Annotated in this window: 40 protein-coding genes, 1 tRNA gene and 1 pseudogene; 23 read left to right on the forward strand and 19 right to left on the reverse strand. The window is 67.6% G+C overall.

Annotated elements, in window-relative coordinates:
* Positions 1 to 44 precede the first annotated feature (44 nt).
* Positions 45 to 4,334, forward strand: a complete 4,290-nt coding sequence (rpoC, locus tag ACP690_RS06185; RefSeq protein WP_043059954.1) for a DNA-directed RNA polymerase subunit beta' — start codon at positions 45 to 47, stop codon at positions 4,332 to 4,334.
* A gap of 124 nt (positions 4,335 to 4,458) precedes the next feature.
* On the opposite strand, the gene ACP690_RS06190 is transcribed toward rpoC, so the two are convergent.
* Positions 4,459 to 4,851: a winged helix-turn-helix transcriptional regulator gene (locus ACP690_RS06190; RefSeq protein WP_426260342.1), complete on the reverse strand. Its 393-nt coding sequence runs from the start codon at positions 4,849 to 4,851 to the stop codon at positions 4,459 to 4,461.
* A 73-nt stretch (positions 4,852 to 4,924) separates the two neighbouring features.
* Here ACP690_RS06190 and ACP690_RS06195 point away from each other — a divergent pair, with 73 nt between their 5' ends.
* The 4 genes from ACP690_RS06195 to ACP690_RS06210 all read left to right on the forward strand — a co-directional run bounded on the left by ACP690_RS06195 (position 4,925) and on the right by ACP690_RS06210 (position 7,202).
* Complete coding sequence (locus ACP690_RS06195; protein WP_426260341.1) at positions 4,925 to 5,533, forward strand: NAD(P)-dependent oxidoreductase; 609 nt, start codon at positions 4,925 to 4,927, stop codon at positions 5,531 to 5,533.
* Between the two features lie 147 nt (positions 5,534 to 5,680).
* Complete coding sequence (locus ACP690_RS06200; protein WP_426260340.1) at positions 5,681 to 6,217, forward strand: DUF2975 domain-containing protein; 537 nt, start codon at positions 5,681 to 5,683, stop codon at positions 6,215 to 6,217.
* The gene (locus tag ACP690_RS06205; RefSeq protein ID WP_017978131.1) at positions 6,217 to 6,435 is read left to right on the forward strand and encodes a helix-turn-helix domain-containing protein; all 219 of its coding nucleotides are present in this window, start codon (positions 6,217 to 6,219) and stop codon (positions 6,433 to 6,435) included. The genes ACP690_RS06200 and ACP690_RS06205 overlap by 1 nt, the downstream gene beginning before the upstream one ends.
* The gene (locus ACP690_RS06210) at positions 6,432 to 7,202 is read left to right on the forward strand and encodes a hypothetical protein (RefSeq protein ID WP_426260339.1); all 771 of its coding nucleotides are present in this window, start codon (positions 6,432 to 6,434) and stop codon (positions 7,200 to 7,202) included. Before ACP690_RS06205 ends, ACP690_RS06210 begins: the two co-directional genes overlap by 4 nt.
* Here the strand turns inward: ACP690_RS06210 and ACP690_RS06215 are convergent.
* Positions 7,199 to 7,951, reverse strand: a complete 753-nt coding sequence (locus ACP690_RS06215) for a metallophosphoesterase family protein (RefSeq protein WP_426260338.1) — start codon at positions 7,949 to 7,951, stop codon at positions 7,199 to 7,201. The two genes, ACP690_RS06210 and ACP690_RS06215, sit on opposite strands and share 4 nt — an antisense overlap.
* A 19-nt stretch (positions 7,952 to 7,970) precedes the next feature.
* Positions 7,971 to 9,071: a catalase family protein gene (locus ACP690_RS06220; protein WP_426260337.1), complete on the reverse strand. Its 1,101-nt coding sequence runs from the start codon at positions 9,069 to 9,071 to the stop codon at positions 7,971 to 7,973.
* 155 nt (positions 9,072 to 9,226) lie between these two features.
* Here ACP690_RS06220 and ACP690_RS06225 point away from each other — a divergent pair, with 155 nt between their 5' ends.
* Both ACP690_RS06225 and ACP690_RS06230 read left to right on the forward strand, forming a co-directional pair.
* Positions 9,227 to 11,407, forward strand: coding sequence for a histidine kinase dimerization/phosphoacceptor domain -containing protein (locus ACP690_RS06225; protein WP_426260336.1), 2,181 nt, complete (start codon positions 9,227 to 9,229; stop codon positions 11,405 to 11,407).
* Between the two features lie 213 nt (positions 11,408 to 11,620).
* The gene (locus ACP690_RS06230) at positions 11,621 to 12,796 is read left to right on the forward strand and encodes a diguanylate cyclase (protein WP_426260335.1); all 1,176 of its coding nucleotides are present in this window, start codon (positions 11,621 to 11,623) and stop codon (positions 12,794 to 12,796) included.
* Here the strand turns inward: ACP690_RS06230 and ACP690_RS06235 are convergent.
* Together ACP690_RS06235 and ACP690_RS06240 are read right to left on the reverse strand one after the other, a co-directional pair.
* The gene (locus tag ACP690_RS06235; protein WP_426260334.1) at positions 12,776 to 13,618 is read right to left on the reverse strand and encodes a hypothetical protein; all 843 of its coding nucleotides are present in this window, start codon (positions 13,616 to 13,618) and stop codon (positions 12,776 to 12,778) included. The two genes, ACP690_RS06230 and ACP690_RS06235, sit on opposite strands and share 21 nt — an antisense overlap.
* 143 nt (positions 13,619 to 13,761) lie before the next feature.
* Positions 13,762 to 14,289, reverse strand: coding sequence for a biliverdin-producing heme oxygenase (locus ACP690_RS06240; protein WP_426260333.1), 528 nt, complete (start codon positions 14,287 to 14,289; stop codon positions 13,762 to 13,764).
* Positions 14,290 to 14,576: 287 nt separating this feature from the next.
* Between ACP690_RS06240 and ACP690_RS06245 the strand changes: the two are divergent.
* Together ACP690_RS06245 and ACP690_RS06250 are read left to right on the forward strand one after the other, a co-directional pair.
* Positions 14,577 to 15,236, forward strand: a pseudogene (locus ACP690_RS06245) (DUF47 domain-containing protein); the annotation flags it as partial.
* A gap of 4 nt (positions 15,237 to 15,240) precedes the next feature.
* Entirely contained in the window at positions 15,241 to 16,242 is a 1,002-nt protein-coding gene (locus ACP690_RS06250; protein WP_043059964.1) for an inorganic phosphate transporter, read from the forward strand.
* A 61-nt stretch (positions 16,243 to 16,303) separates the two neighbouring features.
* On the opposite strand, the gene ACP690_RS06255 is transcribed toward ACP690_RS06250, so the two are convergent.
* The 9 genes from ACP690_RS06255 to ACP690_RS06295 all read right to left on the reverse strand — a co-directional run bounded on the left by ACP690_RS06255 (position 16,304) and on the right by ACP690_RS06295 (position 31,695).
* Positions 16,304 to 19,270, reverse strand: a complete 2,967-nt coding sequence (locus ACP690_RS06255) for a diguanylate cyclase (RefSeq protein WP_426260332.1) — start codon at positions 19,268 to 19,270, stop codon at positions 16,304 to 16,306.
* A gap of 1,269 nt (positions 19,271 to 20,539) precedes the next feature.
* Positions 20,540 to 20,613, reverse strand: a tRNA-Gly gene (locus ACP690_RS06260).
* 46 nt (positions 20,614 to 20,659) lie between these two features.
* Positions 20,660 to 22,339 (reverse strand): N-acetylglucosamine-specific PTS transporter subunit IIBC, encoded by a 1,680-nt coding sequence (gene nagE, locus ACP690_RS06265; protein WP_426260519.1) that lies wholly within the window; start codon positions 22,337 to 22,339, stop codon positions 20,660 to 20,662.
* A gap of 20 nt (positions 22,340 to 22,359) precedes the next feature.
* On the reverse strand, positions 22,360 to 24,858 hold the full coding sequence (gene ptsP, locus ACP690_RS06270; protein ID WP_426260331.1) for a phosphoenolpyruvate--protein phosphotransferase: 2,499 nt from the start codon (positions 24,856 to 24,858) through the stop codon (positions 22,360 to 22,362).
* Positions 24,859 to 24,954: 96 nt separating this feature from the next.
* Positions 24,955 to 27,867 (reverse strand): beta-galactosidase GalA, encoded by a 2,913-nt coding sequence (gene galA, locus ACP690_RS06275; protein ID WP_426260330.1) that lies wholly within the window; start codon positions 27,865 to 27,867, stop codon positions 24,955 to 24,957.
* Positions 27,864 to 29,039 carry an N-acetylglucosamine-6-phosphate deacetylase gene (nagA, locus tag ACP690_RS06280; protein ID WP_063688243.1) on the reverse strand — a complete coding sequence of 392 codons (1,176 nt, stop codon included), beginning with the start codon at positions 29,037 to 29,039 and terminating at the stop codon, positions 27,864 to 27,866. Before nagA ends, galA begins: the two co-directional genes overlap by 4 nt.
* A complete protein-coding gene (locus tag ACP690_RS06285; RefSeq protein ID WP_426260329.1) occupies positions 29,036 to 30,070 on the reverse strand; it encodes an SIS domain-containing protein in 1,035 nt (344 codons plus the stop codon). The genes nagA and ACP690_RS06285 overlap by 4 nt, the downstream gene beginning before the upstream one ends.
* Before the next feature lie 38 nt (positions 30,071 to 30,108).
* The gene (locus ACP690_RS06290) at positions 30,109 to 30,846 is read right to left on the reverse strand and encodes a GntR family transcriptional regulator (RefSeq protein WP_020486424.1); all 738 of its coding nucleotides are present in this window, start codon (positions 30,844 to 30,846) and stop codon (positions 30,109 to 30,111) included.
* Positions 30,847 to 30,924: 78 nt separating this feature from the next.
* Positions 30,925 to 31,695, reverse strand: a complete 771-nt coding sequence (locus tag ACP690_RS06295; RefSeq protein ID WP_426260518.1) for a copper homeostasis protein CutC — start codon at positions 31,693 to 31,695, stop codon at positions 30,925 to 30,927.
* Positions 31,696 to 31,965: 270 nt separating this feature from the next.
* Between ACP690_RS06295 and ACP690_RS06300 the strand changes: the two genes are divergently transcribed.
* The 7 genes from ACP690_RS06300 to ACP690_RS06330 all read left to right on the forward strand — a co-directional run bounded on the left by ACP690_RS06300 (position 31,966) and on the right by ACP690_RS06330 (position 48,660).
* On the forward strand, positions 31,966 to 34,743 hold the full coding sequence (locus tag ACP690_RS06300) for a TonB-dependent receptor (RefSeq protein ID WP_017978102.1): 2,778 nt from the start codon (positions 31,966 to 31,968) through the stop codon (positions 34,741 to 34,743).
* A gap of 206 nt (positions 34,744 to 34,949) precedes the next feature.
* Positions 34,950 to 37,319 carry a beta-N-acetylhexosaminidase gene (locus tag ACP690_RS06305; RefSeq protein ID WP_426260328.1) on the forward strand — a complete coding sequence of 790 codons (2,370 nt, stop codon included), beginning with the start codon at positions 34,950 to 34,952 and terminating at the stop codon, positions 37,317 to 37,319.
* Positions 37,316 to 39,853, forward strand: a complete 2,538-nt coding sequence (locus tag ACP690_RS06310) for a beta-mannosidase (RefSeq protein ID WP_426260327.1) — start codon at positions 37,316 to 37,318, stop codon at positions 39,851 to 39,853. The genes ACP690_RS06305 and ACP690_RS06310 overlap by 4 nt, the downstream gene beginning before the upstream one ends.
* 211 nt (positions 39,854 to 40,064) lie before the next feature.
* Complete coding sequence (locus ACP690_RS06315) at positions 40,065 to 42,608, forward strand: glycoside hydrolase family 3 C-terminal domain-containing protein (RefSeq protein ID WP_426260326.1); 2,544 nt, start codon at positions 40,065 to 40,067, stop codon at positions 42,606 to 42,608.
* Positions 42,609 to 42,748: 140 nt separating this feature from the next.
* Entirely contained in the window at positions 42,749 to 44,170 is a 1,422-nt protein-coding gene (locus ACP690_RS06320; protein WP_426260325.1) for a glycoside hydrolase family 125 protein, read from the forward strand.
* Positions 44,170 to 46,572, forward strand: coding sequence for a GH92 family glycosyl hydrolase (locus ACP690_RS06325; RefSeq protein ID WP_426260324.1), 2,403 nt, complete (start codon positions 44,170 to 44,172; stop codon positions 46,570 to 46,572). The genes ACP690_RS06320 and ACP690_RS06325 overlap by 1 nt, the downstream gene beginning before the upstream one ends.
* A 174-nt stretch (positions 46,573 to 46,746) precedes the next feature.
* A complete protein-coding gene (locus ACP690_RS06330; RefSeq protein WP_426260323.1) occupies positions 46,747 to 48,660 on the forward strand; it encodes an alpha-L-fucosidase in 1,914 nt (637 codons plus the stop codon).
* A gap of 130 nt (positions 48,661 to 48,790) precedes the next feature.
* Here ACP690_RS06330 and ACP690_RS06335 read toward each other — a convergent pair whose 3' ends face one another.
* Positions 48,791 to 49,549 carry a competence/damage-inducible protein A gene (locus ACP690_RS06335; RefSeq protein WP_426260322.1) on the reverse strand — a complete coding sequence of 253 codons (759 nt, stop codon included), beginning with the start codon at positions 49,547 to 49,549 and terminating at the stop codon, positions 48,791 to 48,793.
* 50 nt (positions 49,550 to 49,599) lie between these two features.
* Here ACP690_RS06335 and map point away from each other — a divergent pair, with 50 nt between their 5' ends.
* Positions 49,600 to 50,427 carry a type I methionyl aminopeptidase gene (gene map / locus ACP690_RS06340; protein WP_017978094.1) on the forward strand — a complete coding sequence of 276 codons (828 nt, stop codon included), beginning with the start codon at positions 49,600 to 49,602 and terminating at the stop codon, positions 50,425 to 50,427.
* Between the two features lie 164 nt (positions 50,428 to 50,591).
* On the opposite strand, the gene ACP690_RS06345 is transcribed toward map, so the two are convergent.
* Together ACP690_RS06345 and ACP690_RS06350 are read right to left on the reverse strand one after the other, a co-directional pair.
* Positions 50,592 to 52,169, reverse strand: coding sequence for an alpha-N-arabinofuranosidase (locus ACP690_RS06345; protein ID WP_426260321.1), 1,578 nt, complete (start codon positions 52,167 to 52,169; stop codon positions 50,592 to 50,594).
* Positions 52,170 to 52,255: 86 nt separating this feature from the next.
* The gene (locus ACP690_RS06350; protein ID WP_426260320.1) at positions 52,256 to 52,678 is read right to left on the reverse strand and encodes a hypothetical protein; all 423 of its coding nucleotides are present in this window, start codon (positions 52,676 to 52,678) and stop codon (positions 52,256 to 52,258) included.
* Between the two features lie 341 nt (positions 52,679 to 53,019).
* Between ACP690_RS06350 and ACP690_RS06355 the strand changes: the two genes are divergently transcribed.
* On the forward strand, positions 53,020 to 53,403 hold the full coding sequence (locus ACP690_RS06355; RefSeq protein WP_147036042.1) for a hypothetical protein: 384 nt from the start codon (positions 53,020 to 53,022) through the stop codon (positions 53,401 to 53,403).
* A gap of 282 nt (positions 53,404 to 53,685) precedes the next feature.
* Here ACP690_RS06355 and ACP690_RS06360 read toward each other — a convergent pair whose 3' ends face one another.
* Both ACP690_RS06360 and eno read right to left on the reverse strand, forming a co-directional pair.
* Positions 53,686 to 54,042, reverse strand: a complete 357-nt coding sequence (locus tag ACP690_RS06360) for an FtsB family cell division protein (protein WP_426260319.1) — start codon at positions 54,040 to 54,042, stop codon at positions 53,686 to 53,688.
* Positions 54,043 to 54,074: 32 nt separating this feature from the next.
* Positions 54,075 to 55,352, reverse strand: a complete 1,278-nt coding sequence (gene eno / locus ACP690_RS06365; protein WP_241892198.1) for a phosphopyruvate hydratase — start codon at positions 55,350 to 55,352, stop codon at positions 54,075 to 54,077.
* Positions 55,353 to 55,496: 144 nt separating this feature from the next.
* Here eno and ACP690_RS06370 point away from each other — a divergent pair, with 144 nt between their 5' ends.
* The 5 genes from ACP690_RS06370 to ACP690_RS06390 all read left to right on the forward strand — a co-directional run bounded on the left by ACP690_RS06370 (position 55,497) and on the right by ACP690_RS06390 (position 57,551).
* Positions 55,497 to 55,958: a hypothetical protein gene (locus tag ACP690_RS06370; protein ID WP_426260318.1), complete on the forward strand. Its 462-nt coding sequence runs from the start codon at positions 55,497 to 55,499 to the stop codon at positions 55,956 to 55,958.
* Positions 55,959 to 55,965: 7 nt separating this feature from the next.
* A complete protein-coding gene (locus ACP690_RS06375) occupies positions 55,966 to 56,337 on the forward strand; it encodes a phage holin family protein (RefSeq protein ID WP_426260317.1) in 372 nt (123 codons plus the stop codon).
* On the forward strand, positions 56,334 to 56,663 hold the full coding sequence (locus tag ACP690_RS06380; protein ID WP_017978086.1) for a DUF3618 domain-containing protein: 330 nt from the start codon (positions 56,334 to 56,336) through the stop codon (positions 56,661 to 56,663). The genes ACP690_RS06375 and ACP690_RS06380 overlap by 4 nt, the downstream gene beginning before the upstream one ends.
* Before the next feature lie 37 nt (positions 56,664 to 56,700).
* A complete protein-coding gene (locus tag ACP690_RS06385) occupies positions 56,701 to 57,126 on the forward strand; it encodes a hypothetical protein (protein ID WP_063688207.1) in 426 nt (141 codons plus the stop codon).
* 194 nt (positions 57,127 to 57,320) lie between these two features.
* Entirely contained in the window at positions 57,321 to 57,551 is a 231-nt protein-coding gene (locus ACP690_RS06390; protein WP_017978084.1) for a DUF4170 domain-containing protein, read from the forward strand.
* The last annotated feature ends 120 nt before the right edge of the window (positions 57,552 to 57,671 follow it).

Raw genomic sequence — 57,671 nt, forward strand, 5'->3', positions numbered from 1 at the left:
CTCCGGATGGGAGAGGAGTTGAGTTTCAAAAGAGGTTCATACCCATGAACGAACTGACCAATTTCGCCAATCCGATCGCGAAGCCGGAAACCTTCGACCAGATCCAGATCGGTATCGCCTCGCCCGACAAGATCCGTTCGTGGTCGTTCGGCGAGATCAAGAAGCCCGAGACGATCAACTATCGCACGTTCAAGCCCGAGCGTGACGGCCTGTTCTGCGCACGCATCTTCGGTCCGATCAAGGATTACGAATGCTTGTGCGGCAAGTACAAGCGCATGAAGTACAAGGGCATCGTCTGCGAAAAGTGCGGTGTCGAAGTCACGGTGTCGAAGGTGCGCCGCGAGCGCATGGGCCATATCGAACTGGCCGCCCCCGTCGCGCACATCTGGTTCCTGAAGTCGCTGCCGAGCCGCATCGGCCTGCTGCTCGACATGCAGCTGAAACAGCTCGAGCGCGTGCTGTACTTCGAGGCGTATATCGTGATCGAGCCGGGCCTCACCCCGCTCGAAAAGTATCAGCTGCTGACCGAAGACGAACTGCTCGAAGCGCAGGACGAGTACGGTGAAGACGCCTTCTCCGCCGGCATCGGCGCGGAAGCGGTGCGCATCATGCTCGAGAACCTCGACCTCGAGGGTGAGAAGGTGCAGCTTCTGGAAGAGCTGGCCACGACCAAGTCGGAGCTGAAGCCCAAGAAGATCATCAAGCGCCTGAAGGTCGTCGAGAGCTTCCTGGAATCGGGCAACCGTCCCGAATGGATGATCCTGGAAGTCGTGCCGGTCATCCCGCCCGAACTGCGCCCGCTGGTGCCGCTGGACGGCGGTCGTTTCGCGACGTCGGATCTCAACGACCTGTATCGCCGCGTCATCAACCGCAACAACCGCCTGAAGCGCCTGATGGAGCTGCGTGCGCCGGACATCATCGTCCGCAACGAAAAGCGCATGTTGCAGGAAGCGGTCGACGCGCTGTTCGACAACGGTCGCCGTGGTCGCACGATCACGGGCGCCAACAAGCGTCCGCTGAAGTCGCTGTCCGACATGCTGAAGGGCAAGCAGGGCCGCTTCCGTCAGAACCTTCTGGGTAAGCGCGTCGACTATTCGGGGCGTTCGGTCATCGTGACCGGCCCGGAGCTGAAGCTGCACCAGTGCGGCCTGCCGAAGAAGATGGCGCTCGAGCTGTTCAAGCCGTTCATCTACGCCCGTCTGGACGCCAAGGGTCTGTCGATGACCCTGAAGCAGGCCAAGAAGTGGGTCGAGAAGGAGCGCAAGGAAGTCTGGGACATCCTGGACGAGGTGATCCGCGAACACCCGGTCATGCTGAACCGTGCGCCGACGCTCCACCGTCTGGGCATCCAGGCGTTCGAGCCGGTGCTGATCGAGGGTAAGGCGATCCAGCTTCACCCGCTGGTCTGCTCGGCGTTCAACGCCGACTTCGACGGCGACCAGATGGCCGTGCACGTTCCGCTGTCGCTGGAAGCGCAGCTGGAAGCCCGCGTCCTGATGATGTCGACCAACAACATCCTGTCGCCCGCGAACGGCAAGCCGATCATCGTGCCGTCGCAGGACATGGTGCTGGGCCTCTATTACCTCTCGCTTCAGAAGGAGAAGGAGCCGGGTGAAGGCATGCTGCTCGCCGACATGGAGGAGGTGCATCAGGCGCTCTTCGCCGGCGCGGTGACGCTGCATACCAAGATCGTCAGCCGCGTTCCGCAGACCGACGAGCAGGGCAATCAGTACCTCAAGCGTTACGAGACGACCCCGGGCCGCATGCTGCTCGGTGAGTGCCTGCCGAAGAGCCACAAGGTGCCCTTCGACACCGTCAACCGCGTCCTGACCAAGAAGGACGTCGGCGAGGTGATCGACGAGGTCTATCGTCACACCGGCCAGAAGGAGACCGTGCTGTTCGCGGACGCGATCATGGCGCTGGGCTTCCGTCACGCGTTCCGCGCCGGCATTTCGTTCGGCAAGGACGACATGATCATCGCGCCGGACAAGGATCGTCTGGTCGACGAGACGCGCGAGCAGGTGAAGGACTTCGAGCAGCAGTATCAGGACGGCCTGATCACGCAGCAGGAGAAGTACAACAAGGTGATCGACGCCTGGAGCCGTTGCGGCGACCAGGTCGCGAACTCGATGATGAACGAGATCAAGGCGGTCCGTCACTATGAGGACGGCCCGATGGTCGGCCGCGAGAAGGACATCAACTCGATCTACATGATGGCCCACTCGGGTGCCCGTGGTAGCCCCGCGCAGATCAAGCAGCTCGCCGGCATGCGCGGCCTGATGGCCAAGCCGTCGGGCGAGATCATCGAAACGCCGATCATCTCGAACTTCAAGGAAGGTCTGACCGTTCTTGAATACTTCAACTCGACCCACGGCGCTCGTAAGGGCCTCGCGGACACCGCGTTGAAGACCGCCAACTCGGGTTACCTCACCCGCCGCCTCGTCGACGTGTCGCAGGATTGCGTCATCATCGAAGAGGATTGCGGCACCGAGCGCGCGCTGGAGATGAAGGCGATCGTGCAGGGCGGTTCGACCATCGCGTCGCTCGCCGAGCGCATCCTAGGCCGCACCACGGCCGAAGACGTCGTCGATCCGAAGACCAATGCGGTGGTGATCCCGATCGGCACGCTGCTGGACGAAGCCATGGTCGCGCAGATCGAAGCCATGGGCATCCAGGGCATGAAGATCCGCTCGCCGCTGGTCTGCGAATCGAAGATCGGCGTCTGCGGTAAGTGCTACGGCCGTGACCTCGCGCGCGGTACGCCCGTGAACATCGGCGAAGCGGTCGGCGTCATCGCGGCGCAGTCGATCGGTGAGCCGGGCACGCAGCTGACGATGCGTACCTTCCACATCGGCGGCGCGGCGCAGCTCAACGAGCAGTCGAATCTCGAGGCGCCGGTCGACGGCACTGCGGTGTTCAAGGACCTGCGCCTGATCGTCGACCAGCGCGGTCGTCGCGTGGTGCTGTCGCGTTCGGGCGAGATCATGATCGTCGATATGGACGGTCGCGAGCTTTCGACGCACCGCATCCCGTACGGCGCCTATGTGATGTTCGACGACGGCCACATGCTGTCGAAGGGCGATCGCATGGCGGAGTGGGATCCGTTCACCATGCCGGTGATCACGGAAAACTCCGGTATCGTGAAGTATCAGGATCTGACCGAGGGCAAGACGCTCACCGAGCAGACCGACGAAGCGACCGGCATCGCCCAGCGCGTCGTGATCGAATATCGCACCTCGTCCAAGTCGAAGGAGGATCTGCGTCCGCGCCTGACCCTCACGACCTCGGAAGATGGTGAGGCCGCCCGCTATATGCTGGCGCCGGGTGCGGTGCTGTCGGTCGACGACAATGCCGAGGTGCAGGCCGGTGACGTTCTGGCCCGTGTCAGCCGCGAGTCCGCCAAGACCCGCGACATCACCGGCGGTCTGCCGCGCGTCGCCGAGCTGTTCGAAGCGCGTATCCCGAAGGAAGCGGCGATCATCGCCAAGGTTTCGGGTCGCGTGGTGTTCGGCAAGGATTATAAGGCGAAGCGGAAGATCGGCATCCAGCCGGAGGACGGCGGCGATATCGTCGAATATCTGGTGCCGAAGTCGAAGGTGATCGACGTTCAGGAAGGCGACTACGTCAAGCGTGGCGACAACCTGATCGGCGGTTCGCCGAACCCGCATGACATCCTGGAAACGATGGGCATCGAGCCGCTGGCCGAATATCTCGTCAGCGAAATCCAGGAAGTCTATCGACTGCAGGGCGTGAAGATCAACGACAAGCACATCGAGACGATCGTTCGTCAGATGCTGCAGAAGGTCGAGATCACCGACGGCGGCGACACCACGCTGCTGAAGGGCGAGCAGGTCGATCGCGAGGAAATGGACGCGATCAACGACAAGCTCGACGCGAACCAGGTCCGTGCGCAGGGCAAGCCCGTCCTGCTCGGCATCACCAAGGCGTCGCTGCAGACCCGCAGCTTCATCTCGGCGGCGTCGTTCCAGGAAACCACCCGCGTCCTCACCGAGGCGGCGGTCCAGGGCAAGCAGGACACGCTGATGGGCCTGAAGGAGAATGTGATCGTCGGCCGTCTGATCCCGGCCGGCACCGGCGCGGGCATGAACCGCCTGCGCGTCGCGGCCTCCTCGCGCGATGCGGCGCTCCGCGTCCAACAGCGTGCGTTGCAGGCGGCGATCGTCGCCCCGGCTTCGGCCGCGGAACTGCGCGCTGCCGAACAGCAGCGTTCGGTGCGTGACGATGCCGGCACGGGTCCCGATCCGCTCGCCGAAGTCGTCCCCTCGGGCGACGGCAGCGACGAAGCCGCGGGCGAATATCTGAACCGGGAGTAATCCCGGCTCAGGCCCCGGCCTGACCTGACAGAAAAGCCGCCGTCCGGGATGCCGGGCGGCGGCTTTTTCGTGGCCTGCGAATGGAATGGATCGGACGATCGCCCACGAGGGACGTCCGGATTACTCAGATCCGCTGCGGGCGATCGTCGAACTGCCGCTGCGCCGCCTCGACCATCGGCATCGCCGTTTCGGCCCAGTCGATCATCCCCTGCATAGCCGTCAGCAATCCCCGCGCCAGTGGGGTTATGGCGTACGATACGGACACCGGAACGGTCTGTTCGACGCGGCGGGAAACGAGGCCATCGCGCTCCAGCGACCGCAGCGTCTGGCTGAGCATCTTTTGCGAGACGCCATCGATGCGCCGCTTCAAGACGCTGAAGCGCAGCTCGCCATCTCCTAGCAGCAGCAGGATGAGGACGCTCCATTTGTCGCCGATCCGATCGAGCAGCTTCCGCGCGGGACAGTCACGCGCATAGACATTGCCGCGGTCGATCACTTCCAGGTGACCGGGTAACATAAAGGTGCCGTCTTGCATGGCATCGGGTCGTAGCCGAGATGGTCACTATCGGAAACCATCGAGGACGATGATCATGAAGGTGGCGGTGTTGGGCGCGAGCGGGCGCGCGGGATCGGAGATCACGAAGGAACTGGCGGCGCGCGGCCATCGGGTCACGGCGATCGCCCGGCACCCCGATCGCATTCCCGTGGCGGACGGCATCACGCCGTTCGCTGGCGACGCACACGATAGCGCCGCCCTCGCCACGCTGCTGCACGGCCATGACGCGGTCGTCAGCGCGCTCCATTTCGACGTGACCGCGGACATGCTGCTGTCCGCCTTGCGCCAGGCCGGGGTACGGCGGCTGCTCGTCACCGGAGGCGCGGGCAGCCTTGAGGTGGCGCCGGGTGTCGCACTGATCGACACGCCGGAATTCCCACAGGAGTGGAAGGCCTTTGCCGAGGGCGGCGTGGCCTTCCTCGACGCCCTGCGCAGCGAACGCGACATCGACTGGACGTTCTTCTCGCCCGCGGCCGAGATTTTCGAAGGCCCCCGCACCGGGCACTTCCGACTGGGTGGCGACACGCTGGTGACCGACGAGGCCGGGAACAGCCGGATCAGCTTCGCCGATTACGCGATCGCGATGGCCGACGAGCTGGAATACCACCGCCATCCGCACGCCCGCTTCACCGCAGCCTATTGAGACGACGAAGCCGACGGGCGCTTCTGCACGTCGAAAAGGTCGGTAGCGGCTGGCGAGCCGCACCGACCCGACCCGACCACAGCGCGTTTCATATCGTTTTTCAACGAATCACTTGCCGTTTTTCGATATCATGCGCATCATCCGCTTATGGAAGATGCGAAGTCCAAGCCCCCTCGCCTGCTGGTCTGGTCGGTCCGCGTCGTGCAGGCGTTCCGGATCGCCAATGCCATAGCGATCGCCTTTTTCGTCGCGGTGCTGATCGCGACGCTGCCCGGCGCCGAGCTGATCGAGCGGCTGCTGATCCGCAAATATCATGGCCGTATCGACACCGCGGCGGTGATCGCGTTCATGCAATTGACGATGCTGGTCGGCATCCCCGTCGGCGTGGCGGTGGAGCGACTGCTCAAGGCGTTGCGGGCGATCCTCCGCACGGTCGAGCAGGACGATCCCTTCGCGCGCACCAATGCCGCGCGGGTGCGGACGATCGGGTGGATGCTGCTGGTGATCCAGCTCGCCGACCTTGGCTATGGCCTCGCGCGCGTGGCGGCCAATGTGCTGCACATCGACTATCCCGACTGGCAGCCGAGCTTCACCGGCTGGCTCGCGGTGCTGATCGCGTTCGTCCTGGCGCAGGTGTTCGAACGGGGCGCGGCGATGCGCGACGATCTGGACGGCACCGTCTGATGCCGGTGCGTGTCCACCTGGACGACATGCTGCACGCCCGGCGCATGACGCTGACCGAACTCAGCGAACGCGTCGACATCACCCTCGCCAACCTCTCCATCCTCAAGACGGGCAAGGCCAAGGCGATCCGCTTTTCGACGCTGGAGGCGATCTGCACCGTCCTCGATTGCCAGCCGGGCGACATCCTCACGTTCACGCACCAGGGAGATGAACCATGACCTTCTGGAAGGGCCTTCGGACGAGCTATGGCGGCAGCCTCGCCTTCCTCGCCGCCTGTCCGCTGCTCGCATTGGTGCCGGTCGTCTTCGAACTGCTTCAGCATGTCGCCGAGGTGCATATCGGGATGTACGACAGCATCGCCGCCGCCAAGGCGCTGGAGCATCATCCGCTGCGCATGGCGCTGGGGATGGTGAAGGTGCTGGCGCTGCTGGTCCCCACCTATTGGATCACGCGCTTCGTCCACACACGCGACCCCCGGTTCACGGCGCGGCGCGATCCGCTGGCGATGCGACTGTTCGCAGGCGTGGTGGCGATCCACATCGCACTGTCGGCGGCGCAGCTGTTCGGCCTGCCGCAGACGCCGGCGGCGCTGCTCGCCGGTCTGGCGGGTGGCCTGATCGTCCAGTGCCTGCTGGTCGCCTGGACGGTCGCGGCGACGCTGGGCGATGCGTCGATCGGACCCGTCGCCTCGGTTCGGATCATGGCGCGGCGGCTGCCGTGGACGATCGCCTTTACGGTCGTAGCGATGCTGCCACTGATGATCCCGCACTATCTGCTGGGCGCTGCGGCGATCATGGCGCCACGCGTATGGCTTTGGCCGATCCTCACCGTCGATGCGTTGCTGGTCGGCTGGCTGTGCGCGGTCATGGCGGCGAGCAACTATGTCGCCGCGATGCGTGCCATCGGCCTTGCCCGCGGTGCGCTGCGACCGTCGGGGGTGGCGGACGTCGCAGGGCCGACCGCCCTGTCGCCCTATCCCGGCTAAGCGGCCGCTACCGGCGCCTCGCCCATGCGCCGCACGATCGTTTTAAACGCCCCGTCGGCGACGCGGATTTCGTTGAACGCCGGCGGCGTATGGCGCGTCCGTTTCGACAGTGTGCCCGCACCGATCATCCGCACGATCCGGCCGTGGCGCTCGATCGGCAGGTCGAAGGGATCGTGGACGTGGCCCGACAGCACGGCGTGGGCGCCGGCCTCCGACAGTGCGCCGAGCGCCGCGTCACCGCCATGCGTCTTGGCGGTCCCCTTGGCGCCGCCGTCGATCAGTGGGTGATGCGCGGCGACCAGGATGACGTTGCCCTTGGGCGCCTCCGCCATCATCGCCAGCGCGCGCCGGAGCGATCCCGAACTCACCCGCCCCTTCGACCAGTTCCAGCGCCATTGCGCGCGCGCCGTCGTCTTCAGCGGGACGATCGTCACGCCCGGCAGGTCGAGTTCGCGCTCGATCATCCGCTCGACCGCGGCATAGCGCTGATACGGCGCGAATAACCGGCGGAACGGGTCCCAGTAATAAGGGATGTCGTGGTTGCCGACCTCCAGCGTGACGGGCACGCCCAGGCTCGCCAGCCATTCGCCGCCGCGCTGGAATTCGCGGCGGGTGGCGCGCATTGTCAGGTCGCCGGTCATCACGACGGCATCGGGCGCTTCGTCGGCGACACACCTGCCGAACCAGGCGATGGCGGCAGGATCCTCCGCGCCGAAATGGACGTCGCTGACGTGAAACAACCGTATCATGCTGCGCTGCTAGGCCGGATCACGCGAGGTCGGCAAGCCGCGCCGGCTCGTGCATCGGGCAGCCGTTGAAACTGCGGCGATACTCGGCGGAGAAACGATAGGTGTCCCGGCGTGCGCGGTTGATGTTGCCAAGGGGCTGGTGCGCGGCAATGCCATGCCAGATGCTGTAGGACAGCGCCTCGTCGGTGGCGCGCGTCTGCTCGTCGTCCCAGCCGATCTGCGGCGGCACGTCGAGCGTGGCGACGGTGACGAACGGGCTTTGCGCCTGGTCCCATTCGACCGTCGCATCCTCTACCGGCATCGCGTCGAGGTCGGTGTTGAGCTGGACGCGAAGCTCCCACTGACCGCCGTGCGCGATCAATGTCTCGCGCACCGCCGCCCGCAGCGCATCGCGATCATCCGAGGTATCGACGGCAACCCCCGTCAGCGCCACGAGTGCGGGCGACACCGGGAACAGTGCGAACTTGGCGACATGGTCGCCGTAGCGGAACGGCGTCTGGCTGTAGAATGTCTCACCCAGCGGATGGAGGTGCGGCGCGCCCCCCAACGTCTTCAACGTCGCCGACGGATGGCCAACCGCCTCCAGCCCCGCCTCGATCCCGCGCAATACCTTCGACAGGACGACCTTACCCGTCTCCATCTGATCGGTCGTCTTGGCGAGCAGCTTCAGATTCTTGAGAAACGCCTGCGCATCGGGCGCGGCGAACACGGGCCCGTCCGCCATGACGAAATCCTGCGTCCGGTCGTCCTCGGATCCCGGCAGACGCGCGCCGTCCACATCCAGCACCTTGAGCGCCAGCCCGCGCGGCAGCCCGATCGCGTCGGGCAACAGATCGCCCGCGTTGGTCGACAGCCGCAGCACCGCCTCATGCGTGCCGGCGCTCGCGAAGATGCCCTGGGCGAGTTCGGCTGGCAGCCCCTGATGGATCGTCAGCGTGCCCCGCGCGATGCCATGCGCCTTGGCATGCACCGACCGAACCGCCCGGCCATAGTCGCGCGACGTCGTATCGAGGATGTCGCGGAAGGCGTCGGTCAGCCCCGCGATCGTCTCTGCCTCATCTGGATCGATCCGCTCGACATCGGGGCTGTAGCGAATCGGGGTATGGGCGAGCATTGGCATGTCCTTGAAAGTCCGCACCGCCAACCCGCCATGGCAGCGGCGCGTTCCCCCAGATTCTGCGGCAGGCCCACAATATTGATGCAGATTAATACGGGGCGGATTGTAATGCCTTGTGAGCGGGACCATGCTGTCCCGCGGATACTATCAGAGTGATAATGGCGATTTCCCACCCGACCCGGGCCAGCGATGCGGCGGATTCGCCTCTCGACCTCACCATTTGCGATCGCGAGCCGATCCACATTCCGGGCGCGATCCAGCCGCACGGACTACTGCTCGTCGCGAGCATCGAGGGCGACCATGCGGTGGTCGCGGGCGCCGGCGATCTGGAAACGCGGCTGCGCAGCGACTGGCTGGGGCAACCGCTCGCCACGCTGATCGGGCAAGAGGTGGGGCCGCTCATCGAAGGCCTGTCGGGCGGGCTGAATGCGCGGATGCCGCAGCCGATCGACGGGCGCGATGAGCGCTTCACGGTGGCGCTGCATCGGTCGAGCACGCATCTGCTGGTCGAACTCGAGCCGATCGAGGCGGATGCGACCACCGCCGCCGCGACGCTGGCGTGGCTGGACGCCGTGGCGAGCAGCTTCGAGCGCGCGACGGACAAGACGACGCTGTGCGCGCGGGCCGCTGCTGCCTATCGCACGCTGACCGGCTTCGATCGGGTCATGATCTACCAGTTCCTCGACGATGGCGCCGGCGTCGTCGTTGCCGAGGATCGTGCGCCGCATCTGCCGACGTTCCTCAACCATCATTTCCCCGCGAGCGACATTCCGAAGCAGGCGCGCGCGCTCTACGTCCGCAACCGGACGCGCGCGATTCCGACGGTGGACTATACCCCCGCCCCGCTGCGGCCGGCGGGCTTCACCGGAGTCGATCTGTCCGACGTCGCGCTCCGCCACGTCTCGCCGATCCACCTCCAATATCTGCGCAACATGGGCGTGGGGGCGTCCGCGTCGATCTCGATCGTCAAGGACGGGCTGCTCTGGGGCCTGATCGCGTGTCACAATGACGGGCCGCGCCAGCTGCCCGCGCCGACCCGCAGCGCGGCCGCCACGCTGGCGAGCGCCCTCGCCCGCCAGATCCGCACGAAAGAAGAGGCGGCGGCCTATCGCGAGCGATTGCAGCTTCGCACCGTCGAGGACGGCCTCGCACCTCGGTTGGGCAACGAAGGCACGTTGCCGCAGATCATCCGCGCGACCCGCGACGAATTGCGCGAGATGCTGGATGCCGACGGCCTGGCGCTGGTGACGCGCGATCACGTCGAGGCCAGCGGGCGCTGCCCGCCCGATGCCGTGCTGCGCGCGATCGCCCGCTGGGTGCATGAGCGGGGCAACGAGCCGGTGGCGACGCACGAACTGCCCGCGCTGATGGGCGTGGAGGACGATGTGCTGACCTATGCCAGCGGCATGATCGCCATGCCGCTGCGCCAGGAGGATGCGACGCTGCTCTGGCTCCGCGCCGAGCGGGTCGAGACGATCGAGTGGGCGGGCAATCCACACAAGGCCCCCGGCCACAGCGCCGGCCCGCAGGCGAACGACGCCGCCGCCCTCACCCCCCGCGCCTCCTTCGCCAGCTATGTCGAGACGGTGCGCGGGCGCGCGCGCCGCTGGTCGCAGGAGCAGGTGGAGGCTGCGCACCGTATCCGTCGCCGCCTGTTCGAAGGGCGCCAGCAGGTCCGCTTGCGCAGCCTGAACCGGGAGCTGACGCGGACGCTGCGCGAAAAGGAAACGCTGCTCGCGCAGAAGGACGTCCTGATGAAGGAGGTCAACCACCGCGTGCAGAACAGCCTGCAGCTGGTCGCGTCCTTCCTGCGTTTGCAGGCGAAGACCGCCGGCCCCGGCGCCATCGCGGACCATCTGGCCGAGGCGCAGGCGCGACTCGCGGCGGTCGCCCTGGTCCATCGCCGCCTGTATCGCGACGATCAGGTCGAGAGTGTCGATCTGTCGCGCTATGTCGAGGAACTGGTCGGTGACATGCGCACCTCGCTGGGGGCCGACTGGGGACGCTACCTGACGCTGGATCTGGCGCCGGTGCTGGTGCCCACCGATCGTGCGGTGAACATCGGGCTGATCCTCACCGAACTGGTGATCAACGCCACCAAATATGCCTATGACGGCGCGGCCGGTCCGCTCGCGATCACGCTGGAGCAGCATGGCGGTCGGCTGCGGCTGATCGTCGCCGACGATGGGCGCGGTCGCGGCGAGGCGAGCGGCGACGGCCAGGGATTCGGCAGCCGGATGATGGTCGCGATGGTGCAGCGCCTGTCGGGTACGCTCGATTATCACGACAACATGCCTGGCCTACGCGCCATCATGACCGCCCCGATCGCGGAAGAGTGAGGCGCACACCCACAATTTTATACTATTGAGATACAACGATATCTCCGATCATCGCAGTCAACACACCGAATTTCTCGATCGTTTCCGCACCGAAATGAGGCGCGGCTAAGCTTTACTTCACCTGTGCTGGTCTAGGATTGGTTCTCGTAAAGGTAATCGGGAACGTGACGGATGACGGTGCCATTGAGCCATGGCGATGCGCGTGGGACGGCGATGTCCGGGCCACGCATCGCGGGAGCGCGCGGCATCGACGCCCTGCCGCCCGTCATGCCCCACGATACGGCGCCGTCGCGCATGGCCCGTCTGTCGTCCTGGCTGACCGGCGGCACGGCACGCATGGCCGGGTCGGGCGAAGACGCCCGTCGTGAGGCGGGGCGGCGGCTTTTCGCTCAGATCGGCGATTTCCTGTCGGCCCACGATCTGTCGCCGACCGAAGCGCACTTTCGGATCGCCCGCCGCTATGTGCTGGGCGAGGACAACCGGCTGACGCGCGCGATCGACGACGAGCTGGCACGGGCCGGGCGCCTGAATCCGGAGTTCGTCGATGGGCTGGCGGGGCAGGCCGAGGCGGAGACCCATCGTCAGGCCGAACGCATGGCGTCAATGGCCGACACGCTGTCGCGGCGCCTGCGCGATTCGGAGCGCGTGATCCGTCAGGGACAGGCCTCGACGCGCGACTATGAGACGGCGTTGAGCGCGGAGGCGGACGGTCTGGATCGTGATCCGCGCGGCACCGTGGCGCGACTGATCGACCTGACCGCCGCCGCCGTCGCCCGCACCCAGCAGCTCGCCGAGCGGCTCGACGAGACCCGCCGCGAAACCGAGACGCTGCGCACCACGTTGAAGGAGGCACAGCGGGCCGCGGACGAGGATCACCTGACCGGCCTACCCAATCGGCGCAGCTTCGACGCACGCCTGCGCGCGCTGAGCGGCGACACCGACATCGACTGGGCCGAATCCCGCCACAGCGTCGCCATCTGCGACATCGACAATTTCAAGAGCATCAACGATCGCCACGGCCATGATGCCGGCGACCGCGTGCTGAAGATGATCGGCAAGCATCTCTGCCGCGAACTGGGCGTCGCCGCCTTCGTCGCCCGCCACGGTGGCGAGGAATTCGCCTGTCTGTTTGAGGACATGGATCCGGCCGACGCGATCGACCGGCTCGACATCGCGCGCGAGGCGCTCGCCGCCCGCACGCTCGTCAACCAGACGACGGGCGAGGGCATCGGGCAATTGACCTTCTCGGCTGGCGTGGCGGCCTTTTACGGCAATCCGGCCAGCGCGATGCGCACCGCGGACGAAGCCCTCTACCTCGCCAAGCGGCGGGGCAAGAACCGCGTGCTCCAGTCGCAGCCGGGCAATCGCTCAGACGAACTGGACGGCTGACGGACGTCCGTCGATGTAGACGCTGGCCGGGCGGTCGATCGGAAAGCCGTTGGCCACGGCATGCGTCACGATCAGGCGGATGTTGCTGTAGGTGCGCGCGCTGGTCTCGGCGGCACCCGGCTGGGCCATCCACGCATCCGACACGATGTAGCCCTTGGCCACCCGCTCCAGCGATCCCGCCTCTTCGACCAGCAGCTTCAAGCGCCGGCGGACCGTGGTTTCCGGCAGGCTCATCGCCTCGGCAAGCGCGGCGGGCCGCACCGCATGGTCTGGGCCGAAACCGAATGGCTGTCCTGCGGCGCGGCTGCGCTGCAGGTTCGCGTAGAGGACGGTCGAAAACAGCATCAGATCCAGCCAATTGCGATGGATGGTCCGATTGCTGTCGACCGCCGCCAGCATCACGTCGACCGACGCCGCAATCCCGACCTGCGGATCATAGGGCTTGGCGGCGGGCCGGGCGCCGCTCCACTCGCCGAGCTGTTCCAGCCCCTCGACGAAACAGACGAAACTGTCGTGTGCCAGTTGCATCATCGCGGCGATGTCGGGCCGCTCCAGCACCTCGGCGCGCACCAGCACGCCATATTGCCCGCGCACGCACAGACCCGCCTCCGTCAGCGCGATGACGTGGCGGCGTACCGTTTCGAACGAGCGCGACAGCGAGATGGCAAGCGAATGCGTGGATATCGCCTTGCCGCGCGGATTGCGACGCAGACTTTCACGCACGATCAGCGAGAAGATGGCAAAGCGGTCGACGTCGCCTTCGAAGCTGCGCAGGCCGGCCGCGTTGATCCGCGTCTGCATCTCTGCCAGCAAGAATGTCACTTTGCCGACGTTCGGCGCCATTGGTCCACGACCCCCCTTTCACCCCGGCTCGCGAATGACAGGTACGCTGGCAAAAGCGTAGCATTTTGGACTTATCTTACGCCAAAATGAGTAATGACGGTTAAATCTACGTCAATCTGCCGCTACCTCTTGGCATGCGCAGCCATGAACAGCGCGAAGGTCGCCTTGGCGCCGTCCACCACACCCTCACGCCATGTTGGCGGCGCCGTCGCGGCGCGCGCGTCGAGGCTTGCCAGCAGCGCCCGCCAGGCACCCGGCGCGTGACGCGCCGACAGATAGGCATGCGGCAGGCCCGCGGCGATGCCGCGCGCCAGCACCTGCCCGCCCAGCCGCGATCCCTCCGCGACATAGAGCGCGCCCCAGGTCGCGGCCTCTTGGCTCGGCAGGTCGAAGGGCAATGGATCCGGCATGCCGACATCGAGCGCGGCCAGGTCCGATACCAGCAAGGGCGTGCGCGGCGTCCAGGCGGGCAAGCCCCAGGCGGGGTCGGCGCGGGCCAGCACCGCCTCCACCCCCGGCACGGCGCGGGCATGGGCGGTGAGCATGCGGCGATAATCGTCGCGCTCGTCGAGGCGCATTGCACCGAAGGCGGCGTCCACCCGCTCGTGATCGATGGCGGTGGCGGCGCGGAGCGTGGCGACGAAGGACATGCCACGGCCCTGCCCCGCGCGCTCGCCCTTGTCGAGCGCGCGTAACGGCCGGGGCCATCCCGCCCGGTTCTGCCGACCCGGATTTTTCAGGCCTTGCGCCACCCCTCACGCGGGCTGGCGCAATTCGCGATGAGTCATGCTATCGTCATGGAAACTCGGCATGGCCGATGTGTCTTCCGCCGGACAAGTGGCCGCTTCCCGCGCGTCACCCATCCGTCCCGGTCCGGCGCAACGGGCAGAAACGGCTTGCGTGCCGCCTCTCCCGGCTCCATGCGCGCCGCGCCATTACTGAAAGGTCTTTTATGGTTGCCTGGTTCCAGGCGCTGATGCCGAAGCAGGGTCGCTTCTTCGAACAGTTCGAGGCGCACGCCGCCACGCTGGTCGCCGGTGCCGACGCCCTGCAACAGCTATTCAGCGGCGATGGCGCGATCGCGCAGCACATCGCGGAGATCGAGCATCGCGAACATGAGGCCGACGACATCACCCGCGCGGTGCTGCAGGACGTGCGTCGCGTCTTCGTGACGCCGTTCGACCGCTCCGCGATCACCGACCTGATCGGCGTGATGGACGATTCGATCGACCAGATGCATCAGACGGCGATGACGATCGACCTGTACGGCGTCACAGCCTTCGCGCCCGACATGCGCGCCATGGCCGATCTGGCCGCCGAAGCCGCGCGCGTCACCGCCGAAGCGATCCCGCTGCTGCGCAAGCTCGACAGCAACGCCCCCCGCCTGCACCAGCTGACCGAACGGCTGGTCGCGCTGGAGGGCGAGGTGGACAAGCATCACGCCCAGGGCCTGCGCGCGCTGTTCAAGGAATGCGGCGACAACCAGACGATGCGCTTCATCGTCGATCGTGAAATCTACAGCCATCTGGAAAAGATCGCCGACCGGTTCGAGGATATCGCAAACGAGATCCAAGGTCTCGTGATCGATCACGCGTGATCCGATGACGATCTCCTTCACGCTGCTGGTCGCGCTGATCGGCGTCGCGCTGCTGTTCGACTTTCTGAACGGGCTGCACGACGCCGCCAATTCGATCGCGACGGTGGTTTCGACCCGCGTCCTTAAACCGCATCACGCGGTGTTGTGGGCCGCCTTCTTCAACTTCATCGCCTTCGCCGTGTTCGGCCTCCACGTCGCGCAGACGGTCGGCAAGGGCATCGTCGATGCGCAGATCATCGACCCGCAGGTGATCTTCGGCGCGTTGATGGGCGCGATCGCGTGGAATGTCATCACGTGGCGCTACGGCATCCCGTCGTCGTCCAGCCATGCGCTGATCGGCGGACTGCTCGGCGCCGGTATCTCGAAGGCGGGCTTTTCCAGCGTCGTCTGGGCCGGCGTCGGCAAGACGGTGGCCGCGATCTTCCTGTCGCCTGCGGTCGGCCTGATCCTCGCGCTCATGCTGGTGCTGGCGGTCGCATGGTCGTCGCTGAAGCTGACCCCCATGGGCGTCGACCGGCGCTTCCGCAAATTGCAGCTGGTGTCCGCCGCGCTCTACAGTCTCGGCCACGGCGGCAATGACGCGCAGAAGACGATGGGGATCATCGCCGTCCTGCTCTATTCGCAGGGCATGCTGGGCGGTGAATTTCACGTCCCCTTCTGGGTCGTCCTGTCCTGTCAGGCCGCGATGGCGCTCGGCACCATGTCGGGCGGGTGGAAGATCGTCCACACGATGGGGTCCAAGATCACGCGGCTGACGCCTGCGCAGGGCTTCTGTGCGGAAACCGGCGGCGCGATCACGCTGTTCATGGCGACGATGGGCGGCATCCCCGTCTCCTCGACGCATACGATCACCGGCGCGATCGTCGGTGTCGGATCGGCGCGGCGCCTGTCGGCGGTGCGCTGGAACGTCGCCAGCCGGATCGTCGTCGCCTGGGTTGTCACCCTCCCCGCCGCCGGCCTGATTGGCGCCGCCTTCTACGAAGCGGCCGCTCTGCTGAGCCGGTAAGGCGCCGTTCAACGCGGGCGAGCCGGTCTCGCCCGCCGCGTTATCGTGAGCAAGGGCGTCCTCAGTCCGCCACCACGCGGTTCCGACCCCATGCCTTGGCGCGATACAGCGCGGCATCCGCCGCCTGGAAGATGGTCGAAGCGTCCACGCCGCGCATCGCGCAGGTCGCCACGCCGATGCTGATCGTGATCGCAAGATCCGGTGCGATGCCCCGGTAATCGCGCTGCTGCACCGCCGTCCGAATGCGTTCCCCAATGCGCGCCGCCTGCACGGCATCGGTGTCGGGCATCAGCAGCGCGAATTCCTCGCCGCCCAGTCGCGCGACCAAATGATCCGCGGGCGCCGCATGGCGCAGCACCTCGGCCACCGCGCATAGCGCCAGGTCGCCGACGACATGCGAATGGCGATCGTTGACCTGCTTGAAATGGTCGATATCGACGATCGCCAGCGACCAATGACGCCCCTCCTGCGCGCTGATCGTCGCGACGTCCGACAGCATGTCGTTGAAGCGGCGGCGATTGGCGACGCCGGTCAGCGGGTCCTCGTTCGCCAATTGCTCCAGCGCATCGGCCTGCCCGCGCAGGCGGTCGAGCAATTGCTCGCGCTCCTGCGCCACCTCTTCCAGCACATGGCTCTGCTGTCGCAGTTCGGCGGTGCGTGCATCGACCAGCCTCGCGAGCTGCCGTTCGCGTCGCGCCATCGCCAGCGTCCGCCAGCGGTGCAGGCACCACAGCGCCAGGATGACCAGCGCGGCACAGGCCAACTGGAACCACGAGCGTTGCCAGAGGAACGGCTCCAGCCGCACCGTGATCGTCTTGTCCGGCCCCCAGGCGCCACGCGCCTGCGCCGCCTGGACGCGGAAGGTGTAGGTGCCGGGCGGCAGGGTGGTGAACTCCGCCGTCCGCTGCGACTCGCGATCCACCCAGCCGGTATCGAAGCCGTCCATCTGCGTGCGATAGCGAATGCCCTGCGGCAACAGGTAGCTAAGCCCCGCATAAGCGATCGTCAGGCGGTGCGTTCCGGCCGGCAGCACGTACGCCCCGTCCGGCCCCGCCGTCATCGGCTGGCCATCGGCCTCGACGCTTTCGATCGCGACCGCGGGCGGCGACATGAAGCGGAAGTGGGCCAGCCGGCGCGGGTCGACGAACGCCACCCCCTCCGCCGTCGCGATCCAGATCGTGCCGTCGCGCCGCTGCAGGGTCGTCGGCCCCGACGCACCGTTGCTCTGCGCGCTGGCGAGGCCGTCCAGCGCGGTGAACAGATCGGGCGCGATACGGGGCAGCCGGCCGTCCGCGGCCAGACGCAGCGCCTTGAAGCAGACGTGAACGATGCCCTTGTTGCTGCCGATCCACGCAGATCCGCCGCGCCCGACCGTCATCTGGAACAGCCCGTCGACGGGCATGCCGCGTTCGATGCCGATATGGTCCAGCTGGCCGTCGCGGCGATGCCGGAACAGGCCGCGATCAGTGCTGATCCAGGTGTCGCCCGTCTCCGGATCATGGAAGAAACCGAAGACGCTGTTCGCCTGGCCCGCGCCCATGATGTCGATCCGATGTACGCCGCTGTGGTTCCACAGCCACGCGCCGCTCACCGTGCCGACCCACAGTCCCTCGGGCGTCTCCGACAGCGCATAGACGATTTCGGCCGGCAGATCGTGCGTGCGCGGCAGGCGGACGTGGCCGGCAGGATCGATCAGTGCGACGCCGCGCTGCGTCCCTGCCCAGACGCCCCCACCCCGCGCCTGCGCGAAGGCGCGGACGTGATTGGCCGGCAGACCCTGCGCCTGGGTGATGCGGCGGACGACCCGCCCGCCGCGCGCCTGCAGCACACCATCGCCGAAGGTGCCGATCGTTAGCAGGTCGTCCGGCCCGGCGGACAGGCTCATGACCGATACGCGATTGGCGGCCGGGCCCAGCGGCACCGGTCGCGGCACGCCCGACGCGGGCACGACGTCCAGCCCCTTGCTCGATCCGACCCACAGGCTGCCGTCCCGCGTCTCGGCGAGCGCCCGCACGTAATTGCCCGACAGGCCATCTTCGGCGCGCAGATTGGCGAACAAAGCCTTGCGCAGCCGAAACAGCCCGCCATTGGCGCCCACCCAGATACTGTGTTCGCGATCCTCGAACAGCGCGGTGATCCGCCCCTCGGGCAGGCCGTTGCGCGTCGAAAAGTGATCGACGCGCGTGCCCTTCACCCGCAGCAGGCCATCATTCTCGGTGCCCAGCCACAGGTCGCCGTTCGTGGCGTGCAGAAAGTCGCTGAAGCGTTTGCCGTCGGGTTGGCGGAACACGACGACCGCACGCCCCCCCTCTACGCGATACAGCGACGATCCCGCCGTCAGCCAGATGCGTCCCGCCTTGTCGCGGAAGGGCATCGCCTGTCCCGGCGGCAGGCCCAGTTCGGCCGACATGGCACGCAGGCGACCGTCGCGATCAGCACGATAGGCGCCGTCCAGCGTGCCCAGCCACGGTCGTCCGTCGGCGTCGATGGCGATCCGCAAGACGGTGATCGGCTTCCCCGCCGGCCCGCGCAGCACCGTGAAGCGACCGTCGGGATCGAGTCGTCCGATCCCCAGCCGGTCGAAGCCCACCCAGACGCGCCCCTCCTGGTCGACCGCCATCCGGTTGATCGCGGCCCGCGGCATGCCCTGCGCCCGCCCCCAGAACCGCCAGCGCCCGGCAGGATCGCGCCGCCCCAGATTGCCGCGCGTATCGCCCGTCCACAGGTTGCCGAACCGGTCGGCGGCGATCGTCGCGATGGCGCTGTCGGGTAAGGCGGGCGTCGACATGCGCGAAAAGGTCGTGAAGCCGACGCCATTGTACCGCGCCACGCCTTCCCACGTCGCGAACCACAGATATCCGTCCCCGGTCTGCGTGATCGCATGGACGGCGTTGTGCGGCAGGCCCGCGGACGTCGACCACGCATCCTTGGCGAAACCTTCGATCGATTCGCGATGCACAGCGGGCGGAGCAGCCGGCACGGCTGCCGACGCCACCGCCAGCATGCCGATCAGCGCGAGCGCCAACACCCGTCCAAACCTCACTCCGCGCCGCACTACCCACTCCGGTCGATGACGAACGCGATGTAACGCAAGGATATTAACAGGCTCGAACCGGACGCTTCATGCATGTGCCCATTTTGGCGGATTATCGCGACGCCGAAGCTGTCGGCGGGCAGTGCTTCGGGCTGGATGTTCGTAACCCGCTCATCCATGCATCAGTCGAAGGCGGCGAACGTCCACTCGCGGTCGTTACGCCTCTACGGGTAAGATATTGCGGCCCGACTGGTCAGTGATAACCTCGTGTCATGCTCGCGCTTGTCCTCGCCGCTATGATAGCGTCCCACGCCGATGCGCCTCCGCAGTTTCGTGACCCGCGTGTTGGTATGGCTGGCCGCCCTGAAACAGTGGCGGAGTACGCGCGCGATGCTCGTGCGTGCGGTTTTAAAGTCGTCGTACGCCGCTTACGGGATGCGGACTTGCTCACAAAACAAAACACCTTCCTGCCGAACACACAGATCGTACTGTTCGAAGAGCCATACGACCGCGCCGATCAGCGAGCGCTTTGCTTTTTGAAGGCCCGGAAGCGGTCATTCATCAGGTCCAATTTCCTTGGCCAGCCCCTACCGACGGAATTCAGGAGTCTGCCCTAACCACCGTCGAGTTGAAGATTTAGCGTAGGCTATTCGTTTTTTTTCGAAAGTGGATGTTCCGCTTTCGCCGCAATAGCGGACATTGGACCAGCGCCGCGAATTGACGCCGTTCGATTGCGAAGCTTTCCGCGTGTGCTATCTGGAAGCGATCATCAGGTGGCCCTACAGCGACTTCTGCATAAATATGTACCGTGGAGAAGATTTATGGCACCGCTAATTCAAGCAATGCAAGCGCCTCCAAAGGTCCAAATTGTCGATCCAGCAAGGAAGGCGAAGGCGACAGCGGCGAGCACCCGATACCGCGAATGCTTAGAGCGTAACGCAGAGAAAATAGATGACCATGTTTCCCCGCCGGACCAGATTGGCGCTTTAGTTGCACCTCACTGCTTTCAAGAAGCAACTTCCGCGGAGGAGGCGATATTGGATGTCGACCCAACCCCACCTACGATGCGCGAGCGCGTACGCTCCATTTTCAAGGGGCAACGGTTATGGAACGCCACTCGAACTGTCGTCAGGCTACGCGGTCAATCAAAGTAAGAGGCACCGGCGCTGCGCTGTGGTGCTCAATCTCTACGTCCGCTTTCCTCCCAAAAGGCGACATCCCCCGTTCCCCACTAGGGTTCGAGCCGGTTCACAGGAGGGAGATTGGAGCGGGTGAAGGGAATCGAACCCTCGTATTCAGCTTGGGAAGCTGCTGCTCTACCATTGAGCTACACCCGCGCAGGCGCCCGGTTAGCCGGGCCGCCGCGGGGATGCAAGCGGTGTGTCAGGTCAGCAGGTGCAACGTGTCGGGTGCGGCCCAGGTCAGCGCGCGGCCTTGGGCGGCCAGCGCCGCGGCGTCGACGCGGTTCCGATCGGTAACGACGATGCGCAGACGCGTGCCGTGGCGGCTGGCCGAGGCGACATTGCCGCTGCCGCCGAGCGCCGCTTGCAGCGTCGGCGGCAGGTCCACCGGCGCCGCGGCCGGGGTCGGCGCGGCAGCGGCAGGCGCGGCGCCCTCACCCGCGTCCCCCGCATCCAGCGCCGCGCGCATGTCCATCGCGAGCGCATCGGCGATACCGCCGACGATCACCTGTACCGACGTCCCGGACGGACGCAGCACGCCGCGCGCGCCGAGGCTGCGCAGGCGCGCTTCGTCGATCGCGGTGGCGTCCGCCACGCCCAGGCGCAGGCGGGTGGCGCAGGCGTCGATGCTGCGCAGATTGGCGCGCCCGCCCAGCGCCGCGACGAACGCCGCGGCCTTGGCATCCGCGGGGACGGCGGCGGCGGGTGCGACCCCCGCCTCCACCGGCTCGCGGCCTGGCGTCTTGAGGTCGAACCGCACGATCGCCCAGCGGAACAGCGTGTAATAGACCAGCGCATAGACCGCGCCGACGGGCAGCAGCATCAGCGGCTTGGTCGCCTTGCCGTAGTTCAGCACGTAATCGAACAGGCCCGCCGAAAAGCCATAGCCCATGCGCACGCCGAGCGCGTTCATGATCGCTTCCGACAGGCCGGTCAGCACCGCGTGGATCGCGTAGAGCACGGGCGCGAGGAACATGAAGCTGAACTCGATCGGCTCGGTCACGCCGGTCAGGAACGAGGTGAGCGCGAGGCTGAACAGCATGCCACCCACCGCCTTGCGCCGATCGGGCGCGGCGGCGTGGTACATGGCCAGGCAGGCGGCGGGCAGGCCGAACATCATGACCGGGAAGAACCCGCTCATGAAACCGCCCGCGGTCGGATCGCCGGCGAAGAAGCGCGTCAGGTCGCCGGTCTTGCCGTGATAATCGCCGACGACGAAATAGGCGACATTGTTGAGGATGTGATGCAGCCCCGTCACCAGCAGCAGCCGGTTGAGCAGGCCGAAGGCGAACAGACCGAAGCCGCCCGCGGCGACGACGCCGCGGCTCAGCGCATCGACGCCTGCGTTGATCCCCGCATAGCTCGGCCCCAGCAGCGCGCCGATCGCCAGGCCGGCGAAACCGGCGAGGATCGGGACGAGGCGCCGCCCGCCGAAGAAGGCGAGATATTCGGGCAGCTTCACGGTGGCGAAGCGGTTGTAGAACAGGCCGCCGACCAAGCCTGCGATGATGCCGATCGGCACCTGCAGCTTGTCGATCGCCGCGCCCTTCCACGCTGTCGCCAACGTCGCGGCGATGGCATCCGCGGTGCCCGGCGGTACTGTGCCCGGGGGCGGCACGAGAAATACCTGGGCGGTGTTGCCGATGGTCAGATAGCAGACGATGCCCGCCATCACCGCGGCACCGTTGCCATCGCGCGCGAAGCCGGTGGCGACGCCCACCGCGAACAGCAGGCCAAGATGCGCGAAGATCGCATCCCCCGCCGCGCTGACAAAGGCGATATTCAAGAGGTCCGGCTGCCCCAGCCGCAGCAGCAGGCCGGCGACGGGCAGCACTGCGATGGGCAGCATCAACGCGCGGCCGAGCGGCTGGAGGAAGCTCATCACGGAAAAGCGGGACTGGCTCATCGGGCGGCCTCCTCGGCGAAACGTCGGGCAAGGCCGCGGACCTCGGCGGCACTGGCGGCAGAGAGAGCGGCGGCGGCAAGGTCCTGCACCGCGGGCAGCGTTAGCCGCGCGACGAGCGCCTTGATCGCGGGCACACGTGCCGGCGGCACCGACAAAGTGCGCACGCCGAGGCCCACCAGGATGGGCGCGGCGAGCGGATCGGCGGCGAGGCCACCGCACACGCTGACCGGCACGCCCCGCGTCGCCGCGCCGCGGCAGGTCATCTCGATCAGGCGCAGCACGGCGGGGTGCAGCCCGTCGATCCCGGCGGCGAGCGCCGGATTGCCGCGGTCCATCGCCAGCACATATTGGGTGAGGTCGTTGCTGCCGATCGACAGGAAGTCGCTGTGCGCCGCAATCAGGTCCGCGGTTGCGGCGGCGGCGGGGGTTTCGACCATCGCGCCGAGCTGTACCGGACCGACGCCGAATTCGTCGCGCAGGGCATCGAGCGCAGCACGCACCGCGATCATCTCGTCGACGCTCGCGACCATCGGCACCATGATCCGGCACCGCGCGACATCGGGGACGGAGAGGATCGCGCGCAGCTGCGCATCGAGCACCTCCGGCCGGGCGAGCGCAACGCGGATGCCGCGCAGGCCCAGCGCGGGATTGTCTTCCGCAGGGATGTCCAGATAAGGCGCCGGCTTGTCGCCGCCAACGTCGAGCAGGCGGATCACGACGGGCCGGTCGGGCAACGCCGCGACGATGCCGCGATAATCCGCCGCCTGTTCCGCGACGTCGGGCGGCGTCGCCCGATCGAGGAACAGGAATTCGGTGCGCAACAGGCCGCAGCCCTCCGCCCCCTGCGCCGCGGCGGCTTGCGCATCGGCGAGGTTGCCGAGGTTGGCATAGACGTGGATCGCCTGTCCGTCCGCAGTCGTCGCCGGGCGGTCGCCCGCGGCGAGCGCCGCCGCTTCGTCCGCGGCGCGCTGCGCGATCGTCTCGCGCGCGGCGGCAAGGCATTCCTCGGTCGGATTGGGGATCAGGATCGCGGCATCGGCGTCGAGCATCAGCACCGCGCCATCGTCGATCGCGTCGATCGCCGTGCCGAGCGCCACGACCATCGGCACGCCCATGCCCGCCGCAAGGATCGCGACGTGCGACGTCGGCCCGCCGCCCGCCAAAGCGAAGCCCGCCACCTGCGCCGCCGACAGCGCGCCCAGCTGCGACGGCAGCAATTCGTCGGCAAGCACGATCGCCCCCGCGGGCACGCTGGCCAAGGCCGGCTGCGTGCCCAGGATCGCATGCACCACCCGCAGCGCCACGTCGCGAATGTCGTCCGCCCGCTCGGCAATGCGCGCGTTGCCGGAGGCGCGCAGCGCCGCGCCCTGCGTCTCCGCCGCGCTCAGCATCGCCGCGGCGGCCGACAGACCGTTGGCCACCGCCGCATCGGCCCGCGCGCGCAGATCCGGATCGGCCAGGATCGCGCGATGCGCCTGCAGCACGCCGCCGAGATGGCCGGGACGCGCCGCCTCCGCATCCAGCGCCCCATCGACGCTGGCGAGGGCGGCGGCGAGCCGCTCGCGCTCGACGACGACGCCCTCGCCGGCGCTGGGCACGTCGGGCAATTCGGCGCGCAGCCAGAAGGCGGGGCCGATCGCGAGGCCCGGCGCCGCCGACACACCGCCCAGCACGCCCGGCGGCAGCGTCGCCGGGGTGGCGCGCACCACCGGCCGGGCGGCGGGGGCCGGCGCCGCGCTATCCTCCACCTCGTGCGTCAACAGCGCCTCGATCGCGGCGATCACCGCCTCGGCACCGCTGCCGCGCGCGACGATCGTCACCGGGCTGCCGGTCGCAAGGCCCAGCGACAGCAAGGCGATCGGGCTCGATGCCGCGGCCGTCTGGCCCGCGGCGATGAGCTGGACGTCAGCACCACTCTCGCGCACCGCCGCGACGATCCGCGCGGCCGGGCGCGCGTGCAGCCCGTGCGGCAGGCGCACGATCGTCTCGTGGCGCACCCTCTCGCCCGACGCAGCGGCGGTGGCGGCGTCGGCTGGACCGCTGACGATGCGGACCAGCGGATCGCCGACCGCGACCAGCCCCTCGCCCGCCGCATCGGTCAGCGACACGGATGCGCCTTCGACGACGATCACCGGCGTGACCGCGGACGCGGCGCCGAGCACCACGGCGTCGAGATTGAAGCGGATCAGCGGATCGCCGCTGCGCACCGCATCGCCCGGCGCGACCAGCGGCGTGAAGCCCTTGCCGGCCATCGCGACGGTGTCGATGCCGATATGCATCAGCAGCGCGACGCCCTCACCCAGCCCCAGCGTCACGGCATGGCCGGCGGCATGGACGGTCAGCACGGTCGCGTCGCAGGGCGCGTGCAACGTGTCGCCGACGGGATCGATGCCCAGCCCCGGCCCCATCATGCCCTCGGCAAACACCGGATCGGGAATCCCGCCGAGCGGCAGCACCCATCCTGCCAGCGGCGCCTTCAGCTGCACGTCGATCATCCCGTCATCCCTCCGGCCGTTGCCGCCGTCCCGCTACCGCTCCCTGACGGGGCGATCATACCGATTGAATACCAATCGCAAAGTAAATCTGTAACATCAACGGGAGAGTGCAACGGGCCCGACAATTCCCGACGGCGCCTGCGCATCCGCCTGCACGATCAACACGATAGTCCGCTCGCCGCCACCAGCTGGCAGGGCGGCTGCAATTGGTCCGGTCGCCGCATCCGCCTTGTCGGCGATCCGTACGCCGTCGACCCACAGCGCCGCCCGCCCGGCGACCGCGGCAAAGGCGATGCGCCCCCCCTTGGCGGCGATCGCGCGGATCGGCGTCACGCGCGCGCGATAGACCTGCCAGCCCCCCTGCGGTTCGGGCGCGGTTGCGGTCCCGCTGCGGACGAAGCTCCAGCTGTTGTTGTCGCCATCCGCCGGCGCCAGGCTGGCATCGGGCTTGGCGCTCAGCCGCGGCGAGCGGCGCCACGAATCGATCGTGCGCACCATCGTCGCCATCGGCACCTGCACCCGCGGCGTCGCCGCCAGCCGGTCGATCCGCAGCGTCGCCGGCTTCAGGCCGGGTGCCATCGCGCGCAATGCGATCCGCCCACGCGACCCCGCATCCGCCTGCACGATCACTTGCGCCAGTCCGTTGAACAGCGATCGGGCATTGCCCTTTTCGGGCTCGTGGCTGTTGGGATCGCCATTACCCAGCCCGATGATCGCCGCGCCCTCGACGGCGAAGCCGACGGGCAGGTTCGCGGTCGGCACGTGCCGGCCCTTCGCATCCACCGCATCGACGGTGACGGGCTGCACGTCCTCGCCATCGCCCGCCATCACACGCCGCGCCGGCGTCAGCCGCAGCGCGACCGGCGCGCCGACCGTCTCATGCCCCGCCCGCGCGACCTCGCGCCCGCCGCGATACGCGATCGCCTCCAGCGTTCCCGGCGCATAGGACACGGTAAAGCTGTTCCCCATCAGCCGATCGACCGCCCCCTCGCCGACGACCCGGCCGTTCAGCGTCACGACGATCCGTTCGGCATTGGACATGACGAGCAGCTTGATCGGCTGGCCTTCCTTGCCCGGCCACGTCCAATGCGGCGCAATGCCGATGACGGGTGCGTCGTCGATCCAGCCGGCGCGGTGGATGTCATAGGCGGTCTTGCGAAAACCGCAGAGGTCGAGGATCCCGAAGAAGCTCGCGATCGTCGGCCAGGCGTAGGGCGTTGGCTCGCCATGATAGTCAAAGCCCGTCCACACGAAGCCGCCCGCGACGAACGGCCGGCCTGCGATCTTTGCCCAGCCGGCGCGATGCGTCTCGCCCCAGGCGGCGGCATGATCGTCCATCGACGACAGGACATGCGCTGCGGCATCGTCGGCAAAGGCGCCGCGCGTCATGAACGCGCTGGTATCTTCCGAACTCGTCATCGGCTTGGTCGGATTCAGGCGATGGAACTTGTCGTAATCGCCCGGATAATAATTGAACCCGACGACGTCGACGACGCTCGACACATTGTGCGGGTTGAAGAACGACCCGTTCATCGCCGCGGTCACCGGCCGGCTATCGTCGAGACGGCGCACCGCCGCTTCCATCCGCCGCACCATCTCGACACCCGCCGCGGTGCCCTGCATCGGCTCTTCGTTGAAGACCGACCACAGGATGACGCTGGGGTGATTGCGGTCGCGCCGCACCAGCCATTCCAGCTGCGCCATATAATCGGGCGAGGGATTGAAGTTGCGGTTCTCGTCCATGACGAGGAACCCCATCCGGTCGCAGAGTTGCAGGAAGGCGGTGGCGGGCGCGTTGTGCGAACAGCGGATCGCGTTGCAGCCCAGCTCCTTCATCCGCTCCAGCCGCCACATCAGCAGCGTGTCGGGCACCGCCGTGCCGACACCGGCATGGTCGAGGTGCAGGCACACGCCCTTCAGCTTGACGTGCGTATCGTTGAGAAAGAGGCCCTTGTCGGCATCGAAGCGGATCGTGCGGAAACCCACCTGCACCCGCCGCGCGTCGACGCTCTTGCCGTCGCGTTCCAGAGCCACCGCCACCGTGTAGAGCGTCGGCATCTCGACCGACCAGCGCTGCGGGCGCGCAATGGTCAGCGTCGTCGTCAGCTCTGCAGCGTCGAGCGATGGCACCGCCACCAGCTCGCTCGTCGCAGTCGCCACGGTCCGCCCGGCCTGATCGACCAGGCTCGCCACCGCGCGCACGCGCACCGGCGCGGCCTCGGTCGAGCGCGCGGTGACGGTCACCGGCACGCGCCAGGCGTCGCCGCCATCATGGCGCGGATCGCAATGCACGCCATCGGTTTCGATCGACACCGGTGCGCGGCGCGCCAGCCAGGCGTGGCGGTACAGGCCGGCACCTTCGTACCACCAGCCCTCCATCGCATCGGCATCGACGCGGATCGCCACGACGTTCAGCGCATCCCCGAACCGCGCGAACGGCGTGATATCGAGGTAGAGGCTGTTATAGCCCGACCAATTGTGCGCGACCGGACTGCCGTTCACCCAGACGGTTGCATTGGTCGCGATGCCGTCGAACTGCAATTCCAGGTAACGTCCCTCGTCGGCGGGATCGAGGCGGAAGGCACGGCGATACCAGCCGATCCCGCGCGGACGGTAGCCCTGCGACGGATTGGCGCTTTCGACGAACGGCTGGAAGCTCGCCCAGTCATGCGGCAGCGTGACGGGGCGCCATTCGCTGTCGTCATAGTCCATCGCCGCCGCACCGCGGGCGTTGCCCGCCTTGGCGCGCAAATACGTCTCTTCGTGCGTCGTCGCGGGCGGCACGATCACGTCGCCCTCATGGAACAGCCAGCCCGTGTCGAAGCCGATCCGCGACGGATCGATCACCGGCAGCGGATCGGGCAGCCGGTCGGTGGGCAGCGGCATCGGCAGCGCGCCATAGCCGGTTGCGCTCCTGGCGGCGGCGATGGCGGGCAATCCCGCTGACAAACCCAATGTCAGGCCGGCTCCGGCGGCTGTCCCGAGAAGCTGCCGCCGGTCGATCGTCATGCGTTTACTGCCTCATGCTCTTTCGCCGCGGCGCCCGGCACCGCTACGCCGCCGATCACCGTCTCGACCGGCGCCATCGCCGCGGTCAGTCGCGCCCAGTCGGCGCGCAATCCGGCGGCGAGCGTACCCCGCTCCGCCTCCAGGCCCAGGAAGGCCGCGGGATTGCCCGCCGCCATCCGCGCCGCCACCGCCGGCTCCAGCCCCAGCATGCCCATCGCATTTGCCACCGCGGTCGCCATATCGAGATCCGATCCGGCGAGCGTGCCGTCCTCATACGCGCAGATGCCATCCGCCACGCGGATCTGGCGCCCTTGCAGCACAAAATCCTTATGCTCCGCACCGACCGAGGACATGGCGTCGGTGACGAGCATCATCCGCTCGGGCCCGCGCGCACGGATCGCGATGCGCAGCACGGCGGGCGCGACATGCACGCCATCGACGATCAGCCCGCACCACGGCCGCGGATCGTCCAGCGCTGCGCCGACCAGGCCCGGCGTCCGCTGCACCATCGCCGGCATCGCGTTGAACAGATGGGTGATTCCCGTCAGCCCGGCGTCGAACGCCGCGAGCGCCGTGTCATAGGGCACTTCGGTATGCCCGGCGCTGACGCGCACGCCGGCCGCCGCCAAACGGCGGATATGTTCGATGTTCGCGAGTTCGGGCGCGATCGTCACCATCGTCACGCCGCGCCGCGGCTTGGCGAGCAGCGCGACCATTTCTTCGTCGAGCAGGCGGAAACGCCCGGCATCGTGGATGCCCTTGCGCGCGACGTTCAGGAACGGCCCCTCAATATGCACGCCGACGACGCCCGGCACGCCCGCGCCGATCGCCTGATCGACGGCATCCAGCGCCAGCGCGATCCGATCGGGCGTGTCGCTGATCAGCGTCGGCATCAGCGCCGTCGTGCCATAGCGCGCATGCGCCGCGGCGATGGCGCGCACGCCCTCGACGGTCGGCTCGTCGTTCAGCAGCACGCCGCCGCCGCCGTTGACCTGCGTGTCGATGAAGCCGGGCATCACCCAGCCCCCCTCCAGGTCGACCGCATCCGTCGCCGCGCCGTCGAGCGGGCGGATGCTCGCGATCCGGTCGCCGGTGACGACGATCTCGGCGCCGCGCCACACGGCATCGCCGACCACGACGTGGCCGTTGGTGAAGCGATGGGCGGTGCTCATAGCGTGCGCGTCACCTTGGCGAGGTGCGGCGGCGAATCGGGATCGAGCCCGCGATGCCGCGACAGCGCCTCCGCCAAACCATAGAAGCTCGCCAGCATCAGGATCGGCTGCACCGCCGGGTGTGCCTCCAGCGCCGGCAGGTTCGCGCGGTCGTCGCCGGCATGCGCCGCCAGCACCGCCGCGCCGCGTTCGCGGAACGTCTCGACCACCGCCATCACGTCCTCGCCCGCCGCATCGGACGTGGCGAGCGCCAGCACCGGATAGCCTTCGCCTACGATCGCCATCGGCCCATGACGAACCTCGGCGGCGCTGAACGGCTCGGCCTGCAACTGGCAGGTTTCCTTCAGCTTCAGCGCGCATTCCTGCGCCACGCCGAAGCCATAGCCGCGACCGATCACGAACATTTGCTTGGCCTCGGCGAGCACGTCCACGCCCGCGCTCCAGTCGAGCGTCACCGCCGCGTCGAGCTGTTCGGGCAGCGCCGCGACCGCCGCCTTCAGCGCCTCGTCGCCCGACCAGGCCGCGACCAGCGCGGCCAGCCCCGCCATCGCCGCGATGCACGACTTGGTGGCCGCAACCGATTTCTCCGGCCCCGCCGACAGCGCAAGCAGCGTATCCGCCATCTCGGCGAGCGGCGACGTTTCGTCGTTCACCAGTGCGACTACCTCCGCCCCTGCCTTGGCATGCGCCTCGACGGTCGCCAGCAGGTCTGGGCTGCGGCCCGATTGGGAAATCGCGATGCACAGCGCGCGGCGCGTCGACACCGGCGCATCGAACAGCGAGACGACCGACGGCGCCGCGGATGCGACTGGCACGCCGACCATCGTCTCGATCAGATACTTGCCATAGGTCGCGGCATGATCCGACGACCCGCGGGCGCAGGTGACGACGACGTCGGGCGCGTTCGCGCGCAGGCGTTCGCCCAGCGCGGTCAGCGCTTCGGCATTGCGTGCCACCAGCCGCGCGACGGTCGCCCCCGCCTCCAGCGTCTCGGCGCGCATCAGCGTCGTGCCGATCGTCGTGTCCGTCATCGTATCCGTCGTCACAGCAAGGCGCCCTTCGCTAAGGATCAGGTGTCGGCGAGCTCGGCCACGAAATCGTAGCTGTCGCCGCGGTAATAGGATCGGGTGAATTCGACCGCGCGGCCGTCGCGCAGGAAGGCGCGCCGCTCGATCAGCAGCCCGGGCGAGCCGGGATCGACGCCCAGCATGCGCGCATGATCGCCGCCGAACGGCACCGCGCGCAGCCGCTGCAACGCGCGGACCGGGCGATGCCCCGCCTCGGTCAGCGCCGTGTACAGCGAGGCATCGACCGCATCGACCGACGGCAGGCAGAAGCCGGCGATCGTCGACAGCTCCAGCGCCATCGGCACCTCGTCGGCGAAGCGCAGCCGCTGGAAGCGATAGACCGGGGCGCTGGGCGACAGCGCCAACGCCATCGATTCCTCGGGCGAAACGATGCCGGCCGCGCGCGAAATCCACGCGCTCGACGGCACGCGCCCGCGCGCCACCATATCTTCCGAGAAGGACGACAATTTGCTGAAGTTCTTCTCGACGCGCCCGGCAACGAACGTCCCCGCGCCGCGACGGCGGGTCAGCAGGCCTTCCTCGACCAGCCCCTCGATCGCCTTGCGCACCGTGATGCGCGATACGCCATATTCGACAGCCAGATCGCGCTCCGCGGGGATCGCATCGCCGCGCGTGATGACGTCCGTGGCGATCGCGTCACGGATCAGCTGTTGCAGCTGGAGATAGAGCGGCGAGGGATTTTCAGCGCGGAACCGCCCCACCTTGCTCATGAAACTCATCGTCGATCCCCTTTTCCGCAAGCGTCTTCGGCATCAGGCGTGCCACGCTACGCGGACCGGCGCCAGTGGCACCTTGCGCTACAATTGTCTTAGATTGGACTTGTCGTCAATCACCTGTCGCAGCGCTGCGACTCTATTGGCATTGGTCTGGCGCGGCAGCGGACCGAAGCCAAATCGGTCCTGCTCCACTGTCGGCGCAGGATCGCTTGCCGAACCATGCAGCGCGCCCGCATTGGTCGCATCCAGCAGCGCGGCTGCCGTGTCGGCCGCCACCCCCGCCCCCGCCATGATCGTGCAACGCCCCGCTGCGCGCGCAACCATCGCCGCGATCGTCGCCGCCCCCTCCATCGCGGTGCGCGCGCCGCCGGAGGTCAACACATGGTCGAACCCCAACGCGACCGCCACATCGACCGCCGCCACCGGGTCGGCCACGACGTCGATCGCCCGGTGCAAGGTGAGCGGCGGGCGATCCTCGCCAAGCCCCGCGATCCAGGCCCGCATCTCCCGCTCCGCAAGCTTTCCCCCAGCCGTCACGCCGAACACCAGCCCCTGCGCCCCGGCCGCGATGAGCGCACGCCCTTCGGCCAACGCCAGCGCCATATCCTCCGCTCGATAGTCGAACCCGCCCGCCCGCGGCCGCACCATCGCCCGCACCGGCACACCCGCCGGCACCGCCAGCGCCAGCACCTCCGCGACCAGCCCCGCTGACGGCGTCAGCCCGCCGAGCGCCAGCGCGCTGCACAGCTCGATCCGGTCACATCCGCCCGCGATCGCCGCCGCCGCGCCCACCGCCGATTCGACGCAGATTTCCAGCGCGACTCGGGAGCGCCCCACTGTTTGCGATACCATCACCCCGAAATCTCCTTTCTAACGGCTTTCGCCCTAAACGGCTGATCGTACGAGAGCGAAACGACACAATAGGTCAGCTACCCTACCAAAATAAATGTGACAGTTTTTATATATACCATTTGGGCTTTATTGGATATGTAGCAATGCAGCAGCAACGAGCAGGAAACGCGTAACTGTTTCGCCGTCGCTGCACTGTCGCCGGCTTTGCGGCAGTTGGGAACATAAGGGGGGGCATGCGGCCGGGCGTGTTCCATATTCAGGGAACAGCCTATGCGCCTGCGCCACGTGATCCTCGTCTCCACCATTCTTGCCGGATTCGCCGGCAGCGCCCACGCACAGGAAGCGCCGACCGCTACGCCGACGGGAAGCACCCAGACCTCGGGCCAGACCGACGCCGCGGGCGACGACATCGTCGTCACCGGTTATCGCGGGTCGCTGCGCGAAGCCATCAACGTCAAGCGGAACGCCAACGCCGTTGTCGACGTCATCACCGCGGAAGACGTCGGCAAGTTCCCCGATCGTAACGTCGCGGAATCGCTCTCGCACATCCCGGGCGTCAGCATCGACCGTCGCTTTGGCGAAGGCGAGAAGGTCGCGATTCTCGGCACCGATCCGGCGCTCAACCGCATGCTGCTGGACGGCCACGCGCTTGCCTCGGCAGACTGGGGTGGCAACGACAACGATCCGTCGAGCCGCACCTTCAACTATTCGCTGCTGGCACCGGAACTGGTCGACCGGCTGGAAGTCTACAAGTCGCCGGAAGCGCGTATCGAGGAAGGCAGCCTCGGCGGCACCGTGATCGTTCGCACCCGCCGTCCGCTCGACTTGGCAGCCAATGCGATCTTCGCCTCGGGCGGCTATTCGTACAACGACCGTTCCGACAAGGGGAATGTTCGCGCGTCCGGTCTTTACAGCTGGAAGAATGCCGACGAGACGTTCGGCATTCTGGTCGCAGCCACCTACGACAAGCAGAACCTGACCCGCGCGGGCGTCGAATTCTTCGGCTACGACAATGTCGCTCCGAACGGTACGGGCGCGTGCCCTTACAACAGCCCGTTCGTCAACTGCACCAACGGCACGCTGAGCCTGAAGAGCCAGGGCGCTACGATCAACGGCGGCACGATCGCCGACCTGTATAAGGCAACCTCGCCGTTCGGCATCAACTATGCCTATTTCCAGCAGCAGCGCCAGCGCGCCAGCGTCACCGGCACCGTCCAGTATCGGCCGCGTCCTGACCTGACGTTCACACTGAACGGCCTGCACATCGACGGCAACTACAACAATTATAGCCAGTCGATGTACACGATCCCCGGCGCATGGACCGGCAGCGTGCTGCAATCGGCGACGGTGAGCAACGGCGTGGTTACTGGCGCGACGTTCGGCGCCGCTCCCAATCAGAGCGCACAGCTCGACACGCTGGTCCGCCGGACGAAGCTGAAGACCGACAACGTCAATCTGTTCGCCGATTGGGAAGGCGACAATGGCGCCAAGATCGCCTTCGCGGGCGGCTGGTCGAAGGCAACCGGTGGGCGCAATCCGGAATATCTCTTCAACGTCCAGACCAAGCTGCCTTACAGCTATGCGTTCACGCCGGACTCGGCGACGGTCAACTTCACCGGCGACCTGACCAACCCCGCGAATTATTTCACCAACCCCAATAACAACCCTGCCCAGATCGAGGGGCGTCCGCTCATCATCAACGGCAAGCAGCTTGTCGGCGCCCAGATCGGGGGGCTCGATTACAGCGTGACGACCGACCGCGACATTTTTGGCGGGTACGACGCCACCGTGCCCGTCGCGTTGGGCCCGCTCACGCAGATCCTCATCGGATCGCGGGTCACTGACCACGTCAACCGCGTGGACGCTCGCGGTATCAACACTTACCTCACGTCCTCACGCACGGCGAACCAGCTCGGCGTGACGACGCTGACCACGCCTGACGGCACGTTCGACGGCAGCGGCGGCATGGGCAACGCGACCAAGTATCTGAACCTGCCGGATCAGGCCGTGATCGACATTCTGGCGAATGCGATCAACAGCCCGCTCGTCACGAAGGTCGGCGCGTCCACCAAGGTACGCGAGACCGTGATCGCCAGCTATGTTCAGGCGAATTTCGAACAGGGTCCGCTTCGCGGCAACGTCGGTGGTCGGCTGGTGTACACGCGCGATGTGTCGAACTTCGCCACCACGCCCAGCGCCGTTGCGAACCCGCAGCCGATCCCGACCCGTGTCGCGACCGACTATCTGAAGTTCCTGCCGAGCGCGAACGTCGCCTGGACCATCTCGCCGAAGGTCATCTTGCGCGGTGCCGTGGCCAAGGTGATCTCGCGTCCGCGCTATCAGGATCTGGCTGCCGCGACCTCGCTCAACGACATCACGCTCGACGGCGGCGGCGGCAATCCGAACCTGAAACCGTACGAGTCGGTGAACTACGAACTGACCGCGGAATGGTATCCGCGGAGCGGCACGCTGCTTGCGGTCGAACTATTCCGCCGCGACATCAAGAACTACGTCATCGCGTTCCGTCAGAACGTCGACTATTTCAACGCGCTGCAGAACCGGATCACCACGTACAACGTCAGCCAGCCGATCAACGGCGCGAAGGCGACGGTGAACGGCGTGCTCGTGTCGGGGCAGGCTGAAATCTGGGGCGGTTTCGGCCTGCAGGCGAACTATTCCTATCAGGATAGCAGCACCTCGTCGGTCGACGTCACGGGCACGACGCTGAATCTGCCGTATCTGTCGAAGCATACGGTCAACGTGATCCCTTATTTCGAAAAGGGTCCGTTCCAGGCTCGCGTCAGCTACAACTACCGCACCTCTTATTTCCGCACGATCGGCCGCCTCGGCTCGCGCGAGATGGTGGCGCCGTATAATCAGCTCGACGCGTCCGCCTCCCTCAACCTGCTGGACGGCGTCGTGCTCAGCGTGAACGCGCAGAACCTGCTCGACGAAACCTATCGCCAGTATAACGCGACCCCGGATCGTCCGACCGCCTTCTACAAGAACGGTCGCACGTTCTCCGCAGCCTTGTCGTTCCGCATGTAAGATATTGGCGCCGGCCGATCGACGGCCGGCGTCACCCTGTTCCTCCCCGACGAGCGCGCTCCCCTGCGCGCTCCGGCCTTCGGACCCCGGCTCGCTATTCAGCGACGCCGGGGTCTTTTTTGTGACTTTTTGATGCGCGGGCATGGACGCCGCGACGATGCTGCTTCAAGATACGTGCAATACCAAAACATGACCAAGGGGCAGGCATGACGCAGCACGTCGGTATCGCAACCATCGTCGGGGGAGCGGCGCTGGCCCTGCTCGCCTCCGCCACCCCCGCCATCGCGCAGACGGGCGCCGAGCCCGCGCTCGCGCTGCTGCCGATGCCGCAATCGGTGGTCCGCGGCACGGGCAGCTTCACCGTCGCCAACGGCGCGACCATCGCCGCGACCGACGCCGGCGCCATCGCCGCTGCCCGCCTGCTCGCCGACCACGTCCGCACCACCCGCGGCCTCGCGCTCACCCCCGGCGCCACCGGCGCGATCCGCCTCGTCCGCGACGCCAGCGTCACCGGCGACGAAGCCTATCGCCTCACGGTCACGCCGCAGGGGATCACCGTCGCCGCATCGGGCGACCGCGGCCTCGTCCATGGCGCGATGACGCTGGCGCAGCTGCTCAGCCCCGATGCGGCGTTCGGAAAGCCCGTCGCCGTCCCCGCCCTCACCATCACCGACGCACCGCGCTTCGGCTGGCGCGGGCTGATGATCGACCCCGCGCGCCACTTCCTCCCCATGCCGGCGCTGCGGGCGATCGTCGACCAGATGGCGAGCGTAAAGCTCAACACGCTTCACCTGCACCTGACGGACGATCAGGGCTGGCGCGTCGAGATCAAGAAATACCCCAAGCTCACCAGCATCGGCGGCTGGCGCCTGCCGCCCTGGACGGGTGGCCCGCAGCCGACCGAGAAGGACCGCGTCGGCGGCTTCTACACCCAGGCGGAGCTGAAGGAGCTGGTCGCCTATGCCGGCGTGCGCGGCATTACGATCGTGCCGGAGATCGACCTGCCCGGCCACGCCAATGCGCTCGTCGCCGCCTATCCGGAGCTCGGCATCCTCGGCGACCGGCCGCTGGTCAGCAACAATTGGGGCATCATGCCCTATCTGTTCAATCCGGGGCCGAAGGGCATCGCCTTCGTCAAGGACGTGCTCGACGAGCTGATGACGATCTTCCCCGGCACCTACATCCATCTCGGCGGCGACGAGGCGGTCAAGGACCAGTGGGAACGCAGCCCCGAGGTGCAGGCGCAGATGAAGGCGCTGGGCATCAAGACCGAAAACGGCTTGCAAAGCTGGATGATCGAACAGTTTGGCACCTACCTCCAGTCCAAGGGCCGCCGCCTGATCGGCTGGGACGAGATCCTGGAGGGCGGCCTGCCCGCCTCCGCCTCGGTCATGTCGTGGCGCGGCGAACAGGGCGGGATCGACGCCGCCAACATGGGGCATGACGTCGTCATGTCGCCGGGCAACCCGCTCTACCTCAACGGCTTGCAGAGCCGCCGCAGCGACGAGCCGCCCGGCCGTCTCGACATCACGACGCTGCAACAGGTCTATGCCTACGACCCGCTGCCCAAGGGCATCGCCGCGGACAAGGCGCACCACGTGCTTGGCGCGCAAGGCAATCTGTGGAGCGAATATATCGTCACGCCGGGCCAACTCCAGCATCTGATCTTCCCGCGCGCCGGCGCGCTCGCCGAAATCACCTGGTCGCCCAAGGTCCAGCGCGACCGGCCGGCGGACCTCGCCGCCTTCCTCCCTCGCCTGCAACGCCAGGACGATCGCTGGTCGCGCGCCGGCATGCGCGTCGCCGACAGCGCCTTTGCGGTCGGCTTCGACCTCACCGGCACGCGCGGCGATGCGCTGCGCAAGAACAGCGTGGCGCTCGCGCTGGCGACGCAGGTCCCCTATGGCACGATCCGCTACACCGTCGATGGCAGCGCGCCGACGCTGCGCTCGCCCGCCTATACTGCGCCGTTGACGCTGAAGCCCGGCATTATGGTGAATGCCGTCGCCTTCGACGCAAACGGCGCCCCGACCGCGGCGGTGCGCAGCTTCGACACGTCGCGCGCCGCCCTGCTCGCTCGCGCGAGCTCGGACATGGCGGCCTGCCCCGCCGGCGCACTCGGCCTGCGCGTGCCGCTCACCTCGGAAGCGACCGCCGACGCGCCCGTCTACAACATCAACCTGTTCGATACCTGCACGCTCTACCCCGACGCGCCGCTCGACGTCGCGCGTGGCTATAGCGTCGAGGTCGTGCGCCTCGCCCGCCATTACGGCCTCGCGCACGAACAGCGCATGGTGCGCGAACATTACAATGTGTCGGCGCATGGCGAGCTGCTCGTCCAGGTCGGCTGCATCGCCGCCGCCGCCGCGCAAAAGGCCGGCGACAAGACCGCCCACCCGATCGCGGTCGGCGCCTTCCCGCTGCCGGATCCGAAAACGGCGCCGCAGCGCTTCACGCTGTCGGGCACGCTGCCGACGATGACGGGCGATCGGGATGTCTGTTTCCAGTTCACCTCTCCGCTAACCGACCCCTTCTATACGGTCGGCAAGGTCCAACTGACGGAAGGTTCGAAGTGAAGCGCGCCCTCCTGACCCTGCTGCTCGCCACCTCGCCGCTTGCCGCGCGCGAGGTGGTGCCGCTCGATGGCGCATGGCAGGCGCGGCTCGACCCCGCCGATACCGCCGCCGTCAAGGCACATCCGAAGGAAGCGCGCTGGTTCGCCGCGCGCGTGCCGGGTAGCGTGCAGGAAGACCTGATCCGCCTGAAACGCGTGCCCGATCCCTTCATCGGCACCAATGAAGGCGCGATCCAATGGGCCGGCTTGTCGGCGTGGCAGTACCGCAAGACGCTGACCGTCACGCCGCAGATGCTCGCGCACCGGCACCTCGACCTCGTGTTCGACGGGCTCGACACGTTCGCGACCGTCACCGTCAACGGCCAGCCGCTGCTGACCGCGGACAATGCCCACCGCCGTTGGCGTGCCGATGCAAAGCCGCTGCTCAAGGCGGGCGACAACGAAATCCTCGTCACCATCGCCAGCCCGATCAAGACGCTCCAGCCGATGGTGCTGAAGGAAGCGCACCCGCTGCCTGGCGAATATGACAGCGCGTTCGGCGACGAGCCCAAGGGCGTGCAGACCAGCCCCTATATCCGCAAGCCGAAATATCAGTACGGCTGGGACTGGGGTCCCCGCCTCGTTGCCAACGGCATCTGGCGCTCGGTCAAGCTGGAGGCCTGGGACGATGCCCGCCTCGATCATGTCCGCGTTGCGCAGGACGCGCTGAACGACGCAGAAGCGCGCCTGACCGCGCACGCCACCGTCATCGCCGACACCAGCAAGCAGGTCACGCTCACCGCCACCGTCACCGGTCCCGACGGCAGCCGCCAGACCGGCCAGGCGACCGTCACGCTCGCGCCGGGCGAGAACCCGGTGTCGATCCCGCTGACCATCCCGCGCCCGCAGCGCTGGCAGCCGGTCGGCTATGGCGCGCAGCCGCTCTATACCGTCGCGACCACCTTCGACGGCGACACGCAGACGCGCACCATCGGCCTGCGCACCGTCACCCTCGATCGCAGGCAAGGTGCGTTCGGCTTCGTCGTCAATGGAACGCCGATCTTCGCCAAGGGCGCGAACGTCATTCCGTTCGACAGCTTCCCCGCCCGCGTCGACCCGGCCGAACCCGAAGGCCTTCTCAAGGCGGCGCGCGATGCGAACATGAACATGGTCCGCATCTGGGGCGGCGGCTATTATCTCGACGACGCCTTCTACGCCGCCGCCGACCGGATGGGCATCATGGTGTGGCAGGACTTCATGTTCGGCGGATCGGTGACGCCGCCCGACGCCGCCTTCCGCGCCAATGTCGCTGCCGAAGCCGACGAACAGGTCGCCAGGATCGGCGACCACCCCTCGGTCGTGATCTGGGCCGGCGGCAACGAAGTGCTGTCGGGCTGGGAAAACTGGGGCGACCGCAAGGCGTTCAAGAAGGCGGTCGGCGCCGACGAGCAGGAACGGATCGGCGCCGGCATGGCCGTCCTGTTCGACCGCGTGCTGCGCGACGCGGTGACGCGCAACAGCCCCGGCACCCCCTATATGCCCGGCTCGCCGTCGACCGATTATGAAGGTCCGGTGGATACCGACGCCAATGGCGACCGCCATTTCTGGGACGTGTGGTCGGGGTCGAAGCCGGTCGAGAACTACCTCGACAGCTGCCCGCGCTTCATGAGCGAATATGGCTTCCAGTCGATGCCCACCATGGCGACGATCCGCCTGTTCGCCGGGAAGGGGACGCTCGACCCCGAAAGCCCGGTGATGAAGGCGCACCAGAAGTTCCTGGCCGGCGAAGGCAATGCCCGCCTGAAGCTCTACCTCGACCAGCGCCTGCGTGCCCCCAAGGACTTCGCCGACTTCGTCTACCTGACGCAGGTCAATCAGGCGCAGGCGATCGACCTCGCCGCGCGCCACCATCGCGCCTGCCGCCCGGTGACGATGGGCTCGTTGTTCTGGCAGCTGAACGACGTCTGGCCCTCGATCAGCTGGGCCAGCATCGACCATCTCGGCCAGTGGAAGCTGCTGCAATATCAGGCGAAACGCTTCTTCGCGCCGCAGGCGATCGTCGCCGAACACCGCAACGGCGCGACCCGCGTCGTCCTGGTGTCCGACGCGACCGGCGCCATCCCCGCACATTGGCGCGTGACGGTACGCGACATGACCGGCGCGACGCTGGGCGTGCGCGAAGCGGACGCGACGCTAACGCCGCTGTCGTCGACCACCGTCGCGACGCTGCCCGACGCCGACCTGTTCGGCAGCGCCGATCCGGCGAAGAGCTATGCCGTCGCCGAACTGATCGTCGCCGGCGAGGCCGTCAGCCGCACGATCGTCGAACGCCTCATGCCGAAGGACATGGCCTATCCCGATCCGGGCCTGACCATGCGCCGCTCGGGCAACGACCTGACGATCACCGCAAAGAACCTCGCCCGCGCGGTGATGGTCGACATGGGCGACACGCCCGGTCAGGCAAGCGACAGCGGCTTCGACCTGCTGCCGGGCGAGAGCAAGACGGTGACGCTGACCGGCAAACAGACGCCAGTGCTCAGGACGCTCGCCCGCTGATGGCCCGAACGCTCTCCTCCCCACCCCGTCACCCCGGACTTGGTCCGGGGTCCACTCCGCGGCGAGGGGGGTGGCAAGAGGCTCGAACGCTGCCCCCGCGGCCCGGTGGACCCCGGACCAAGTCCGGGGTGACGAAGCGCGCAGGGCACCCCAACCGCACACCCTCTTCGCGTCTTCGCGTCGTCGCGCGAACCATCATCGGAGCGCCTGAATGATCCCCGCCCTCCTGCTGCTCGCGCAAGCGGCCGACCCCATTTCCGCCGCCATCGCCACGATGACGCCCGAACAAAAGGCCGCGCAGCTGCAAAGCACCGCGCCCGCCGATCCCGCCATCGGCCTGCCCGCCTACGACTGGTGGAACGAAGGCCTCCACGGCCTCGCCCGCGATGGCCAGGCGACCGTCTTCCCGCAGGCGATCGGCCTCGCCGCCACCTGGGACACCGATCTGCTGACCCAGGTCGGCACCGTCGTCTCGACCGAGGCGCGCGCCAAGTTCAATGCGCAGCCCGTCACCGCGAACCGGCGGATCTACCAGGGCCTCACCATCTGGTCGCCCAACATCAACATCTTCCGCGATCCGCGCTGGGGCCGCGGACAGGAAACCTACGGCGAGGACCCGTATCTCACCGGCACATTGGGCGTCGCCTTCGTGCAAGGGTTGCAAGGCCCCGACCCCGCCCATCCGCGCGTCGTCGCCACGCCGAAGCACTTCGCCGTCCACAGCGGCCCCGAAGCCGGTCGCGACAGCTTCGACGTCGATCCGTCCCCGCGCGATCTCGAAGCGACCTATTTTCCCGCCTTCCGCCGCACGATCACCGAAGGCCGGGCGATGTCGCTGATGTGCGCCTATAACAGCATCCATGGCGTCCCCGCCTGCGCCTCGTCGCCGCTGATGAACGAGCGCCTGCGCCGCGACTGGGGGTTCACCGGCTTCACGGTGTCGGACTGCGACGCGGTCGGCAACATCAGCAGCTATCACCATTACCGGCTCGACACCGCCGGCGGCGCGGCGGCGGCGGTGCGCGGCGGCACCGATGTCAATTGCGGGAGCGCCTATGCCGCGCTGCCCCAGGCGCTGAAGCAGGGCCTGATCACCCAGGCGGAGGTCGACACCGCGCTCACCCGCGCCTTCCGCGCGCGCCAGGCGCTGGGCATCGCGTTCGGCGGCACCAGCCCGTATAGCCGCATCCGCCCCGATCAGGTCGGCACCCCCGCCCATCAGGCGATCGCACTGGAGGCGGCGCGCAAATCAATCGTGCTGCTCCAGAACAACGCCGACCGCCTGCCGCTGAAGGCCGGCGCGAAGATCGCGGTCATCGGCGCCGACGCCGACGACCTTGGCGTCTTGCAGGGCAATTACCACGGCACTGCGATCCGCCCGGTCACCCCGCTCGACGGCATCCGCGCACGTTTCGGCGCCGCCAACGTCAGCTATGCGCAAGGCTCCGCGCTCGCCGACGGAGCCGCGGTCGTCGTCCCCGAAACCGCCTTGCGCGCGGGCGGCAAGCCCGGCCTGCGCGCCGATTATAGCGGCAGCGCGTCGGTCACCCGGCAGGACCGCCGCATCGACCTCGACTTCAACCGCGCGCCCGTCGCGCCCGGCCTGGCCGTCGGCCCGTTCAAGGCGAACTGGACCGGCGAGTTCGTGCCCCCCGGCCCCGGCCAATACCGCCTGATCATCGACCAGTCGCAATGCTGGAAGGATTGCACCACGCACGACAGTGCCCGCGTCACGCTGGGCGGCAAGGTGCTGCACGACGGCCCGCTGCCCAAGGGCCGCGTCGAGATGACGGTGGATAGCGACGGCTCGCCCCAGCCCATCGCGATCACGCTGGACCATGTGTCGGACGACGAAAGCTTCCGCCTGCTCTGGATGCCGCCGGCCCAGCCGCTGCTCGACCAGGCGGTGGCAGCGGTGCGCGATGCCGACGTCGCGATCGTCATCGCCGGCCTGTCGCCCGATCTGGAAGGCGAGGCACTGTCCGTGTCCGTCCCCGGCTTCGTCGGCGGTGACCGCACTGACATCGCGCTGCCGCTGCCGCAACAGCGCCTGCTCGCCGCACTGAAGGCGACCGGCAAGCCGATCGTCCTCGTCCTCAGCAGCGGCAGTGCGGTCAGCGTCGACCCCACGTCCGCCGACGCGATCCTCGCCAATTGGTATCCCGGCGAGGCCGGCGGCACCGCGCTTGCCGACGTGCTGTCGGGCGTCACCAACCCCGGTGGCCGCCTGCCCGTCACCTTCTACCGCGCCACCACCGATCTGCCCGCCTTCATCGATTACGCGATGAAGGAGCGCACCTATCGCTACTTCACCGGCACGCCCCTGTGGGGCTTCGGCCACGGCCTCAGCTACACGCGCTTCGGCTATGCCGCGCCGCGCGGCGCCGCCAGCGTCGCCGCCGGCCAACCGCTCACGGTGGAGACCACCGTCACCAACACCGGCCCGCGCGACGGCGACGAGGTGGTGCAGGCCTATCTCGTCCCCCCCGCCTCCACCCGCCCGCTCGGCAGCACGGAGGCGGTGCTGCAACGCCAGCTCGTCGGCTATCGTCGCATAAACCTGAAGCGCGGCAAGGGCATGTCCGTCGCCTTCACCCTCACCCCCCGCGACATGAGCATCGTCGACCACGACGGCCGCCGCCACGTCGCGCCGGGCGCCTACCGCCTCTACGTCGGCGGCGGTCAGCCCGGTGACGGCGGGGGCCAGTGGTTCGACTTCGCCGTGACCGGCACCGACACGGACCTGCCGAAATGACCCGGGACCTCTCCACCCCCACCCCGTCACCCCGGACTCGTTCCGGGGTCCACCCATCCGCGAGGGGCGGGCCAGAGGCTCTTGCCTCCCCCCCAGCCGCGAAGTGGACCCCGGACCAAGTCCGGGGTGACGGTGGAGAATTGAGCCGCCGCCATTTCCTCGCCGCGAGCGCAGCGACCGCGGCAAGCGCCGCCACCCCCGCCTTCGCCGCGCCCGCCTTGCCCAGCAAGCGCCCCGCCCCCGCCGACCGCCGCTTCACCAGCCCCGCGGTCGAGCGCGACCTCACCCGCGTCGCAAAACAGATCGGCGACCCAAAGCTGCGCTGGATGTTCGGCAACTGCTACCCGAACACGCTCGACACCACCGTCCGCATGAGCACCATCGACGGCAAGCCCGACGCCTTCGTCATCACCGGCGACATCCCCTGCCTGTGGCTGCGCGACAGTTCCGCGCAGCTCAAGCCCTATCTCCACCTCGTCAAAACCGCGCCCGAATTGCGCCGCCTGTTCTCAGGCCTGATCGCCCGCCAGGCACGCTGTATCCTGATCGACAGCTACGCCAACGCCTTCATGGAAGACCCGACGGCGAAATCGAACCTCGAATGGTCGCTGCACGACGACACCGTGATGAAGCCGGGCGTCGCCGAGCGGAAATGGGAGGTGGATTCGCTCTGCTACCCGATGCGCCTCGCCCATCAATATTGGCGCGCCACCGGCGACAAGACGCCGTTCGACGCGACCTGGGCCGCCGCCGCGAAGCGCAGCATCGCGACCTTCCGCGAGCAGCAGCGGATGGACGGCCACGGCCCCTACAGCTTCCGCCGCTCCGCCCCCCAGCCGACCGAGACGCTCCTGTGGGGCTATGGCAACCCCACCAGGCCCAACGGCCTGATCCATTCGGGCTTCCGCCCGTCGGACGATTCCTGCACCTATCCGATGCTGATCCCCAGCAACCTGTTCGCGATGACCGCACTGCGCGAACTCGCCACGGTGGCGCAGGAAACCGGCAACGACGGCGGCATCGTCCGCGATGCGACGCAATTGGCGCTCGAAATCGAAAGCGCACTGCGCCGCTTCGGCACGATGCGGCTGCGCGACGGGCGCGAGGTCTGGGCCTATGAGGTCGACGGCTACGGCAACGCGTTGTTCATGGACGACGCCAACGTGCCGAGCCTGTCGGGCCTCGCCTATCTCGGCTGCGTCGATCCCGCCGATCCGCTGTGGCAGCGCACCCGCGACGCCTGCTGGAGCGACACCAACCCCTGGTTCTTCAAAGGCACGGCGGGCGAAGGCATCGGCGGCCCGCATGTCGGCGAAGGCCAGATCTGGCCGATGTCGCTCACCATCCGTGCGCTGACATCCACCGACGACGCCACGATCCGCGCCTGCCTGAAGACCCTGCGCGACACCGACGGCGGCACCGGCTTCATCCACGAAAGCTTCGACCGGAACGATCCCGCCAAGTTCACGCGGAGCTGGTTCGCCTGGGCAAACGGCCTTTTTGCGGAGCTGATCCTGCATCTGGCGAAGACGCGGCCTGCCCTACTCATGGAGACCTTCTGATGTCCTCACCCTTCCGCGGCTTCGCCGCTCCCTCCCTCTCCCACCGGGAGAGGGAAGGAGCCCGCCCGGCGCAGCCGGGTGGGAAGGGTGAGGGCGTCACCCGCCGCACCCTGCTCGCCTCCACCGCTGCCGCCAGCCTCCCCTTCCCCGCCTTCGCCGCGACCGCAGCGCCGGCAAAGGCCAACCTCTTCATCGGCACCGGCGGCCACGGCCACACCTATCCCGGCGCGACCGTCCCGTTCGGCATGGTGCAGCTGTCCCCCGACACAGACGTCGAGCGCTGGGACGCGTGTTCGGGCTATCACCGCACCGACACGTCGATCATGGGCTTCAGCCACACGCATCTGTCGGGCACCGGCATCGGCGACATGCTCGACGTGCTCGTCGTCCCCACGCGCGGCCCCGTGAAGCTGCTCCCCGGACCACTCGACAACCCCGACGCCGGCTATCGCCAGCGCTTCACCGCCGAACATGCCGAACCCGGCTATTACCGCGTCGCGCTCGAAAGCGGCGTCCGCGGAGAGCTCACCGTGACGGAGCGGACCGGCTACCACCGCTACACCTTCCCCGCCGGCCCCGCACACGTCCTGATCGACATGTCGCACCTGATCCTCGACAAGAGCGACCATCCCCCGCTCGTCACCGACGCCAGCCTCGACATGGACGCGGCCGGTACGCTCACCGGCAGCCGCACCGTCAACCGCTGGGCCAAGGGCCGCCACATCCACTTCGCGATGCAGCTGTCGCGTAAGCCCGACCGCGTCACCTTCTATGGCGACGCCGATGCCGAACAGCCCAAGGGCGCGGCTGGCGTGAAGGGCAACCGCGTCAAGGCCGTCCTCCATTACGACGACGCCGGCGCCGCCCCGCTCGTCATCCGCTGCGGCATCTCCGGCGTCGACGTCGCCGGCGCCCGCGCCAACCTCGCCGCCGAGGGCAGGACCTGGGACTTCGACGCCGTCCGCCGCACCGCGCAAGGCCGCTGGACGCGCGAACTCGGCGCGATCGGCGTCGAAGGCGGCACCGAGGATCAGCGCACGATCTTCACCTCCGCGCTCTACCATGCCCTGCTCGCACCGACGCTCTTCTCCGACGTCGACGGCCGCTACATCGGCCTCGACCGCAAGACACACACGCTCCCGCAGGGCAATGCCGCCTACAGCACCTTCTCGCTGTGGGACACGTATCGCGCGCTCCACCCGCTGCTCACCATCGTCGCGCCCGATAAGGCGCAAAGCCTCGTCGCCGACCTCATCCGCCAGACCCAGCAAAGCCCCTACGGCCCGCCGTGCTGGCCGCTGCAGGGCGTCGAGACGGGCACGATGATCGGCTGGCACGCCGTCTCCGTCCTCGCCGAGGCGCAGAAGAAGGGCATCAAGGCCGATTACGCCGCCGCCTGGCCCGGCATCGCCAAACGCTCGTTCGACTTCTCTGCGCCCGACCTCGACAACAGCAAGGGCCGCGACCTTTACGACACGATGGGCTATGTCCCCGCCGACAAGCTGTTTGAAAGCGTCAGCCGTACGCAGGAATATGCCTATGACGACTGGGCCTCGTCGCACCTCGCCCGCGCCGCCGGCAAGACGGCGGAGGCCGACCGCCTGCTCAAGCGCTCGCGCAACTGGCGCAACGTCATCGACGGCTCGATCGGCTTTGCCCGCCCGCGCTTCGCCGACGGCAGCTGGTGGACGCCCTACGATCCGATCCAATTGGGCCACATGCCCAAGCCCTGGTGGCGCGACTATACCGAGGCGAACGGCTGGCAGGCGACCTTCCTTAACCAGCACGACATCTACGGCCTGATGGAGCATATGGGCGGCGAGGCGAAGTTCGAACGCCAGCTCGACGCCTTCTTCACCGCGCCCTCGACCTTGCCCGCCAACGCCCCGCCCGACATCGCCGGCCTCGTCGGCCAGTACGCGCATGGCAACGAACCCGACCAGCACGCCGCCTATATGTACGCCTACACCGGCGCGGCGTGGAAGACGCAAGGAATGGTCCGCCGCCTGTGCACCGAGATGTACAAGAACGATCCCGACGGCATCATCGGCAATGACGATTGCGGCCAGATGAGCGCGTGGTTCGTCCTGTCGTCGCTCGGCTTCTATCCGGTCGATCCGGTCGAGGCGGTCTATGTCTTCGGCTCGCCGCTGTTCGAACGCGCGCAGATCGCGCTGCCCGGCGGCAAGAGCCTGACGATCGAGGCGCCCGGCAACACCGCCGACACGCCCTACGTCCGGTCGATCACGCTCAACGGCCGACCGTGGACCAAGAACTGGATTTCCCACGCCGACCTGATGAAGGGCGGGCGCCTGGTCTTCACGATGAGCAAGACGCCCGTGAAGACCTTCGGCCAAGCCAAGGCCGACCGCCCACCCTCCAACGGCCGGCAGCTGGCGTGACGGCCCGCCCCACTCACTCCGTCACCCCGGGCTCGTTCCGGGGTCCACTCCGCGGCGAGGGGGTCGGTCAAAGCCTCCAGCCGTGCCCCCGCGGCCCGGTGGACCCCGAAACAAGCCCGGGGTGACGAACCGAATGCCGCCCACTCCCGCTCTACCCAATACCCGGAGCCACCCGTGACCGACCTCTCCCGCCGCACCCTGATCGCCTCCGGCCTCGCCGCAAGCGCCGCCACCGCCGCCCCCAGTTTCGCCGCGACCCCGGTCGCCGCCCCCAAGCCTTGGGGCGCTACGCCCTCGACGCGTCAGCTCGCGTGGCACAAGCGCGAACGCTACGCCTTCGTCCATTTCTCGATCAACACCTTCACCGATCGCGAATGGGGCTATGGCGACGAGAGCCCGAAGCTCTTCAACCCGACCGATTTCTCCGCGGACCAGATCGTCGCCGCGGCCAAGGCCGGCGGCATGACCGGCATCGTCCTCACCGCCAAGCATCATGACGGCTTCTGCCTGTGGCCGACGATGCTGACCGAACATTGCATCCGCAACAGCCCCTACAAGAACGGCAAGGGCGATATCGTCCGCGAAATGGAGCAGGCGACGCGCCGTCACGGCCTGTCGTTCGGCCTGTACCTGTCGCCCTGGGACCGAAACCACGCCGGCTACGGCCGCCCCGAATATATCGACTATTATCGCAAGCAGGTGGTCGAACTCTGCACCCGCTACGGCGAATTGTTCGAATTCTGGTTCGACGGCGCCAATGGCGGCGACGGCTATTACGGCGGCGCCCGCGAAACCCGCACGATCGACGCGCCAAAATACTATAATTGGCCCTCGATCATCGCACTGGTCCACCAGCATCAGCCGATGGCCTGCACCTTCGATCCGCTGGGCGCGGACATCCGCTGGGTCGGCAACGAAGACGGCATCGCCGGCGACCCCTGCTGGCCGACCATGCCCGACCACCCCTATGTCCAGTCGGAAGGCAACAGCGGCGTACGCGGCGCGCCTTTGTGGTGGCCGGCGGAAACCAACACTTCGATCCGCCCGGGCTGGTTCTACCATGCCGACGAGGATTCGAAGGTGAAGACGCCCGCGCGCCTGATCCGCTTCTTCGATGAATCGGTCGCGCGCGGCACCAACATGCACCTCAACCTGCCGCCCGATCGCCGCGGCCGCCTGCCCGATCATGACGTCGCGGTGCTCAAGAGCTTCGGCGATGCGATCCGTGGCAGCTTCGCGACCGATCTCGCGACCGGCGCCGTCGCCAGCGCCTCGGCGACCCGCGGCCCCGCCTTCGCGCCCGCCAAGGTGCTCGACGGGAACCGCGACACCTATTGGTCGACCCCCGACGGCGACACCACGCCGACGCTGACGCTCGATCTGCCGCCCGGCCGCCGCTTCGACCTGATCCGCATCCGCGAATACCTGCCCCTCGGCGTCCGCGTCACGCGCTTCGCGGTCGAGGCGGAGGTCGGCGGCGCCTGGCAGCGGCTGGCCACCCACGAATGCATCGGCGCGCAGCGGATCATCCGGCTGCCCCAGCCAATCACCGCCCGCCGCGTCCGCCTCGTCATCCTCGAAGCACCCGCCTGCCCGGCGATCAGCGAGCTGTCGCTGTTCCTCGCCGTCGCGCCCGTGGCCGTCGCCGCACCGCCCAGCCACGATGCCGCGGTCCTGTCGCCGCGCGATTGGAAAGTGGTCACCGCCACCGCGCCCGGCGCCGAAGCGCTGCTCGACGGCGACGGCTCCACCGTCTGGAGCCAGCCCGCGCCCACCACGACACCGGCGTCGTTGACGCTCGACATGGGCAAGACGCAAACGGTGGCCGGCTTCAGCCTCACCCCCTGGCGCCACCCCGACAAGGTCAGCGCCCCACCGCGTGGCTACACCGCCGAAACCAGTACCGACGGCAAGACTTGGACGCCGGCGGCGCAGGGCGAATTCCAGAACATCGCCTACGCCCTCTCGACGCAGCGCATTCCGTTCACCACCCCGCGCCCCGTCCGCTACCTGCGCCTCACCTTCGCCGCGACTGCGGTGCCGGCGCAAAAGCTGGCGATCGCCGACGTGGGCGCATTCACGCGCTAACTCCCTCCGTCACCCCACCCACTCCGTCACCCCGGCCGAAGAGCCGGGGTCCCGCTTCTTCTTCCGTCCGACGAACGAAAAAGCGGGACCCCGGGTCAAGCCCGGGGTGACGAACGGGAAACCGAAAAGACTAAATCCCCCCCGCCACCACCGCACGCCCGGTCGCCTCCAGCTCCCGCGTCAAATCCGCCAGACACCCCTCGACCAACCCCGCATCCGCGCTGCGCACGACGAAATTCGCCCCCGTCCGCCCTTCGCGGAAAAACGGATAGCTCCCGATCGACACGCCTTCGTGCGCCTTCTCGGCGTTGCGCAGCAGATCGGCGACCTCGCTCTCCGCGACCCAGCAGCCGATCGTCCCCGATACCACCGGCCGGCCGCCCTCCAGCGTGCCCGTCAGCGCATCCAGCATCCCCGCGGTGATATGCGGTACGCCCGCCATGATGTAGATATTTTCGACGTGGATGCCCGGCGCGCCCGACACGCGATTGGGGATCAGCCCCGCGCCCGCCGGCACGCGTGCCATCCGCGCCCGCGCCTCGGTCAGCCCGCCGCGCGTCGCGTAATAGCGTTCCAGCGTCGCCAGTGCCTCCGGATGGTGCTCGACGCCCACGCCCAGCGCCTCGGCGATCGCATCGACGGTGATGTCGTCATGCGTCGGCCCGATCCCGCCGGTGGTGAACAGATAGTCGTTGCGCGCGCGCAGCGTGTTCACCGCCTCGACGATCGCCGCGGTCTTGTCCGCCACCACGCGCACTTCGGCCAGGCGAATGCCCTGCACGTTCAGCCAGCTGGCCAATTGGGCGACATTCTTGTCCTGCGTGCGCCCCGACAGAATCTCGTCGCCGATGACGACCAGCGCGGCGGTCCAGATGCGTTCCTGCTCCATGTGACCCGCTTTACCTCGCAAAATGACGCTCGCCACGCTATATACGCGCGATGACCGAATATGTGACCGTCACCTCCGACGCGCCGGAAGGGCGCACCGGCGCGATCAAGCTCCATGGCCCCGCCGCCTTCGCCGGCATGCACAAGGCCGGACGCCTCGCCGCCGAAACGCTCGACATGCTGGTGCCGCACATGGTGCCGGGCGTCACGACCGCGGAGCTCGACCGGCTGATCTACGACTTCGTCACCGCGAACGGCGGCGTGCCCGCGACCCTGGGCTATCGCGGCTACACGCATTCGACCTGCATCTCGATCAACCACGTCGTCTGCCACGGCATCCCCAGCGACAAGACGCTGAAGTCCGGCGACATCGTCAACGTCGACGTCACGCCGATCGTCGATGGCTGGCACGGCGACACCAGCCGCATGTACCTGATCGGCGACGTGCCCCTGAAGGCGAAGCGGCTGGTCGAAGTGACCTACGAATGCCTGATGCTCGGCATCGAACAGGCCAAGCCCGGCAACCACATGGGCGACGTCGCGCATGCGATCCAGCGCCATGCCGAAAAGCACCGCTACGGCGTCGTCCGCGATTTCTGCGGCCATGGCCTGGGGCTGCTGTTCCACGACGCGCCCGAAGTCGTCCACGTCGGCAAGCCCGGCACCGGGCCCGAACTCAAGCCCGGCATGATCTTCACGATCGAACCGATGATTAACATCGGCCGCCCCGACGTGAAGCTGCTCGACGACGGCTGGACCGCGGTGACGCGCGACCGCTCGCTATCGGCACAGTTCGAACATTCGATCGGCATCACCGACGAGGGCTGCGAGATCTTCACGCTCTCCCCCGCCGGCTTCCACCAGCCGCCCTACGCCTAACCTCCTCCGTCACCCCGGACGTGTTCCGGGGTCCACCGGGTCGCAGGGGAATGGCCGGAGCCTCTAGCTCCCCCTCACCGCAGAGTGGACCCCGGAACACGTCCGGGGTGACGGAGTGATTGGAGCGAGCGGCGCCGAGAGACAGCGCCGCCCCGCCCCTCCCCTCACCTCACGTCCAGCATCACCACCGACTTCGCCGGCAGCGCGACCGACAGCAGGCCGTTCGCCCCCAGGCTCGCGCCGGTGAACGCCACCGGCTTCAGCGTGTCAGGCGCCTCAAAGGTATTGTGCGCATCCATCGTCGGCGCCGTCAGGATACGCCCCGTCACGCTCTTGCCCGCCAGCCCGGCCAGCTGGACGGTCACCGTCGTCGCCCGGTTGGGATCGACATTGGTCAGCCCGACATGGATCACGCCATCGGTGCCCCGCACCGCGCTCGCGCTCACCGCGCGCACCTCGTATTTGCCGCGCGTATACCAGTGCGAGGCGACCTCGACCGGCAGCACCGTGCCGTCCTGATAATCCTTGTACATGTCGAACACCCAATAGGTGGGCGTCCTCAGCATGCGGTTGCCGTCGGTCAGGATCATCGCCTGCAGCACGTTGACCATCTGCGCGATGTTCGCCCCGCGCACCCGGTCGGCATATTTGGCGAAGATATCGAGGTTCAGGCTCGCCACCACCGCATCGCGCAGGCTGTTTTGCTGGTAGAGGAACCCCGGATGCGATCCCGGTTCCTGATCGTACCAGGTGCCCCATTCGTCGACCAGCAGCGCGACCTTCTTCTTGGGATCGTATTTGTCCATGATGCGCGAATGCTCCTGGAGCAATTCGTCCATCTTCAGCGCCTTGGATATCGTCACCGCCCACTCGTCTTCGCTGAAGCCGGTCGCCGCGCCCTTATGCTCCCAGCTGCCGGGGACGGTGTAATAATGGACGCCGATGCCCTGGATCATGGTGCCCGCCTTGCGCATCATGACGTCGGTCCAGTTATAGTCGGTCGAATTCGCGCCGCTCGCGATCTTCATGATCGGCACGCCTTCGGGCGTCTTGACGAAGGTCGCGAACTTGCGCGTCTCGTCGGCGGCATAGTCGGGCAGCATGTTGCCGCCACAGCCCCACAATTCGTTGCCGATGCCGAACATCGGCAGCTTCCACGGCGTCTTGCGGCCGTTGGCGGCGCGCTCCTTGGCCAGCGTCGATCCGGTCGGCGAGGTCATATATTCGACCCACTCGGCCATCTCGCGCGGCGAGCCGGACCCGACGTTGCCCGACACATAAGCATCGGCGCCAAGCATCTCGGAATAGTCCATGAATTCGTGCGTGCCGACCGCGTTATCCTCGGTCACGCCGCCCCAATGGGTGTTGATCTTGACCGGGCGCTTGTTGCGCGGGCCGATACCCTCGCGCCAGATATATTCATCGGCGAAGCAGCCGCCCGGCCAGCGGACGACGGGCACGCGGATCGCCTTCAGCGCGTCGAGCACGTCGGTGCGATAGCCACGAACATTGGGGATCTTGCTGCCCGGCCCGACCCAGATGCCGCCGTAGATTCCGGTGCCGAGATGCTCGGCGAACTGGCCGAACAGGCGGCGATCGTATTTGGGCCCCGGATGGTCGCCGCGCACCGATACGATATCGGTCGGCCCCGTCGCTGTCGCCGTCGCATCCTGCGCATCCGCCGCGACAGGCACCGCCGCCGCCAGCGCAGAGCATAGCAGCAGCCTCAGCATCGTCTTCATGCATCTCTCCCCGACGCGTCCCTGCGCGCTGGGGCCATGACTATCGGCCTACACCCGACCCGTCAATTTGTTAGACAAAAGGAGTTTCAGCGCCGTCCGCGCCGGCTTTCGGCCTGCCGCGCCGCCGCGATCGTATCCACGACCAGCTCGTAATGCGCCGGCGAGTAACCGGCGGCCAGGAAGGCCTTCACCTCGGCCGAGGCGATCGCATAGCCGCGCTTCCAGCTCAGCACCGCGACCCGGCGCAGCGCCTCCAGCTTGGGATCGGCCAGCATCGGGCTGATCCGCACACCGAACACCAGCTCCAGCCCGCGTGACAGCCGCCCCGGCTGGCGCAGCGTCGACAGGCCGTCCCCACGCGCAAGGCCGATGACCGACCGCTCCAGCTCGCTCAGCACCGGGCGGTCCTCGGTCGGCGCCGTCACCCGCGGGGCGTCCGCGGCCAGCCCCTGCGCGCTCACGCGGGCATAGCCGGCGTTGCCCGGTTCGGCGAAAGCGAGAAAAGCCATGGTGTCACTCCCTTTTATCCGAGCCGCAGGCCTCCCGTCCGCGCCAAAGGGCACGGTGCGCGCTGCATCGTCAGTGTCGTTCAATCGAGATGGCAAAGGCTCTTCATCCGGCGCTGCGGTCCCTCGCAACATGAATGCCTCGTCATCTTCTATACCAAGCGGTATAAAAGCGGATCACGGCGCCGTCAACGGCTTTCGTACCGGTCGGTATTAAAAGAATGGCATCCTCACGGACCCTAGGGATTGCGTCGGTTTTCAGCCGCTCGCCCCGCCCCTGATGTCCGATGGGATACGCCTGCGATCCCAACGCGTTACCTGTCATCCCACGACAGGATGCACCGATGCCCGACACCAGCAAGGTCGATCCCGACCGCGACACGACCGGCAATCCCTTCGATCGCGATGCCGGCCGCTACGGCCTGGACTATCACCGCGACCGCGAATCCGACCTCGGTCGCCAGACCCCCAGCGGCACCGTCGCCGCCCGCCCCGGCGATCCGCATCCGCCGCAAGACCCGAACCTGCCGCCCGAAAACGGCCTGCGCGCCTCGTTCGACCCTCAGACGGGCGCGGTCCATGGCAGCGGCAGCGGCGCCGGCGGCGGCAATCCCGGCGAGGACTTCAGCAGCGACGCCGCGGCTGGCGACGGTTACCCACAGACCGGCGGCGAAGGACGCGACAAAGGCGGCGACACCGACCTCGGACCGCCACACTCCCAGGAATGATGGCGGCGGAGTGGTCCGGCTTCTAGACGCCCGAGCGTTGTCCCAACGAGAACGCGACCCTTATAGGGACCCAACCTCCGCAAACCCCACCCCGTCATGCCGGACTTGGTCCGGCATCCACCGGGCCGCAAGGGGACGGCAAGAGGCTCGAACCACCCCCTCGCCGCAAAGTGGACCCCGGAACAAGTCCGGGGTGACGGCGCGCGTGAGACGCACAAAATCAACGACGAAAACCGCCCGCTCGCGGCATCACCCGAAACGCACCCAACGCGCCAACCGCCCCTACTTCAACGGAACGATCACCTCATCCGGATGCGCAACGTTCAGTTCCTTGCGCACCATCTCATCGACCATATCCGGATTGGCATGGTCGGGGTCGAGCAAGGCGACGCGGTTCTGCAAAACCGTCCGCTTCTGGTCGAGCGAGGCAAATTGCACCTCCCGCCGCGCCAGCTGCTTCTTGTAATCGCCATAGGCCAGAATGCCGTTCGGCCCCAGCACGGCATAGGCACCGAAGAACGCCATGATCGTAAAGCCCAGCGCGGGCAGCGCGGCACGACGCATGACCTTGCGGAACGCGGTCGATGGGTTCGACCGCCCTCCGTTCGTGCCTTTCCGTGCCGTTACCGCCCGCGCCATGGTTTACATCCTCGCTTGCATCCCGTCCGGGATCAAGCCTTCAGAACGCTCCGGCCCGCATATCGTGCCGAGTCGCCCAATTCTTCTTCGATGCGAATCAGCTGGTTGTACTTGGCGAGCCGGTCCGACCGGGCCAGCGAGCCGGTCTTGATCTGGCCGCAGTTGGTGGCGACCGCCAGGTCGGCGATCGTCGCATCCTCGGTCTCGCCCGAACGATGGCTCATGACGGCGGTGTAGCGGTTGCGCTGTGCCATGTTCACCGCTTCCAGCGTCTCGGTCAGCGTGCCGATCTGGTTTACCTTCACCAGCAGCGAATTGGCATAGCCGCCCTCGATGCCGCGCTTCAGGCGCTTGGGGTTGGTGACGAACAGATCGTCGCCGACCAGCTGCACCTTGTCGCCGATCAGATCGGTCAGCGCCTTCCAGCCTTCCCAATCGTCCTCGCTCATGCCGTCCTCGATCGAGAAGATCGGGTAGCGACGGGTCAGGTCGGCGAGATATTCGGCCATCGCGCCGCTTTCGAGCACCTTGCCTTCGCCCGAAATATTGTAGCGGCCGTCCTTGTAGAATTCGGTCGCCGCGCAATCGAGCGCCAGCATCACGTCGTCACCCGGGGTATAGCCCGCCTTCTCAATGCTCTGCATGATGAAGCCCAGCGCCTCTTCGGTGCTGGCGATGTTAGGCGCGAAGCCGCCCTCGTCGCCCACGCCGGTCGCCAGCCCCTTGTCGTGCAGCGCCTTCTTCAGTGTGTGGAAGATTTCCGATCCGCAGCGCACCGCCTCCAGAATGTTCTCCGCGCCGACCGGCACGATCATGAATTCCTGGAAATCGATCGGGTTGTCCGCGTGCTCGCCGCCGTTGATGATGTTCATCATCGGCACCGGCAGCACATGCGCCGACACGCCGCCGACGTATTTGTACAGCGGCATGCCGCGCGCTTCCGCCGCCGCCTTCGCCGCCGCCAAGCTGACGCCCAGGATCGCATTGGCGCCCAGGCGCCCCTTGTTCTCGGTGCCGTCCAGCTCGATCATCGCCGCGTCCAGATCGGCCTGATCCTCGGCATCCATGCCGATCAGCTTTTCGACCAGCTCGCCGTTCACCGCCTCGACGGCATCGTCGACGCCCTTGCCACCCCAGCGGCTCTTGTCGCCGTCGCGCTTTTCGACCGCCTCATGCGCGCCGGTCGACGCGCCCGAGGGCACCGCCGCGCGGCCGAAGCTGCCGTCCTCCAGCAGCACGTCGACCTCCACCGTCGGGTTGCCGCGGCTGTCGAGGATCTGCCGGCCATGGATGTCGATGATTGCGGTCACGTAACGATGCTCCTACCTCTGGGGCTCAGATGCCGCGGCCTCTACCCGCTCGCCGCGCGGGCGGCAATTGCCTGCCGCAAGGGAACCGGCCGTCGTCGGCCGGGGTTAGAGGCTTCGATACGAGACTGTCACGAAAGGGCCACCATGTCCGATACCGATCTGAACCCCGTCCTCGACGGCGACACCCTCTCCTCCACCGCCAGCAACGATGTCGATGGCGCGACCAGTCGCGTCGAACAGGCGAAGCAGACCGCCAAGGACTATTCGGCGAAATACGGCGCGCAGGCGACCGACAAGATCCGCACGCTGGCCGACACCGGCAAGGAGCGTGCGATCGGTGGCCTCGACCAGCTGTCGCAGATGATCCAGGACGCCGCCGGCCAGGTCGACGACAAGCTCGGTGCGCAGTACGGCGATTACGCCCGTTCGGCAGCCGGTGTCGTCTCCAACTTCTCCGGCCAGATCCGCGACAAGAACGTCGACGAGCTGCTCGACGACGCACGCGCCTTCGTCCGCAAGAGCCCGGGCGTCGCGATCGGCGTCGCCGCGGCGCTGGGCTTCGCGCTCGCCCGGGTCGTCCAGTCCGGCCTCGACGACAAGGCGTAAGGGGCTCGTGGCGGTCTTGCCGACAATCGAAACCGCGGGCGAAACCGTAGGGTCTGGCGAGGAAGGGATCACCGACCTCGTCAGCCAGCTCGTCGAGGACGCCCGCGGGCTCGCCAGCGCCGAAGTGGCGGTGGTGAAGGCGCGGATCGGCGAACGCGTCAGCGCGTATCGCAGCGCGATCGTGTTCTTCGTCGTCGCCGGGGTGCTGGCGCTCGCCGCGTTGATCACGGCGCTGGTCGGTGCGGTCCTGACGCTCGCGACGCTGATCGGCCCTGGCCTCGCGACGCTCGCCGTCGTGATCGCGGTGCTCGCGATCGCCGCCAGCCTCGCCCTCATCGGCAAGAGCCGCCTCGCCCCTGCCACGGAGAAGCAGCTGTGACCGATCCCGCCACCCGCCTGCTCGACGCCGAAGCGGAAGCCGCCGCGGCGCGTGAACGCCTGTCGGGCACGTTGCGCAAGCTGCAGGTTCGCCTCAACCCGCGCGATCTCGCCAAGCAGGCAGCGCGCGACGTCGCCGACAAGGGGCAGGCCGCGGCCCAGGCCAGCCTCGACACGGCGGTGCGCAATCCCGGCGCAGTTGCCGGGGTCACCGCCGTCGCCGGCCTGTTCCTCGCCCGCCATCGCCTCGCCGGCCTGTTCCGCAAGAAGGACAAGCCGCATCGCTTCAAACGCAATCACGAACCCGGCCTCGGCCCCAAGGACTGATCCGCGTTCCCCGCGCATCCACGCAAAGGATAGACCCATGACCGACACCCAGACCCAGGATCGCGTCGCCGACGCCACCGCCGACATCAAGGCCGAAGTGCATGACCGGCTCGACGATGCCAAGCACGCCGCCAGCGACGCCGCGCGCCGCACCGCCGACGCGATCGAGGCGAACCCGCTCGCCATCGTCGCCGGTGGCATTGCGATCGGTGCGCTCGCCGGTGCGCTGATCCCGCGTTCGGCAAAGGAAAAGCAGCTGCTCGCCCCGCTCGGCCGTTCGCTCGGCGAGCGCGCCCGCAGCGCCGTCGCCGCCGCGCGCGAAGCCGGCGCCACCGAACTCCAGAACGCCGGCCTGTCGAAGGACGCCGCCAAGGATCAGGTGAAGTCGCTGTTCCAGGGCATCGCCAAGGCCGCGACCACCGCAGGTTCCGCCGCGGCGCAGTCGGCCCGCGCCAAGGATTAAGCCCAATCCCCTCATTGCGAGCGAAGCGACGCCATCCGGAGCCGGACCAAGACGCCCTGGATCGCCGCGCTTCGCTCGCCATGACGAAACGGTGCCCCGATGGCCCGCCCTACCTAGGCCATCCGGGGTTCAATATTGCGCCGCAACACGCTAGGGATGGCGGGGTAAAATCATCACCCCAGGAATCTCAGCGCATGAGCAAGCTCCACCTCGTCTTCGGCGGCCGCGTCACCGATCCCCGCACGCTCGACTGGGCCGATCCGTCGAAGCTCGACGTCGTCGGCATCTTCCCCGACTATGCGAGCGCCGAAAAGGCCTGGCGCGCCAACGCCCAGCGCACCGTCGACGACGCCGAGATGAAGTTCGTCGTCGTTCACCTCCACCGCCTGCTCGAACCCGATCTGGTCACCACGCCCGAAGCATAAGCAGACGGGGGCGCTTCGCCCCCACTGCGCCCCGGACCGGGTCCGGGGCCGCTGAGACCATGATTAAGACGTGCGGAACGCCACAGTGTCCGCGCCACCCACGGCGGGTTATGCCGCCCC

The sequence above is a fragment of the Sphingomonas sp. DC4900 genome, from assembly GCF_049896485.1.
Lineage (GTDB): Bacteria > Pseudomonadota > Alphaproteobacteria > Sphingomonadales > Sphingomonadaceae > Sphingomonas > Sphingomonas aquatilis.

Excerpts from the sequence above, each read along its gene's own strand:
- galA (WP_426260330.1), bottom strand. The coding sequence starts at position 27,867 with ATGACGATCGACCGGCGGCAGCTTCTCGGGACAGCCGCCGGAGCCGGC.
- map (WP_017978094.1), top strand. The coding sequence starts at position 49,600 with ATGACCGAATATGTGACCGTCACCTCCGACGCGCCGGAAGGGCGCACC.
- ACP690_RS06350 (WP_426260320.1), bottom strand. The coding sequence starts at position 52,678 with ATGGCTTTTCTCGCTTTCGCCGAACCGGGCAACGCCGGCTATGCCCGC.
- ACP690_RS06295 (WP_426260518.1), bottom strand. The coding sequence starts at position 31,695 with ATGGTATCGCAAACAGTGGGGCGCTCCCGAGTCGCGCTGGAAATCTGC.
- ACP690_RS06215 (WP_426260338.1), bottom strand. The coding sequence starts at position 7,951 with ATGATACGGTTGTTTCACGTCAGCGACGTCCATTTCGGCGCGGAGGAT.
- ACP690_RS06305 (WP_426260328.1), top strand. The coding sequence starts at position 34,950 with ATGACGCAGCACGTCGGTATCGCAACCATCGTCGGGGGAGCGGCGCTG.
- ACP690_RS06210 (WP_426260339.1), top strand. The coding sequence starts at position 6,432 with ATGACCTTCTGGAAGGGCCTTCGGACGAGCTATGGCGGCAGCCTCGCC.
- ACP690_RS06225 (WP_426260336.1), top strand. The coding sequence starts at position 9,227 with ATGGCGATTTCCCACCCGACCCGGGCCAGCGATGCGGCGGATTCGCCT.
- ACP690_RS06390 (WP_017978084.1), top strand. The coding sequence starts at position 57,321 with ATGAGCAAGCTCCACCTCGTCTTCGGCGGCCGCGTCACCGATCCCCGC.
- ACP690_RS06250 (WP_043059964.1), top strand. The coding sequence starts at position 15,241 with ATGACGATCTCCTTCACGCTGCTGGTCGCGCTGATCGGCGTCGCGCTG.
- ACP690_RS06200 (WP_426260340.1), top strand. The coding sequence starts at position 5,681 with ATGGAAGATGCGAAGTCCAAGCCCCCTCGCCTGCTGGTCTGGTCGGTC.
- ACP690_RS06335 (WP_426260322.1), bottom strand. The coding sequence starts at position 49,549 with ATGGAGCAGGAACGCATCTGGACCGCCGCGCTGGTCGTCATCGGCGAC.
- ACP690_RS06240 (WP_426260333.1), bottom strand. The coding sequence starts at position 14,289 with ATGTCCTTCGTCGCCACGCTCCGCGCCGCCACCGCCATCGATCACGAG.
- ACP690_RS06300 (WP_017978102.1), top strand. The coding sequence starts at position 31,966 with ATGCGCCTGCGCCACGTGATCCTCGTCTCCACCATTCTTGCCGGATTC.
- ptsP (WP_426260331.1), bottom strand. The coding sequence starts at position 24,858 with ATGATCGACGTGCAGCTGAAGGCGCCGCTGGCAGGATGGGTGCTGCCG.
- ACP690_RS06205 (WP_017978131.1), top strand. The coding sequence starts at position 6,217 with ATGCCGGTGCGTGTCCACCTGGACGACATGCTGCACGCCCGGCGCATG.
- ACP690_RS06190 (WP_426260342.1), bottom strand. The coding sequence starts at position 4,851 with ATGTTACCCGGTCACCTGGAAGTGATCGACCGCGGCAATGTCTATGCG.
- ACP690_RS06370 (WP_426260318.1), top strand. The coding sequence starts at position 55,497 with ATGTCCGATACCGATCTGAACCCCGTCCTCGACGGCGACACCCTCTCC.
- rpoC (WP_043059954.1), top strand. The coding sequence starts at position 45 with ATGAACGAACTGACCAATTTCGCCAATCCGATCGCGAAGCCGGAAACC.
- ACP690_RS06290 (WP_020486424.1), bottom strand. The coding sequence starts at position 30,846 with ATGAGTTTCATGAGCAAGGTGGGGCGGTTCCGCGCTGAAAATCCCTCG.
- ACP690_RS06315 (WP_426260326.1), top strand. The coding sequence starts at position 40,065 with ATGATCCCCGCCCTCCTGCTGCTCGCGCAAGCGGCCGACCCCATTTCC.
- ACP690_RS06220 (WP_426260337.1), bottom strand. The coding sequence starts at position 9,071 with ATGCCAATGCTCGCCCATACCCCGATTCGCTACAGCCCCGATGTCGAG.
- ACP690_RS06325 (WP_426260324.1), top strand. The coding sequence starts at position 44,170 with ATGTCCTCACCCTTCCGCGGCTTCGCCGCTCCCTCCCTCTCCCACCGG.
- nagE (WP_426260519.1), bottom strand. The coding sequence starts at position 22,339 with ATGAGCTTCCTCCAGCCGCTCGGCCGCGCGTTGATGCTGCCCATCGCA.
- ACP690_RS06360 (WP_426260319.1), bottom strand. The coding sequence starts at position 54,042 with ATGGCGCGGGCGGTAACGGCACGGAAAGGCACGAACGGAGGGCGGTCG.
- ACP690_RS06345 (WP_426260321.1), bottom strand. The coding sequence starts at position 52,169 with ATGAAGACGATGCTGAGGCTGCTGCTATGCTCTGCGCTGGCGGCGGCG.
- ACP690_RS06385 (WP_063688207.1), top strand. The coding sequence starts at position 56,701 with ATGACCGACACCCAGACCCAGGATCGCGTCGCCGACGCCACCGCCGAC.
- ACP690_RS06355 (WP_147036042.1), top strand. The coding sequence starts at position 53,020 with ATGCCCGACACCAGCAAGGTCGATCCCGACCGCGACACGACCGGCAAT.
- ACP690_RS06285 (WP_426260329.1), bottom strand. The coding sequence starts at position 30,070 with ATGACGGACACGACGATCGGCACGACGCTGATGCGCGCCGAGACGCTG.
- nagA (WP_063688243.1), bottom strand. The coding sequence starts at position 29,039 with ATGAGCACCGCCCATCGCTTCACCAACGGCCACGTCGTGGTCGGCGAT.
- ACP690_RS06195 (WP_426260341.1), top strand. The coding sequence starts at position 4,925 with ATGAAGGTGGCGGTGTTGGGCGCGAGCGGGCGCGCGGGATCGGAGATC.
- ACP690_RS06230 (WP_426260335.1), top strand. The coding sequence starts at position 11,621 with ATGTCCGGGCCACGCATCGCGGGAGCGCGCGGCATCGACGCCCTGCCG.